The organism is Salmonella sp. SAL04157 (genome assembly GCF_046551635.1).
Taxonomy (GTDB): domain Bacteria; phylum Pseudomonadota; class Gammaproteobacteria; order Enterobacterales; family Enterobacteriaceae; genus Salmonella; species Salmonella enterica.
Window position 1 is genome coordinate 1 of the sequence record NZ_JBGDVS010000003.1, and the last position, 56,704, is coordinate 56,704.

A 56,704-nucleotide genomic window follows, 5' to 3' on the forward strand; every position below is an offset into this window, starting at 1 on the left:
CCTGTTAGGGCGCGGCTGGTAAGAGAGCCTTACAGGCGCATCAGAAAAACCTCCGGCTATGCCGGAGGATATTTATTCCTACTCTTCACCCTTCTTCTGGCTCAGACCATATTCACGCAGCTTATTGGCAATCGCGGTGTGCGATACCCCCAACCGTTTCGCCAGTTTACGCGTACTCGGATAGCTACGATAAAGCTGGGTCAGGACAGAACGTTCGAAACGACTGGTAATGTCATCCAGCGAACCTTCCATCGCATCCTCGCCGACTGCCACCGTCGCGGCATCGTAGTCAGGCAGCAGGATATCCTGCGGACGCAGCTCATACCCTTCCAGTTGCGTCAGCGCCCGGTAAATAGCATTTTTAAGCTGGCGAACGTTACCCGGCCAGCCGTAACGAGTGAGGACCGTACTCAGATCGGCAGACAGTTTCGGTCGCGGAACGCCCTGTTCGTCGGCAAAACGCGCCACGAACAGTTCGGTCAACGGCATAATATCCTGCGGACAATCGCGCAACGGCGGCAAATTAAGCGTCAGAACGTTAAGTCGATAATAGAGATCTTCGCGGAACAGTCCTTTTTGCACCAGCTCCACCAGATTTTTCTGCGTGGCGCAGATAACGCGGACATCAACATGAATTTCGTGATCTTCGCCGACGCGACGGAACGTACCATCATTGAGAAAACGTAGCAGCTTCGCCTGCATACGCGGCGACATTTCGCCAATTTCATCCAGCAGCACCGAGCCGCCATTCGCCTGTTCAAAAAAGCCTTTTTTACCTTCCGGCGCATGGCCAAATAGTTCGCTTTCTACCGCATCTTCCGGGATTGAAGCGCAGTTGAGCGCCAGATACGGTTTCGCTGAACGAGGGCTTGCCTGATGACAGGCATAGGCGAAAAGATCTTTGCCGGTTCCCGTATCGCCGGTAATCAGCAGCGGCGCGCTGAGCATCGCCAGTTTGCGCGCCTGCTCAACAACGTGCTTCATCTTTGCGCTCACGGCAATGATCTGACTAAACGCGCTCAGATCCTGCGTGGACAAATTCTGTAGCTGCTGCCCCATACGAATCGTGGAACGCAACATCACGACCGCCCCGGTCAACACGTATTCGTCATTTTCGTTTTGTAAATGTACCGGCGTAATCTCCATCAGGAAGTTTTGCCCGTTGATCACGACATGTTCGTTATGGGAGCTTTGCGGGTTACCGTCCAGCCAGCGCTGAAAATTGAAGCCGTTGATTAATTGTGCGGCGGTATGGTGCCGCATTCGCTCCTGGCTCTGGGCAAAAAGCTGACAACTCGCCGGGTTCGCCATCTCCACTTTACTCTTCATATCCAATGAGAGCACCGGCTCCGGCAACGCCTCAAGCAGCGCGCTCAGGGCCAGATGTTCACGCTCGGACGGCATCCAGGGAACGGTACGGACATCCGTTACGCCGGAAATACGGCGGATTTCGGCCATCAGGCTGCTGAAGTCGGTGAATTCCAGCTCAGCAAAATTAAGATAAATTCGCCCAATGGGATCAATCTCGATTCCGCGTAAATCAATGCTACGTAACACCAGTAAATCAAGTAATTCGCGGGTCAGACCAAGTCGGTCTTCACAAAAGACTTCCAGACGCATGGGAACCTTCACCTGAATAATGAACCATTAAATAGATGATAAGCCACTATTCGGCTGGCAGGAAGGATTCTGTCAACAAATATTGACAGCATGACGGAAAAACGGGCGCTGCGGCGTAAAGCCAGGCAGTCAGCGCCCTGTGGAAGGTCATTTCTCAGGCGACGACTTACTCTTTTGTAACGTCTCTTTTAGCTGACCGATAAGCTGACGACGAAAATCACCGAGACGTGGTTTATCGTTATCGATCCACGGCAATGGTCGACATAGTTCCATCGCTTTTATTCCCAGTCGAGCGGTAAGGATACCTGCGCCAATCCCCTGTGCCGCGCGCGTGGACAGGCGTGCGGCCAGATCCTGAGACATCCAGTCCATACCGACTTCACGCACCAGCTCACTGGCTCCCGCGAACGCGATATTCAGCAACACCAGACGGAACAGACGAAGGCGGCTGTAATAACCAAGTTCAATGCCATACAGCGTTGCGATACGGTTAATCAGGCGTAAATTACGCCAGGCAATAAACGCCATATCCACCAACGCTAACGGGCTGACGGCGATCATCAAAGTCGATTCCGCGGCGAAACGGCTAATCTCACGTCGCGCCTGCGCGTCAAGTACCGGCTGTACCAGATGCGCATACAAACCGACGATTTCCCTGTCGTTTTGCGTTTCGTGAATAGCGGCATACCAACGTTGTAATGCCGGATGTGATTGATCAATCCCCGCCTGCTGCGCCAGTTTTTCGCAAAATGCGCGACCTTTCCCGACGCTATGGCTATGTAACAGTTCACGCGCTTCATCCCGCTCATGCGCCCGCTGGCGCAAGCGCCATAATCGCCGCCACTCCGTGACCACCGATCCCACGCCAGCGCCAACGATCAGCGCGCCTGCGGCACAGCCGCCTAAAGCGACCCAGTCCTGAGTTTGCCAGGCATTCATTGTCCACTGTACGCCTTGCCCGACCACGCTCGCGCCAAACAGCGCCAGCCCTCCCATCACCATTTTACGCCACAGGCTGCGTTTGGGACGCAGCGCGGCATCGACCGCCGCTTCTGCCACGCCTTCGTCTTCCGGGCGCTCATCGATAGCTGCAGGCGCAAATGTACGCGACTCCGCTTCGCTGAAAGTTTGCTGCGCTTTGAAGGCCGACGTAGGTTCCTCCTTTAGCGGTTCTGCAAAATCAATACGCGGTTTTAACGGTTCGCTCATCGCAGCTTATCTCCTATTAAAAACTCCAGCGCAGCGTCCAGACGAATATGCGGTAACGGTTTATCAACATCCATCACCTGCGGACGAAAGGCTTCGAACTGAAAACCCTGACTATCCCAAAACGCTTGTCCCGGCAAACGCGAAGGCACTTCGCCGGGGTACACGGTTAACGGCGCGCCGTCACTCAAACGGTTTCCACGTAAGGCCGGGATTTTTTCGCCGTTGACCTCAATCACGCCGCTGGTGGTCGCCTGTACCGACGCCAGCCCCAGGCAATCCATACTAATGCCTTCAAACGCGGCATTTTGCCAGGCATCCTGAATAAGCTGCTGGAGCAAGGCCACCATATTGGCATGTTGGTCGAGGGTGACATGGTCGGCTTTCGTCGCGGCGAACAGCAATTTATCAATCACCGGCGAAAACAAGCGGCGAAACAGAGTCCGCTGACCATAGTGAAAACTTTGCATCAGCTGCGTTAAAGCGAGACGCATATCATTAAACGCCTGCGGCCCGCTATTAAGCGGTTGCAGACAGTCGACCAGCACAATCTGGCGATCAAAGCGTAGAAAATGATTTTTGTAGAACCCTTTGACCACTTTTTCACAATAGTAGTTAAAGCGTTCGCGCAGCATTCCAGCGTTGGTCTGCTTATCCGCCTGCGCCAGTTTTGACTCGCCGAAGGCGTCTACATCCGGCCACGGGAAAAACTGCAACGCTGGCGCACCCGCCATATCGCCCGGCAAAACAAACCGTCCAGGCTGAATAAAATGCAATCCCTGCGATTTACACTGATGCAAATAATCCGTCCAGGCGGCGGCAATCTCCGCCAGCCGGTTTTCATCGGCGGGCGCCAGCGGATCGAGCCCGTCGCAAAGTTGCCGCCATTTTGCGGCCCACTCAGCGCGTTGTCCTTGTAACAAGCCGTTCATCTGACGGGACCAGCTTAAATAATCCTGAGCCAGCATGGGCAGATCGAGTAACCATTCCCCTGGATAGTCCACAATCTCCAGATACAATGTCGAGGTATCTTTAAAATGGCGCAGCAGCGAGTCGTTTGAGCGATAGCGCAACGCCAGCCGAATCTCACTGACGCCGCGCGTCGGTGTGGGCCATGCGGGAGGATTGCCATAAAGCTGAAGTATCCCCTCGTCGTAGGTAAAACGGGGAATACCAAAATCACGTTGAGGCACGCGCTTTACGCCAAGCAGGCGTTCTTCGCGTACCGCGCTGAGCAACGGTAAGCGCGCGCCCGCGTGGACATTAAGCAACTGGTTAACCATCGCCGTGATAAACGCTGTTTTACCGCTGCGGCTCAACCCGGTTACGGCAAGACGCAAATGCCTGTCTACCCCACGATTGACCAGCGCGTTGAGTTCAGTTTTAAGTCGCTTCATTGACATCCTGTTGAGCCTGAAGAGAAGAAAAAATAATAACGAGCCTGCGTTATAGATATGTGCAAAAACGTTATTATCAACTACCCGGAGAGATCAACAACGGCGCATTAAGCGCCGCGGTTAGTATGAGTATTGAGCAATAGATTATCTATTTTTTTACTTTCGGCATATCAAGACGACTGATGCCGCCCATATTCATCGCGTGCGTATACCCCATATCAAGCAACATTTGTTTTGCCATGCCCGACTGTCGCCCGGAGTTGCAATATAACTTTACCGTATCGTTCCTGTCTGGAACTACCGTTTCGATATGAGATTTAATCTCCTTCAATGGGATATTAATCGCGCCCTGAATATGCTCACGCTGATATTGTTCCGGAATGCGGACATCTATCCAGTATTCTGCGGCATAAAGCGGCATGGCTACGAATAGCGCTAACGCAAATATTCCTTTTTTCAACATACTTCCGTCCTGACACGTAATGTATTTCGCACACACTATACGCCAGAGCTTAACGAAATATTATGACCAGACTCGCTATTTGTAACGCTGCGAAATTTTATTCGCCACCTTACGAAGTACTGGCTCCAGCGCAAACGCCAGCAACATTTTTAGCGGACGACGGGCGACGGATTTTACCGCCCATCCCGCCACGCCGGCAGGCCCGTAGCGTAACGCGGTCAACAGAACCAGCTTACCTGCTATTTTGAAGCCGGGCTTCACCTTCTGCCCGGCGCGTTGCCAGCGAGTATTCATCTTCACCTTCCCGATATATCACTTACAGTTGACGGAAACGACTACGCAGTGTGAACGTATCTGACGTGACGTAGCGTTCCATTTCTCGCAAACGCTTTTCGCCTGCGGCAAGCTCTCTGTCTACGGTATCCAGCAGTTCGCCGCTGGTCGGCTGCGGTTTGCCTGCGGCCAGATTATCCGGCATAGGGTCCAGTACAAAAGACAGAACGATATAGGCCACTACGGTAAAAAACGCCAGCCCAAAGAAAATCGACAGCACGACCAGAATACGCACCAGTTTTACCGGTACATCAAGGTAGTCGGCGATCCCGGCGCAAACGCCACGTACCATGCCCTTTTGCGGCATACGCCATAGTTTTTTATTCAGATTGATTCCACCCATTAGCGCTCTCTCCAGTTCGGATGCTCTGCATCAAGAATGTCTTCCAGCGCCTGAATGCGCTCGCGCATACGTTGCGCATCGTCTGTGAGTTGCAGTAAGCGTTGCTGCTCGCTTTGCGAAAGTTCTCCCCGACCGGCGCGGTTGCTGTAATGCAGCCACAGCCAAATCGGTAACACAAACAACACAAAAATGGTTAACGGGATGGCCAGAAATAGCGCGCTCATGCGTTCTCCTTACACCTAAAGCTGATGAGCGACGGCGCGTACCGGCGCCGCCATTGTCATTATTGATTATCTTGCTTCATTTTGGCTTTCAACTGCGCCAGCTGCTCGCTGATTTCATCATCGGCTTTCAGGTTGGCAAATTGTTGGTCCAGCGATTGCTGCTTACCAAAACGATGGCTTTCCGCTTCCGCTTCCATTTGATCGATACGACGTTCAAAGGATTCAAACCGCGCCATGGCTTCATCCAGTTTGCCGCTGTCAAGCTGACGACGGACATCACGGGAAGAACTCGCCGCCTGATGACGCAGCATCAGCGCCTGCTGGCGAGCGCGTGTTTCGCTGAGTTTGTTTTCCAGCTCGCCAATCTCTTTCTTCATGCGCGCCAGCGTGTCATCCACCAGCGTGACTTCCTGTTCAAGCGTAGCAATTAAATCGGTCAGCTTTTGTTTTTCAATCAATGCGGCGCGCGCCAGATCGTCTTTATCTTTGCGCAGAGCCAGTTCCGCTTTTTCCTGCCACTCGATCTGCTGAGCCGTAGCCTGTTCAATACGACGGGATAACTGTTTCTTTTCCGCTAAAGCACGCGCGGAGTTCGAGCGAACCTCCACCAGCGTATCTTCCATCTCCTGAATCATCAGGCGCACCAGCTTCTGCGGATCTTCCGCTTTTTCCAACAACGCATTGATATTGGCGTTCACGATGTCGGCAAAACGAGAAAAAATACCCATAATTCAATCCTCACATAATGTTCTGATAACGGGCGATGCCCTGCTACATGATTAATACAATTTGCGTGCCAACTTTTCATGCGACTGATAATAAAGAAATTGTTTCGTTTTACCTCGCCAGCAAAAAAGGATAAAGTGGTGAAAAACACTAACAAGTGGCGATTTTCATCATGGCTGAATTTAAAGATAACCTGCTCGGCGAGGCAAACCGTTTTCTTGAAGTACTGGAACAAGTCTCCCGGCTCGCGCCGCTGGATAAGCCAGTGCTGATTATTGGCGAACGCGGTACGGGTAAAGAACTTATCGCCAATCGCCTGCACTATCTCTCTTCACGCTGGCAGGGGCCGCTTATCTCGCTTAACTGCGCGGCGCTTAACGAAAATCTGCTGGACTCCGAACTGTTTGGTCATGAAGCGGGCGCTTTTACCGGGGCGCAAAAACGTCATCCCGGTCGCTTTGAACGCGCCGATGGCGGCACGCTGTTTTTGGATGAACTGGCGACAGCGCCGATGCTGGTACAGGAAAAGCTGCTGCGGGTGATTGAATATGGCGAGCTAGAGCGCGTCGGCGGCAGCCAGCCGTTACAGGTTAATGTGCGATTAGTATGCGCCACCAATGCCGATTTACCCGCCATGGTGAAGGAAGGGACATTTCGTGCCGATCTGCTCGACAGGCTGGCTTTTGATGTTGTACAACTGCCGCCGCTGCGCGAACGCCAGAGCGATATCATGCTGATGGCCGAGCATTTTGCTATTCAGATGTGTCGTGAGCTACGTCTGCCCTTATTTCCCGGTTTTACCGATCGGGCAAAAGAAACGTTGTTGCATTACGCCTGGCCGGGTAATGTCCGCGAGCTGAAAAACGTAGTCGAACGTTCAGTGTATCGCCACGGCAGTAGTGAACATCCTTTGGATGAAATTGTTATCGATCCTTTTCAACGCCATCCCGCCGAACCGCCCGCGCCCGCCCTGCCATCGGCAACCGCCACGCCCGACCTGCCGCTCAAGTTGCGGGAGTTTCAACTACAACAGGAAAAAGCGCTGCTGCAACGTAGCTTACAGCAGGCGAAATTTAACCAGAAACGAGCCGCCGATTTGCTGGCACTCACCTACCACCAGTTTCGCGCCTTGCTTAAAAAGCATCAGCTTTAGCTATTTCTCCGGCTAATTGACGACATTTACGCCAGTTATCCACCGACATTTTTACGTGGCGGGCCGAAGTGCGATACACTTTGCAAATTGAACTTCAAAAACTTAACTATTATGCGCCTGGTTTTATCGTCTCTGATCGTGATAGCGGGTCTACTGAGTAGTCAGGCTACGGCTGCGACTGCGCCCGAACAAACTGCGAGTGCAGATATTCGCGATAGCGGCTTTGTGTATTGTGTCAGCGGGCAGGTCAACACCTTTAATCCGCAAAAAGCGAGCAGCGGCCTCATCGTCGATACCCTGGCCGCCCAGTTATATGACCGCCTGTTGGATGTCGATCCCTATACTTATCGTTTAGTCCCAGAGCTGGCAGAAAGCTGGGAAGTGCTGGATAACGGGGCAACGTACCGTTTTCACCTGCGCCGCGACGTTTCCTTTCAAAAAACCGCCTGGTTTACGCCGACCCGAAAACTCAATGCTGATGATGTTGTCTTTACCTTTCAGCGGATTTTCGATCGTCGACATCCGTGGCATAACATTAACGGCAGTAGCTTCCCCTACTTTGATAGCCTACAGTTCGCCGACAATGTAAAAAGCGTGCGTAAGCTGGACAATAACACCGTTGAGTTTCGCCTGACGCAGCCAGACGCCTCCTTTTTATGGCATCTGGCCACACACTACGCTTCCGTCATGTCCGCTGAGTACGCCGCGCAGCTTAGCCGAAAAGATCGTCAGGAACTGCTAGACCGCCAACCGGTCGGCACCGGGCCTTTCCAGCTTTCGGAGTACCGTGCCGGGCAGTTTATTCGTCTCCAGCGCCACGATGGTTTTTGGCGCGGCAAACCGCTGATGCCGCAAGTAGTAGTGGATTTAGGCTCCGGCGGTACCGGGCGTTTATCAAAATTACTGACCGGTGAATGCGATGTTCTGGCCTGGCCCGCCGCCAGCCAGCTAACTATTTTACGCGACGATCCGCGTTTGCGCCTGACGTTGCGCCCGGGGATGAATATCGCCTATCTGGCCTTTAACACCGATAAGCCGCCGTTGAATAATCCCGCAGTGCGCCATGCGCTGGCCTTATCGATCAACAACCAGCGCCTGATGCAGTCGATTTATTACGGCACGGCAGAAACCGCAGCCTCCATTTTACCGAGAGCCTCATGGGCTTACGATAACGATGCCAAAATTACGGAGTACAATCCGGAAAAATCGCGCGAACAGCTAAAAGCGCTGGGCATTGAGAATCTTACGCTGCATCTCTGGGTGCCGACCAGTTCTCAGGCCTGGAACCCAAGTCCGCTAAAAACGGCGGAGCTTATTCAGGCGGATATGGCGCAGGTTGGCGTAAAAGTGGTCATTGTGCCGGTTGAAGGTCGTTTTCAAGAGGCGCGTCTGATGGATATGAATCACGATCTGACCTTATCCGGCTGGGCCACGGACAGCAACGATCCGGATAGCTTTTTCAGACCGCTGTTAAGCTGTGCAGCCATCAATTCGCAAACCAATTTCGCCCACTGGTGTAACCCTGAATTTGACAGCGTGCTGCGTAAAGCACTGTCGTCGCAGCAGTTGGCTTCGCGCATAGAAGCGTATGAGGAAGCGCAGAATATCCTGGAGAAAGAGCTGCCGATACTGCCGCTGGCATCATCACTACGCCTGCAGGCTTACCGCTACGATATTAAAGGGCTGGTGTTAAGCCCGTTCGGCAATGCGTCTTTTGCCGGCGTCTCCCGCGAAAAACACGAAGAGGTGAAAAAACCATGATTATCTTCACCCTGCGTCGGTTATTGCTGTTGCTGGTGACGCTATTCTTCCTGACCTTTATCGGCTTTAGCCTGAGCTATTTTACGCCGCACGCGCCGCTACAAGGCGCATCATTATGGAATGCCTGGGTTTTCTGGTTCAATGGTCTGCTGCACTGGGACTTTGGCGTGTCCAGCATTAACGGCCAGCTGATCTCCGAACAGCTTAAAGAGGTGTTTCCCGCCACGATGGAGCTGTGCATTCTCGCCTTTGGTTTTGCGCTGATGGTCGGCATCCCGGTCGGGATGCTGGCTGGCGTGACGCGTAGCAAATGGCCGGATCGTTTTATCAGCGCGCTGGCGCTATTAGGTTTCTCAATTCCGGTTTTCTGGCTGGCGCTTCTGCTCACACTGTTCTTTTCGCTCACGCTGGGGTGGCTGCCGGTATCCGGGCGATTTGACCTACTTTATGAAGTTAAACCGGTTACCGGTTTCGCCATCATTGACGCCTGGATTTCAGATTCGCCGTGGCGCGATGAAATGGTGATGAGCGCCATACGACATATGGTTTTACCGGTGCTCACGCTTTCCGTCGCGCCGACCACAGAAGTGATCCGCCTGATGCGAATCAGCACTATTGAGGTCTACGATCAGAACTACGTTAAAGCGGCGGCCACGCGCGGCTTGTCGCGCTTTACGATTTTACGCCGTCACGTGTTGCATAATGCGCTGCCGCCGGTCATTCCCCGTCTTGGCCTGCAGTTTTCAACCATGTTAACGCTGGCGATGATTACCGAAATGGTTTTCAGCTGGCCAGGGCTGGGACGATGGTTAATTCACGCCATTCGTCAGCAGGACTATGCCGCTATTTCCGCTGGCGTGATGGTCATTGGGTCGCTGGTTATTGTGGTCAATGTGATTTCCGATATTTTGGGTGCTATGGCTAACCCTCTGAAACATAAGGAATGGTATGCCTTACGATAAGAAACAATAAAAATATCATTAAATCAAAAAGTTATGCTTTTATTTTTGTGATAAGTTCGTTTTTTAGTACACAAATATATACACTTTGTTTTCTACTTTCTCCGGCAGTCCATGCTTCGATGATGATTGCCGGAGATTTATCTTCTGTATCAGCGCCTCCGGGTTTCACTACGTATCGCTACCTGCTGTCGCGGTACGCCAGCCCCAATCAAACGCCCGGCCTGCGCCTATTGTTCCAATGTTAGTTTCGGTCGTCGGCCACCATTACACCCCCTCTCCCTTGTCGCTTCCAGTCCAGCGCGGGTTCTTTCCACAATCAATTCACGTTCCATTTCATCGAGTGTGCCCATGACATGAAAGAAGAATCGCCCCATTGGCGTCGACGTGTCTATGCTGCTGTCGGTCAGGCTGTGGAAATTAACGCCGCGTTCGCGCAATTCTTCTACCAGAACGACCAGATGACGCATACTGTGACCCAGGCGATCAAGCTTCCATACAACCAGTGTGTCCCCTTCTGATAACGTCCTGACTAAAAGGAGCAGGCTTCACGGGCTGGATTTATCCAACAAAGCGCGTAGTGAGTGTTTCCCGTGAGGCTGAATACGAAAAAGGCCACGTAAATGCGCAGCCTTTATGGTGAGAGTTCTAATCTTAAGAGGCACTCCATCAAACAAACCACCCACAATTGTCAGAAGCTTGAAGGAGTGCTTTGGGGTGACAGTATCTGCGGCATTGTTGCCACGAACAACGTTCCCGCAAATGCTCAAAATACAATCCCAAAATCCGCTCCAGTAAACAGTCTGAATATCGTTGCCCCACAGATCGCTACAGCCATACAGGAACCTGATAAAGGTTCAGACATAATCGTCTCACCAACAAGATTAAGCCTGTTCTTTAGAGCGTTTAATACCCAGCAACATTTAATTTGTCAACATAGGCCCCATACAATAACTTGATGAGCTACAAGTAGTTATCGCAATTAATTCCCTGGAAGAGAATGCACTTTTGAAATCGGGGTCGCGCCAAACATTCTCTTTATAATATATCCTTACATCCCCCCCTGTTGTATAATAATACTTTGCTATATTTAGCATGTTATCAAACCCCTGTTTATGATTCCCGTACACATCCACTTTACACATGGCATTGACACTAATAGCCTCACTCCCGCGCTTCAGTTCGATACAAAAAAACTGAGTTTCCTTATCCCCTGACGTATACACACCATAAGACAGGTTTTTAATCTGAACATTACTCACATACGTATCATAATCAGCCATAGCTGCATAACAAACACTGGATAATGACGCAAGAGCAAGAGTCAGAACCTTTAATTTCTTTTTCATAATCCACTCCAACAATATTTACCATACTTGCATTTCTCTCGTAAACAAGCTCAACTGCTTCATGGATATTTTCAATTGGGATAGAATTTACAGATACATACTCACTTTGTAACCGCATCATCACTCGCTCAAAATGACCAAACTGGATACCACATAACTCAATATAAGCAACAGACGGCGGAAGGCTGTAGAAACTATTGTCTGCACGGATTCTGTATCTGTACAACCTGCCGCTAAATGTTGCTCTGGAGTAATATAATCGTGCTATATTATAAGACTCATTAATATCTGAGATAGTCGCAATATAGTACTGTCTCGACTACCGGATGCACAGGAGTCATCTCTTATATGTTGCTGAAGATTCCTGTTATTACCGTGCGAAGCAAAACCATCCAGAAAAATCACATCTGAAGGTCTCGAGTCAACACGATATACAAAATCAACGGCACTTGCATAATCAGAAAAACACTAAAAATAATATTACTTTTTTATCATACCCCCTCCCACAGAAACTATCAGGCAAACCACCTAATGTGTTAAACCGAGTGCTAACCATAGCTCAGTCATACTTTACGTCTCGCTGGATAAAATTAGAAAAACAAACCTCCCTGGTTTACGGGCACGAAAATCCCCGTAATCACACAATGCCTATCCTTAAACTGCGGCGTTCGCCTGGCGTTCGGCTTTATCCGTCTGGTATTTATCCCTGATACGCCTGGCACGCAGTTCCAGCGCGTAGATAGCGCCATGTTCAGGACAGCACCAGACAACGTTGCTGTAAGCAGGAGAAAACCATTCCCGGCAAACTTTGCATTTACGGCGCGGTAATTTAGCCATGCTCACCTCAGACCCGGTTACGGATATAGCATCTAATAACGTTAGATTATGCATGCGTAATAATTCATAGCATATTTATATTAATGTAAATAAAATACAGTCAACAGATTTCTCCAATTTTATTATATATAAACAGAGGCTTACGTTGAGTAATAACAAGATCATACAATCCCGCACCAGTAAAATTAATGTAAAAATAGGCGTAATCATGTATTAATATTGACTGGACAGCAGGTAAGTGATAACAAATAAATATTAAAAAGTAAATATCACATAATAACCATTATCACTACATGAGAGGTGAATATGATGAAACCTATTTCTGCCGCGGTTCTCAATATTAGAGGGACAGCCCCCGGCACTGCCACTTCGGAAATGGCGCAACTAACCTAGCCAAAGATATTATTAGGGTAGCTAATATTGCTTATAATATTTCACAGGTTGAGCAAAAAAGTGGTTTCTTGTTAGTAATGGGAGAGAAAGGCTTCAACAAATCGGCTTGCCTGCATATGCTGGGACAACAAATATCCAGAGTTTTTTCTGGGAAGCACTTATATCCTGGTGTTTTTATAAGTAAAGACGCAGCGTCCGAATTTGAAAAAACAATCAGCACTCATTATAAAACTCTTTCGAGTCACATTGATCTGCAACAATACACTAATGATGTAAATTGCGGAGCAGCTGTAGGTATTGTTGCACGGCAGCAAGAAAACCTCATACTAGATGAGATCACATTAAGTGCGTTTAAAAAGGTCTATATTACCGGTCATGGTGCAGCAGGCACTAATGTTCTAGCCAGTGGCGACTCTGTTTTTTCTGCAAAACAACTGGTTGATATTCTGGTTGCTAATAAAGTTTTAGAGGTTATAAAGGATATAAGGATTAGTAGTTGTTATTCCGCAGATAAAAGAGAGCCTAATAGTTTTAAAAAGGAGGACATAGATAAAGCGAATAGAAATGCTGGTTTCTTTGAACGAATGGTGTTTGGAGAACGTGATACTTTGATAGAGAGGGTTGCTAATGAGATCTGGAGTAGAGGCTACATAGATGTCAAAGTTTCTGGTTACCATGGTGCTGGTGTATTTTATGCTGGTGAAATCCCATTTACACATCTTAGAAGCACGACGATCCCGCCAACTATCACTGTAAAAAGAAAGTCCGTAAGAGTAACGCTGGAAAGTCCTATAGATTAAATCATAAACTCAGCTCTATTACTTTTGGGTAGATCAAGGGGTTATCATCAAAATTATATTTTTGTTAATGTTTTTGCGATATTGTAAACTGACAGTTACTGTATAAATAATCGGTAACTGTCAGCTCACATCTGAGCTAATAAATATAATTCCCCCTGCTGACCCGCTGCAGCGGTTTAAGACGCAACACCCCATGCCGGAGTATTCCGATCTGTCTTATTGTGAACCTCCCAGAGACTAATACCGCAACTGAACACAAACTCCGCCAGATACTTTAAGCCGGACTATTCCCCGGATGCCGCCGCGCGCCGCTTCTACTAATGCCGCAACATCCTGATCGCGCCATACTCCAAACTGGCGCCAGCCGCCACTGTCGGTCTTAATGACCCTGGCCCAAATTCCGTACAGTGCTAAAACTTCTCCCAGTAGTCGTATGTTCTTTTACGGTTAACGCTTCTGTTTTTTTCTTCTTCTCCAGTACCATCTGGTGACGAGGATCGAGTCCCTCAGTTAACCATGATCTAAAGTACTGACGGCGTTCCCTGGCATGAGATAGTGATATGGTTGGATAATCGCCAATCGTCAGTTGAGCAGCGTTCCCGTTCCATCTGTATCGGTAAAAGAATGTTATACTGCCGGATGTAGAGAGCCTGACATTGAGACCATGAGCGTCTGAGATGACCTTGATTTGGTCTCTTTTTTTGCCTGGAGCCTTTCTTAATTTTGTATCGGCAAGCAATGTGTACACTTCATGAGAGGATATACACATTAGTGTACATATTTTGCATAAATTGATAACCTCAAAGTACACAAAATTAAAACGCCAACGCTCGATAACGAATTGATAATGTTTAAAAATTTCAAAAGACATAAAGCATGGTAAACAAAAATAAAACGAGTAAATATGCCTTACGATAGCGTCTACAGCGAAAAGCGCCCGCCAGGCACCCTGCGTACTGCCTGGCGCAAATTTTATAGCGACGCGCCTGCGATGGTGGGTCTGTATGGATGCGCCGGACTGGCGTTGTTGTGTATTTTTGGCGGCTGGATCGCGCCCTATGGTATCGATCAGCAATTTTTGGGCTATCAGCTACTGCCGCCCTCCTGGTCACGCTATGGTGAAGTCTCCTTTTTTCTGGGGACTGACGATCTGGGGCGCGATGTGCTGAGCCGCCTGTTAAGCGGCGCGGCGCCCACAGTCGGCGGCGCGTTTATCGTAACGCTGGCGGCTACGCTATGTGGATTAGTCCTCGGCGTAGTGGCAGGCGCGACGCACGGTTTACGCTCTGCCGTACTGAACCATATTCTGGACACGCTGCTTTCCATCCCTTCGCTCTTGCTGGCGATTATCGTCGTGGCATTTGCCGGCCCACATCTGTCACACGCGATGTTTGCCGTCTGGCTGGCCCTGTTGCCGCGAATGGTACGTTCCGTCTATAGCATGGTGCATGATGAACTGGAAAAAGAGTACGTCATTGCCGCCCGTCTGGATGGCGCGACAACACTGAATATTCTGTGGTTCGCCATTTTACCGAATATTACCGCCGGTCTGGTCACCGAAATTACCCGGGCGCTGTCGATGGCGATTCTGGACATCGCCGCGCTGGGATTTTTAGATCTCGGCGCGCAGCTTCCCTCTCCTGAATGGGGCGCCATGTTGGGGGATGCGCTGGAGTTAATCTATGTCGCGCCGTGGACCGTTATGCTACCCGGCGCGGCGATAACGCTCAGTGTTTTACTGGTAAACCTGCTCGGAGATGGGATTCGTCGTGCGATTATTGCGGGGGTGGAATAATGCCGTTACTGGATATCCGCAATCTCACCATTGAATTTAAAACCAGCGAAGGTTGGGTAAAAGCGGTCGATCGCGTCAGTATGACATTAAGCGAAGGCGAAATTCGCGGCCTGGTAGGTGAATCGGGTTCCGGAAAGAGCTTGATTGCTAAAGCTATTTGCGGCGTCGCGAAAGACAACTGGCGAGTCACTGCCGACCGTATGCGTTTTGATGATATCGATCTGCTGCGCCTCTCCTCTCGTGAACGGCGTAAGCTGGTCGGGCATAATGTGTCGATGATCTTCCAGGAGCCGCAGTCGTGCCTTGATCCTTCCGAACGCGTCGGCCGCCAGCTAATGCAAAATATTCCCGCCTGGACCTATAAAGGCCGCTGGTGGCAGCGTTTAGGCTGGCGTAAACGGCGTGCTATTGAATTACTGCACCGGGTGGGAATTAAAGATCATAAAGACGCGATGCGCAGTTTTCCCTATGAACTGACCGATGGCGAGTGTCAGAAAGTCATGATCGCTATCGCGCTGGCGAATCAACCGCGACTCCTGATCGCTGATGAACCCACCAACTCAATGGAACCAACGACGCAGGCGCAAATTTTTCGCCTGCTGACCCGACTGAATCAAAACAGTAATACCACCATTCTGTTGATTAGCCACGACCTGCAAATGCTGAGTCAGTGGGCTGACAAAATCAACGTTTTATACTGCGGCCAGACGGTAGAAACCGCGCCAAGTAAAGATCTGGTGACGACGCCACATCATCCTTATACGCAGGCGCTTATCCGCGCGATTCCGGATTTTGGCAGTGCGATGCCGCATAAAAGCCGTCTGAATACGCTGCCGGGCGCGATCCCGCTACTGGAGCAGTTACCGATAGGTTGTCGTCTGGGGCCGCGCTGCCCTTACGCGCAACGAGAATGCATTATCACGCCACGCTTAACCGGCGCGAAAAATCATCTCTATGCCTGTCATTTTCCGCTGAATATGGAGAGAGAGTGATATGGTGGAAACTCTGCTTGAAGTGCGCAACCTGAGTAAAACCTTTCGCTACCGGACAGGATGGTTTCGACGCCAGACCGTCGACGCCGTGAAACCATTAAGCTTTACGCTTCGTGAGCGTCAGACTCTGGCCATTATCGGCGAAAACGGTTCCGGCAAATCCACGCTGGCAAAGATGCTGGCCGGCATGATTGAACCCACCAGCGGCGAGCTTCTTATTGACGATCATCCCCTGCATTACGGCGACTATTCGTTTCGAAGCCAACGTATTCGAATGATTTTTCAGGACCCCTCAACGTCACTGAATCCACGTCAACGTATTTCACAGATCCTTGACTTCCCCCTGCGCCTTAATACCGATCTGGAGCCGGAACAGCGGCGCAAACAGATTGTCGAGACGATGCGTATGGTGGGGCTATTGCCCGATCACGTGAGCTACTACCCGCATATGCTGGCGCCGGGGCAGAAACAGCGTCTGGGCCTGGCCCGCGCGCTGATTTTACGCCCTAAAGTCATTATCGCGGACGAAGCGCTGGCTTCGCTTGATATGTCCATGCGCTCGCAGCTCATCAATCTGATGCTTGAATTGCAGGAAAAACAAGGCATCTCCTATATCTATGTCACGCAGCATATCGGCATGATGAAACATATTAGCGATCAGGTATTAGTGATGCATCAGGGGGAAGTGGTTGAACGCGGCAGCACCGCCGATGTGCTCGTCTCTCCGCTACATGAGCTTACCCGTCGTTTAATCGCAGGCCATTTTGGCGAGGCGCTGACCGCTGACGCATGGCGAAAGGATCGCTAAGCGAAACAAATACCCTCAGTTCGATTCTCTGAGGGTGTTCATGCGACTGCCCAACAGCAATGTTTCAACCTCTTCTAACGCAACGGAAGGAAATAACGTGCCCTGGGTTGCCCAAATGCCTGCCGTTTTTAACGCCGGCAAATAGCGTGTGTTTTCCTGGCCACCCACCACGATCTTGTCACAATAACGCCGGATATGTTTGACAAGCAGCGGAAACGTCATTTTTTCAATTTGTGAGACAAAAAAGCTGCGATCAAGTTTTACGCCGCTAAAACACCCGCAAACTAATGGCGCAGCGGTTGCGTTCCCTACGCCCAGGTCGCCCAGCCATAATGGATTAGGTTGTTTATGAAGCGCGTGTATTAAAGGATCGACTAAGACGTTATCTTGACATGAAAAATGTTCAGCGACCTGCAGCTCCACAAATAGCATGGCGTGTAGTAATGCGCGAATATCTTTGTCCTGAAGGACAAGCTGCGCCATACCCCGATCGATATTTACGATACAGAACAGGCCGTGGCGTAGAAACCAGCCATGTTTGGCCGCGATTGTCCGCAACAGATCAAGCAGAAAACGGCGCTTCTGCGAATTGTCCCATGACGAGATAACAAACTCAGGGTGTAGCGGACGAGCGGGCGACGATGCAAAATGGGTAGTGATTTCGACACCCAGTAAATCCCCCTCCATTGCCCTTATCGGCTCTGCCATAAAAAAATAGCGCATGTGACCACTCCACTTGATCTTAACTCCCTGATAATGCGCTTTTAACGCAAATCAATCAATAAAAACGATCAATATATAAAAAATGATCGAAAAAAACAATATATGTTAACTTCATGATAACTTGCTAATTTTATGTTTTGAGAATGTTCTTCTATTGCTATAAGGAAATTTACATACTACGCCGAACAACGCTAATACGACGGCATGAGACCATCCGTAAAGCCGGGGTCTTCTTGCCAGGTAGAGGGGAAAAATCAAGGCGAGTTAATGTTGTTGCACCATCGCGAGGCATTTCATCCACTATGGCGGCGCGGCATCACCAACCGTACTTGCGAGTTGCATCTCCGCTGCAGGCTGTCCAGATCCCCTGAACGACCTTTAAACGAATAGCAACTCTCAATAATTGATCGGCAAATCTGTAGCGAATGAGCCCCGGCGATTCGCAGAAAAGAACGGAACTAAATGCTATTTTTTTAATTCATCCTTTAATACTTTAGCCACAAGAGTCCCTTCCTCCGGCGCGGCTAGTTTAAAACGTCTTCCTGACGCAGGTGTCTGTTCTTCCTCTCCGATTAACTCATCAAGCTCTGTAATAAGTGACTTATAATATTCAATATCTTCAGTATTTCCTTCGGTCTCGGCCTGCTTTAATTTTATCAGGTAACGGGCCTTAATTTGCTCTTCCAATTGTGTTGTTGCAAGAGAAGCGCTTCGCTGTTGCCGGGATTCTTGTGACAGCACGATTTGATCGCCATCCACAAAGAAAAGTACCCCCTCTTTAACCAGAATATTACCTAAGTTATCTATATCATGCATATAAACCCCCCGGGATTCAAGAAGCGCCTCCGCCATTCGATAGTTATCTTCATCTTCAATATCGAACTCCTGACCTTGAATATATTTTGAAACTAAAACCGTAACGTCTTTACCATTAATATTCATGATGGCCGAACGAGAAAAATCCTTGTCGCCATTGGCCATATTCAAATACTTACTGACACGATCAGGATGACAATTACGATGTTCCGGAGAGTTAACATCCACTTTTATTCCCCGCTCATTAATTGGAATCTTAACAACAAACTCATCATTTAACAGATAGACTGTCCCATAACTTCCGCTACCTATTTTATTTTTTTCAATATCATGCATGCGGATATTTTTTTTAAACTCCGACGAGTTAATAAACGCCTCTATTGCCGCTGGTTGTGATGCATCCGTCTGATCAGTATCGCCGCTCTCATCACCAGACGCCATGGCGGGCGTGGTCAGGAAGTCTATCAAACGTTGCTCAAAAGCCTCATAGACTCCATTACTACCTGCTTCGCTCGGCGGCTGGTTATCATTATCTAAAGCGGCAAGCGTAATTTCCCCATTATTATAATTAAACATCGTTTCTTTTAAAAAATCGACGCAACGCTCAGAACACTCCGTCTCGGTCACTAATACTCCATCGTAAAACATCTGTAGTAGTAACATATTTTCTTGATGTGCTAATACCTATACAGTGTATTTATCCATTGTTTCAGGTCTGGAGGCATCAATAAGTTTAATATATCCAAGAAGGGGGCGCCATCGTGTACAGTCTTCATCTCGCCTCGAAAATGGTCGTAGCGAGAAAGGCTTCGAAATATCGGGACGCTCGTTTTTTTGGCACAGTAGATTATATATTTCTCTATAATCAGAGATTAAACTTCGACTGGTAAATATATTCCTGAAAAAATCTATGAATTTCTCATACGTTGAAAAAACATGCTCTTTTTTATGATCAATGATATCTCTTAAATACTTTTCTGATATCTGACAACTATGATTTCCGATCTGAAATGTAAACGGCATATGTCTCATCCTCTGAAAATTTATTATAATACACATGCAAACATATAAAAACCCGATTTGTAACTACTGTAATCACCTGATTTCCAAAATTTTTCATATTAAGTATTACTCTGCATCAATAAATAGAGAAAACCTTCAGCACCTAAAAAAGAAATTATTTTTGTTAAGCATTTGATGGTTAAAATTACATGTCCATAACATCGCTAATAGGTGAGGTAAACCATTCGGATGAATATTCAGGCTTCCTACAGAACCTTTATTTGTCTGGTGGAAGGTGCATCGCTATGCGTACTTGCTATCCGTCCCGGTGTCTCTGGTTGGATGAGGCGAACCTTACACCAGCTGGTATACTGCAGCGTAGGGCCTGTCCCATTAGACTCTTTGATTTGCCAGTTTGGCCCTGGGGAGTGCTCAAAATCCTCAGGGACTTCGTTATCGTGTGGTTTTAGAACGTCACCAGCTGGAGATAGCAGCGGAAAAATAGCGTGACACACGGGGTCAGGAGTGAGATATAATTTCAGACTAATTTCGAATAATGTTGAAAAGTTGCTGTTAACCATTGTTCGTAAAAGCAAAAAATAAGCAATGACTATAAGGATTAAAGCTATGGGTTTTCTTTCCGGTAAGCGCATTCTGGTCACTGGCGTGGCCAGTAAACTGTCCATCGCCTACGGTATCGCACAGGCGATGCACCGCGAAGGAGCTGAACTGGCGTTCACCTACCAGAACGACAAACTGAAAGGCCGCGTAGAAGAATTTGCTGCCCAGCTGGGTTCCAGCATCGTTTTACCGTGTGATGTCGCTGAAGATGCCAGCATTGACGCTATGTTTGCAGAGCTGGGTAACGTTTGGCCGAAATTTGACGGTTTCGTACACTCGATCGGTTTCGCGCCTGGCGATCAGCTGGACGGCGATTATGTTAATGCAGTTACCCGCGAAGGCTTTAAAATCGCTCACGATATTAGCTCTTACAGCTTTGTTGCCATGGCGAAAGCCTGCCGCACCATGCTGAATCCGGGTTCTGCGCTGTTGACCTTGTCTTATCTGGGAGCGGAGCGCGCCATCCCGAACTACAATGTCATGGGTCTGGCGAAAGCCTCTCTGGAAGCTAACGTGCGTTATATGGCAAATGCTATGGGATCGGAAGGGGTTCGCGTCAACGCCATCTCTGCGGGTCCAATCCGCACGCTGGCGGCGTCCGGTATTAAAGACTTCCGTAAAATGCTGGCGCATTGTGAAGCCGTTACGCCAATTCGTCGCACCGTGACCATTGAAGATGTGGGTAACTCAGCGGCGTTTCTGTGCTCCGATCTCTCGGCAGGCATTTCTGGCGAAGTCGTCCATGTTGACGGCGGGTTCAGCATTGCGGCAATGAATGAACTGGAACTCAAATAAGCGCATTAAGTTTATTAGCGGGCAGCACGGCTGTGCTGCCCCATTCCCCTCACTCACCACTCATCTCGTTATATAGCGTTCTGATATTTGTTATCACCTAACAATCTTTCATCCCTTTCCCGCATACGCCAGGATAATCCAGCATAAACGATCCGACGCCGAATCATTATCGATCGCCATTTCATCCTCGGGAAACCCTATGGAACAATGCCGAAAAGCGGGTAAAAGCCACTGGTATCATGAAACACAATCCACTATGTCGTCACAAACCCCGCTTTCGCTGATGCCGGAAGCCGCGTATGTTAACGATCGATTTTTACTGGATTTAGCGGTAGCAAAAACCGCGTTGACGCCTTTTGAATCATGGTTAAAGCCAGCTCGCCAGTTGGCGGATGTCTTATTTCCCCGCACGGTTCTCAACGACCGGCTTCATACATTTAGCGCCTATGAACGTATGAGCACCGCGCTGACCGCCGCTCAGGTATTTGGGGTTCAGCGTTTGTGCCGCTATTATGCCGCTCGTCTGGCGCCGCTACCCGGCCCTGATGCCTCAAGAGAGAGCAATCAACGGCTGGCGCAAATTACGCAATACGCTCGTCAGCTTGCCGGCTCCCCCTCCGTTATCAATACGCGGGCCCGTGAACAGCTTGCAGAGGTGGGATTAACCGCCCGGGATACCGTACTCATCAATCAGATCATTGGGTTTATCGGTTTTCAGGCGCGGGTAGCGGCGATATTTCAGGCGTTTTGTCGTCTGCCCGTGCGCGAACTGCCCGGCCAGGAGATGCAGCGCTTTGCCAGGGCCGCGCGGTTTCAAAACCCCCAGACGACATGGCGGCCCGCCGCCAGTCTGGTAGAATATTCTCCAGCCCATACCAAAGTTCGGCGGCAATATTCGTCTTCACAATGCCAAATAATGGCGCCGGTACTCATCCGCGATCCGTCTTCATTCGCGTTACTCGAGCGCATACTGACCAGCACATTACACACCGCGTCACCCCCTTCTTTACTTCCACTTATCACGCTCCTCACATCACGTATCAACGGCAGCGCCGCCTGCTTTAACGAACAGGCAACCCAACCTGGCGCGTGGCGTCGCGCTGTCATCACGTTACGCCAGGAAGACGACGACATCGCTCGTTGGGAGCTTGAGCCTGCGCTGACACAGGCGATACAATGGCTCACCAGAGCGCCCGATCGCTTTAGCGCCGCGCATTTTTTCCCGCTACTCACCAGGGGAGTTTCATCGGAGCAGGCCATTAATATGTTAGGCTGGTGCGGCGTGTGCGGATGGTTAAATCGTTTAAAAATCGCGTTGGGCGAAACCTATTAACTCATCCATTACTGAAAGAGCGCTTGCTGCGCCAGGCAGAATCGCGTAAAACTGTCAGCCGCTCTTTTGGCTACGAAAATAGACGAATATGTTTCAGGACAACCCGCTGCTAGCGCAGCTTAAACAGCAACTGCATTCCCAGACGCCGCGCGCTGAAGGGGTCGTAAAAGCCACGGAAAAAGGCTTTGGTTTCCTTGAGGTTGACGCGCAAAAAAGCTATTTCATTCCTCCGCCGCAGATGAAAAAAGTGATGCATGGCGATCGTATCGTCGCGGTCATCCACACGGAAAAAGAACGGGAGTCTGCCGAGCCGGAAGAACTGATCGAACCGTTCCTGACGCGCTTTGTGGGAAAAGTTCAGGGTAAAAATGACCGCCTGTCCATCGTGCCGGATCATCCGTTGCTGAAAGACGCGATTCCCTGCCGCGCCGCGCGCGGCGTTCAGCATGAGTTCAAAGAAGGTGACTGGGCGGTTGCCGAAATGCGCCGCCATCCGCTTAAAGGCGACCGTTCGTTTTACGCCGATTTAACGCAGTACATCACCTTTGCCGACGATCACTTTGTTCCCTGGTGGGTTACGCTTGCCCGCCACAACCTGGAAAAAGAAGCGCCGAACGGCGTAGCGACGGAGATGCTGGACGAAGGGCTGGAGCGCCAGGATCTTACCGCGCTGAATTTCGTCACTATCGATAGCGCCAGCACTGAAGATATGGATGACGCGCTTTATGCTGAGGAATTAGCGGACGGCAGACTCCAGCTTACGGTGGCTATCGCCGATCCTACCGCCTGGATTGCCGAAGGCAGTAAGCTGGATAACGCCGCGAAAATTCGCGCCTTCACCAACTACCTGCCGGGCTTCAATATTCCTATGCTGCCGCGTGAGCTGTCTGACGATCTGTGCTCGCTGCGCGCCAACGAAGTGCGTCCGGCGCTCGCCTGTCGCATGATAATCGCCGCAGACGGCACCATTGACGATGATATCGCCTTTTTTGCGGCCACGATCGAATCGAAGGCCAAGCTGGCGTACGACAATGTCTCCGACTGGCTGGAAAATAACGGCACCTGGCAGCCGGATAACGAAGGCATTGCCCAGCAGATTCGTCTGTTGCACCGTATTTGTCTAAGCCGCAGTGAGTGGCGTCATCATCATGCGTTAGTCTTTAAAGACCGCCCGGATTACCGCTTTGTGCTTGGCGAAAAAGGCGAAGTACTGGATATTGTGGCGGAACCGCGCCGTATCGCTAACCGTATCGTAGAAGAGTCGATGATCGCCGCTAACCTTTGCGCCGCGCGCGTACTGCGCGATAAGCTCGGTTTCGGTATTTACAACGTACATACGGGCTTCGATCCCGCGAATGCCGACGCGCTGGCCGCACTGCTGAAAACGCATGGTCTTCATGTCGATGCCGAAGAGGTGCTGACGCTGGAAGGCTTCTGTAAACTGCGTCGCGAACTGGATGCGCAGCCCTCCGGTTTCCTTGACAGCCGCATTCGTCGCTTCCAGTCTTTTGCGGAAATCAGCACCGAGCCGGGGCCGCATTTCGGTCTTGGTCTTGAGGCTTACGCCACCTGGACCTCTCCCATCCGTAAGTATGGCGATATGATTAACCATCGCCTGCTGAAAGCGGTCATCAAGGGGGAGGCTATTGCGCGTCCGCAGGAAGATATCACCCAGCAAATGGCGGAACGCCGTCGCCTGAACCGTATGGCGGAGCGCGATGTCGGCGACTGGTTATATGCACGCTTCCTTAACGATAAGGCGGGGACAAATACCCGTTTCGCGGCAGAAATTATTGACGTCAGCCGCGGTGGTATGCGTGTGCGACTGGTCGATAACGGCGCTATCGCCTTTATCCCTGCCCCGTTCCTGCACGCCGTTCGCGATGAACTGGTATGCAGCCAGGAAAACGGTACGGTACAGATTAAAGGTGAGACGGTTTATAAAGTGACGGATGTCATTGATGTCACTATTGCGGAAGTTCGCATGGAAACCCGCAGCATTATTGCCCGACCGGCAGCGTAACCACGCTTAGCTCGCTCAACGGCCTTTGCTGAGAAGGCAAAGGCCGTTTCTTTTCTTCTTCTCCCTTCCGTCATGCTCTGCGTTTAATCTTATTCAAGCGCCCCATTTCTTGTTATTTTTAGCTGGCGACTATGCTTTTTCCAGAATCTGGATTACATATGAATACATAGATAAAACAATACGTTCAGCCATAATTAACCCTATGTATAACATGGCTAACCTTTCTTTTCGGGCACCTGGCGCTTAAATGGGATGGTATGCATGATGAAACAGATTCAGGAACAAACGGCGCTAAGTCCCCTTCACTCTCACTGGCGTCTGGCTGATGACCGCAATGTGCTGTATCTATCCCCGACAGGTGAAACGGATGCAGAAAAAACGGTCGAGCTATCGCCGGAGCAAGCCGGGCGTATCCGGGAAATAACGGCGATTACGTCCAGTCTGCTGATAACGTTGTTGATAGAAAAACAGGTTACCGCAGTACACCTGGTAGGCCGTAAGATTAATAACCGTGAATGGGCTGGCAGCCTGGCAACCTGGCCTGATACGCCTGCCGTCACGCCAACGCAGGCGCAGGAACTCTCTTTTGCCGAGCAAATCGTATCAGAAGCCAACTCAGTCATTGCGATACTGGATAGTCGGGGAAAAATCTGTCGATTTAATCGGTCATGCGAAGAGTACACGGGCTTAAAAGAGCGAGATGTAATTGGTCAAAGCGTCTTTAAATTATTTATGAGTCGCCGGGAGGCGGTTGCCTCCCGGCACTACATTGAGAATTTTTTTCGCAATGGCAATGCCTATGAAATCGAACGCTGGATAAAGACCCGTAAAGGCCAACGCCTGTTCTTATTTCGTAATAAATTCGTCCATAACGGTAGCGGAAAAAACGAAATTTTCCTGATCTGCGCAGGCACGGATATCACCGAAGAAAGGCGGGCTCAGGAGCGTTTACGCATACTGGCGAATACAGACACCGTCACCGGCCTGCCCAATCGCAATGCTATTCATGAATTTATTAATCATGCTATTGCCTCGGCTGGCGAGTCGCAAGTGGGTATCGTTTATCTCGATCTGGATAACTTCAAGAAAATTAATGACGCCTATGGGCATATGTTTGGCGATCAGCTCTTACAGGCCGTTTCGCTGGCGCTGTTGAGTTGTCTGGAGGAAGATCAATTGCTGGCCAGACTGGGGGGAGATGAATTCATTGTCCTCGCTGCCCATACGTCTCAGGCCGCGCTGGAAGCAGTAGCCTCACGAATCCTTACCCGTCTGCGGCAACCGTTTCGTATTGGACTCATTGAAGTTTACACGGGATGCGCCATTGGCATTTCGTTGGCCCCCCGGCACGGACAGGACAGCGAAAGTCTCATTCGCACTGCCGACACCGCAATGTATAACGCCAAAGAAGGCGGCCGCGGTCAGTTCTGCGTTTTTTCGCCGGAAATGAATCAGCGCGTATTTGACTATCACTGGCTGGATACAAACCTGCGAAAAGCACTGGAAAACGACCAGTTACTTATTCACTATCAGCCCAAAATTACCTGGCGCGGCGAAGTACGTAGCCTGGAAGCGCTGGTACGCTGGCAATCGCCGGAACGCGGATTAATTCCGCCGCTGGAGTTCATCTCATACGCCGAAGAGTCAGGACTCATCGTCCCGCTGGGCCGCTGGGTGATTCTGGATGTGGTTCGCCAGATTGCGAAATGGCGCGATAAGGGGATTAACTTGCGCGTAGCCGTTAACTTTTCGGCGCGACAACTGGCCGACCAGACGCTTTTTACTGCGCTTAAACAGGCTTTGTACGATCTGAATTTTGAGTATTGCCCGATCGATGTCGAGCTAACGGAAAGCTGCCTGATCGAAAACGACACGCTGGCGCTATCGGTTATCCAGCAATTTAGTCAGCTCGGCGCTCAGATCCATCTGGATGATTTTGGCACCGGGTATTCTTCGCTTTCTCAACTCGCCCGGTTCCCTATTGATGCCGTTAAACTGGATCAGGCTTTCGTCAGAGATATCCATAAGCAACCGCTGTCGCAATCTCTGGTTAGGGCGATTGTCGCGGTGGCTCAGGCGCTAAATTTACAAGTGATTGCCGAAGGTGTAGAAAATGCTAAAGAAGATGCCTTCCTGACAAAAAACGGCGTCAATGAACGACAGGGTTTTTTATTCGCCAAACCTATGCCCGCCGTTTCTTTTGAACGCTGGTACAAACGTTATCAGACGAAAAAAATGCGTTAATGGCGACGATAATAGGGAGAACAGCCTGTGCAGACAGGCATAGCCCTATTTTTCCCTTCTCTTTTCAGATTAATTTCTGCATCATGAATTGAAACCTTTTCTGACATTAAGGATGACAAACATGTCTGATATCGAAGCACAACGAATTGCCGCACGCATTGATACCGTGCTGGATATCCTTGTTGCTGGCGATTACCACTCGGCCATCAATAACCTTGAAATATTGAGAGCAGAGCTGTTAGATCAGGTTAAAGACGGTATCTCGCCATCCCAGGCTCCCGGGTCGCCCTGGGAAATCTGATAGCGATAATTTGTCCGGGATGGCCGTTAGCCCTTCCCGGCTCTCTAACTGTCTGTTGACTCCTCTTAACGTATAAAATTAATACTATGAACTCCCGACAACAATCAATTTTGCAAATGGTGGTTGATAAAGGCCAGATGAGCGTTGCTGAACTGGCGAAAATTACCGGCGTATCTGAAGTCACGATTCGTCAGGATCTGAATACCCTGGAAAAGCAGAGCTATTTACGCCGTGCGCACGGTTTCGCCGTTTCGCTTGAGAGCGATGACGTAGAGACTCGCATGATGACGAACTACACGCTAAAACGCCGACTGGCGGAGTTCGCCGCCTCGCTGGTCAGTCCAGGGGAATCCGTTTTTATTGAAAATGGCAGCAGCAATGCGCTATTGGCCCGGACGTTGGCGGAACAAAAAGATGTCACGATCATCACCGTGAGCAGTTATATCGCGCATCTGCTCAAAGAAACTCCTTGCGAAGTCATTCTCCTCGGTGGAATCTATCAGAAAAAAAGTGAAAGCATGGTAGGGCCGTTGACGCGACAGTTTATCCATCAAGTGCATTTCAGCAAAGCATTTATCGGTATTGATGGCTGGCAGGCTGATACCGGCTTTACCGGACGCGATATGATGCGATCGGATGTGGTTAACGCTGTTCTGGAAAAAGGCTCAGAAGCGATTGTCCTCACCGACAGCTCCAAATTTGGCTGTGTGCATCCCTATCCCCTGGGCCCGCTCTCTCGCTTCCATCGTGTCATTACGGATTCCAGAATTTCCGCCAGCGATCAAATGCAGTTAGAACATGCAGGGCTGCTAGTCAATGTTATTGGCTCATCCGTTTAAAATATTTCCCGATGGTTTGCCCTATGGCAAATCATCCTCTCTCTAAGACTTTTCTGACATCCCAATTAAGACTATTTACCTGTTGTAACGAGCGTAACGTCGTAAAATTAATATTAGCGAAATAACAGGAAGTGACTATCACCTGCGTGATATACCCCTGCGCAATCAGGTTTTACGGAAAATCTCTTAACAGGTTTTATTTTAACTATAGTTATAGTGAGCTTAATTCCGTGAATCGTTAATTCAGGAGAGAGTATTATGTTTATGACGAGCAAAAAAATGGCCGCTGCTGTGCTGGCAATCACCGTAGCAATGTCTCTGAGCGCCTGCTCAAACTGGTCCAAGCGCGATCGCAACACGGCTATTGGCGCAGGTGCGGGGGCGTTAGGCGGCGCAGTGTTAACGGACGGCAGTACATTAGGCACCCTGGGCGGCGCGGCGGTCGGCGGCGTGATTGGTCACCAGGTTGGAAAATAATCCAGACGTTTAAATATTGAACGGCTCAAAATAATACGTTTATTCTTTTCAGGTCTGGATTACAAAAATAGACAAAGTTGACTTTTACGCCACGGTAATTTACAACCGTGGCGTTTTCATTAGCCGCCAGCTAATTTTACTTTCATTCCTTTAGCTTCCAGCAATGATTTTATCAAGTCGCGTTTATCACCCTGAATTTCAATAATCCCTTCTTTTACTGCCCCGCCACAGCCGCATTTTTTCTTCAGTTCAGCCGCCAGTTTGGTTAATTCCGCATCATTCATCTCGATACCGGTAATCAAACATACGCCTTTACCCTTACGGCCACTGGTTTGACGCTGAATGCGAACGATACCATCCCCTTTGGGACGAACCGGCGCCGTTTTAGGTTCTTCAATGCGCCCCGTCTGTGTTGAATAAACCAGACGACTATTGGAATCGCTCATTATGCCTCCCGTTTCAGTGACGCGTTAATATCCTTCAGCGTTTGCGCCGGATCTACCGATTGCGTAACCGGGCGGCCAATCACCATATAGTCGACGCCGGCGGATAATGCCTGTTCGGGCGTCATAATGCGTCGCTGATCGCCTGCCTCGCTGCCTGCGGGCCGAATGCCCGGCGTCACCAGCTTAAATGCAGTGCCAAAGACCTGTTTAAATCTGACCGCTTCCTGAGCGGAACAGACCACGCCATCCAGCCCGCATTGCTGCGTCAGGCGCGCCAGCCGCTCCGCATGTTCCGCCGGTGACAACGTCACGCCCAGATCGCGCAGATCGCAGGTTTCCATACTGGTCAACACGGTCACGGCAATGAGCAACGGCGCATCTTTACCGAATGGCGCCAGCGCGTCGCGCGCTGCGGCCATCATTCTCGCCCCGCCAGACGCGTGAACGTTTACCATCCAGACGCCCAGGTCTGCCGCTGCGGCGACTGCCCGGGCCGTGGTGTTGGGAATATCATGAAATTTTAGATCAAGAAAGACATCAAACCCACGCTGCTGGAGATCCCGAACGAGCTGTGGACCAAACAGCGTGAACATCTCTTTGCCTACTTTTAAGCGACAATCGCGAGGATCGATTTTATCGACAAACGCCAGGGCTTTATCGCGTTCATGGTAATCCAACGCCACAACGACAGGCGATTCAGTAATAGCGCAGGAAGAAGATGAAGCAGTAAACGTCATGACCAGACCTTCTTGATGATGGGCACCGGAAGTGGCGCAAATTGGATAAACGGCGTGCATTCTACCTGCGGCGCAGGGAAATTAATAGGTTCGATTGACAACCTGATAAGCCTTGGTCGCCGATGCCAGCGTTGTTTTTAGTTTTACATCATTAAGTATGTTGTAACTAAAGTGAAGCTTTTTTTATATACTACTGCCCATCAAGTCCGCGAATAGGTTTAATGGTCGACCATGCCCGGCAGGACGGACAGTGCCAGTACAAGGTATAGGCGGTAAAACCGCATTTCTGACAACGATACCGCGGTTTACTGCGCACCTGCTCGCCAACCATATCACGCAGTACCATCAGGCTTTCTTTCGCTCGCCCTTCTTCCGCCTCGTTGAGATGGTAATCCATCAGCTTATGGAACACCCGCATGGTAGGATGTCGCTGTAGCTGACGTGTGATATAGACTTGAGCTGCGTCACTACCTTCACGCGCTTCCAGAATATCGGCAAGCATTAACTCAGCGCCAGCACCGGTATTCTCCTCAACGGCGCGACGTAAAAACTCCGCCCACTCGGCATTTTTACCGAGCTGTTGATAACAGGTTTGCAGCATCTCCAGCGTTTCGCTGACCAGCTCTTTATCCTGAACGATCACACGTTGCAGGCTTTCGACCGCTTTGGCGTAATCCCCTCTCGCCATATAAACGCGCCCCATCATGATAGACACCCGGGCGCTATTTTTATCTGCGGCGGCACCTTTTTTCAGCAACGCCATCGCGCGATCCATGTCGTCGTTGCCCATTTGCTGTAACGCTAACTCACAGTAAAAATGGGCGATTTCGATACGCTGTTTATCTTTGCCCAGTTTCACCAGCCGTTCTGCTACTTCGATCGCCTTTTGCCAGTCGCTGGTTAGCTGATAGATTTGCAAGAGCTGCTGTAACGCGCCTACGCGAAATTCCGTTTCGTCGGTAAGTTGGTTAAACATATCTTCCGCGCGGTCATATAAACCGGCGGCCATATAGTCGCGCCCCAGTTGCTGAACAGCCAGTAAACGCTGTTCATAGGTCAATGAAGCGCTTTCCATGAGCGTTTGATGAATACGAATGGCGCGATCGACTTCGCCTCGTGAGCGAAACAGATTACCGAGAGTGAGATGAGCCTCAACGGTGCCGGTATCCTCTTTAAGCATATCGAGGAACAGATCCACCGCTTTATCTTGTTGGTTACTCAGCAGGAAGTTAACCCCTGCGACATAATCGCGCGACAGGCGGTTAGCTTCATCCTGTTTTGTTTGTTGCGCACTTCTGCGACCCATATACCACCCATAGGCAGCGGCTACAGGCAACAGCAGAAATAACAACTCCAACATAAATGATTATTCCTTTACAACCGACGAATCGGCAGGGACCGCAACGTCGGTTGCTGGCGAAAGCTTGTTTTCCAGTCGTTTAATTTTACGTTCAGCACGGGCAAGGGAAACGCGGACCCGCAGCCAGAACAGGCCGCAAATCAGCCAGCCAATCGCAAAACCGACGGCGAACAACACAGCAAGCAACGTGGAGATACGATACTCCCCTTGCGCCAGCAGGTAGTTAAACGTCACCTGTTGATCATTCTGCGCGCCCAGCGTCACCGAAATAACAAAAATCGCCAATACCAGTAAGAAAATGAGTAAATATTTCACATTACTTCCCGTTATGTGGTTTGCGCGAATAAATCGTGTCCAACTTACCGCATCCAGCCTTCTAAATTACCATTTTCCCGCCTCGCGCGAAATGGAAATGCGCCCGCCATCAGATGATTTAAGGGCAATAGTCAGAAAATCAACCGTTGTCAGCTTTCCTGCTCGCGTTCAGCAATTTCTTGCGCTTCTTCACGAGGCGGCATAAGCGGCCCGCAAATTCGCTGCGCCAGCCAGGTCGCCAGGGTAACTAATAGCCAGGAGATAAGCGTGGCGACCACTAAATCTCGCGGCCAGTGCATTCCCAGAAGCAAACGGCTGCCCATTACGCCGGTTGCCCAGACTAACAAAAACGCGATGGTGAAAGTCCGTCTGCGCGGCCATAACAGACCCACGGCCAAAAGCGCCCAGCTCGCTGCAAACATGGTATGTCCGGAGGGAAACGCAAAACCCGTCTCTTTTTGCCAGTGCTGACGCAGGAAAACGGGGATGTTCTGTTGCCCGGCCAACTGCTCTTTCACTAAATGTCCGCGTTCTGTACGCTTTAAAGTGTAGAACTCATCGACGGGAATATGGTGCGTTTTTTCAAGCCAGACCACAAATGGCCGCGGCTCCTGTACGCGCTCCTTTACCCATGACTTCACGCCCTGCCCGACGATAATCGCCCCACCGAGAATCGCAAACAGCATAATGGCGGCGCGCAGGCGAAATCGCAGGCACCATAAGAACCATCCACAAAGAATCACATGCGTGATAACGCCCCAGGGTTTGGTCACGGTTTCCGTTATCCAGAATAGCGTTTTTAGCCACCAGACCTGATGTCCTGGCTGCCACTGCCAGCCTGATACCCATACGGCAAGCGGCATGATAAGCAACAGGGCTGCGCCTGCCGCGGTGCGCCTCGCAATTGAAAGCATGGATGCTCCTTTTATAAGTAAGTATCACAATCATAACTGAAAATTCTCGCCGGACTGGAAAATTGACAAATTTGTGCCATTCCTGAGCAATTACGTGGTAGTGATTAGGTGATGACCGCCGCCTTATGGCAAAATAGCGGGATACAATCCAACAGGCGACGACACCGCAGGCGTCAGCATAATCTGGAGAAATACATGCAGCTTAAACGTGTGGCAGAAGCCAAACTGCCAACCCCATTGGGTGACTTTCTGATGGTGGGATTTGAAGAACTGGCAACCGGACACGACCATGCCGCGCTGGTTTTTGGCGATATTTCAGGTAAAACGCCGGTCTTGGCTCGCGTTCATTCCGAATGTCTTACCGGGGACGCGCTTTTTAGTCTGCGCTGTGATTGTGGTTTTCAACTGGAAGCCGCGCTGACGCATATTGCGGAAGAAGGACGCGGTATTCTGATTTACCACCGTCAGGAAGGCCGCAATATCGGCCTGCTTAATAAAATTCGCGCTTATGCGTTACAGGATCAAGGCTATGACACGGTGGAGGCCAATCATCAGCTCGGCTTTGCCGCCGATGAGCGTGATTTCACCCTGTGCGCGGATATGTTCAAATTACTCGGCGTGGATGAAGTTCGCCTGCTGACCAATAATCCGAAGAAAGTCGAAATACTGACCGAGGCGGGAATTAATATCGTGGAACGCGTTCCGCTCATTGTGGGTCGTAATCCAAATAATGAGCATTATCTCGATACTAAAGCGGCCAAAATGGGTCACCTGCTAAACAAGTAAGCCACCGGTATTAAAGCGCGGGCCTGCCTGTTTACGGCAGGCCCGATAAACGGCTTTAGTTCAGCATATTTCTAATGACATAGTGCAATATGCCGTCATTCTGGTAGTAAGTCAGCTCGGTGGCGGTATCAATGCGACAGCGACAAGGTACCGTTTCTTTGCTGCCGTCCGCTCTCGTTAACATAACCGGAATGGTCGCGCCAGGGCGCAGGTTTTGCAGATCCGCGATATCAATCACCTCTTCCCCGGTCAGTCCCAGCGTTTTACGCGTTACGCCCTGTGGAAACTCCAGCGGCAGGATCCCCATCCCAATCAGGTTTGAGCGGTGGATACGTTCGAACGACTCGGCGATCACCACGCGGATACCTAACAGCCGCGGACCTTTTGCCGCCCAGTCACGGCTCGATCCCGACCCATACTCTTTCCCGGCAATCACCGCCAGCGGCGTTTTTTCCTGCTGGTAGAGCATCGCGGCATCATAAATCGACATCGCTTCCGTACCCGGCAAATGCCGCGTCATCCCACCTTCGACGCCGGGCAGCATTTCGTTGCGAATACGAATATTGGCGAACGTACCGCGCATCATCACTTCATGGTTACCGCGCCGTGATCCATAAGAGTTAAAATCCTTCCGCTCAACGCCGTGATTTTGCAGATAGCGTCCGGCGGGACTGTCCGGCTTGATACTGCCGGCCGGGGAAATATGGTCGGTCGTCACCGAATCACCCAGCATCGCCAGGATACGCGCGCCGTGGATATCTTTGACGGGCGCAGGCTGGGCCTGCATTTCATCAAAGAAAGGCGACAGGCGAATATAGGTTGAATCCGACTGCCATCCGTAGGTATCGGACGATTCAACCTGAATCGATTTCCATTCGTCCGTGCCCTCAAACACTTCCGCATACTCTTTACGGAACATATCCGATGATACCAGTTCAACGGCGCGGGCAATTTCCTGCGCTGAAGGCCAGATATCCTTCAGGTATACCGGATCGCCTTTACGATCGTACCCCAGCGGGTCTGTCGCGAGGTTAATATTCATGTTTCCGGCCAGCGCATACGCCACCACCAGCGGCGGCGACGCCAGCCAGTTCGTTTTCACCAGCGGATGGATACGCCCTTCAAAATTTCGGTTACCGGAAAGCACGGCCCCTACCGTCAGATCGCCTTTTTTAATCGCGGTCTCAATAGGCTCCGGCAACGGACCGGAGTTCCCGATACAGGTCGTACAGCCATAACCGACCAGGTTAAAACCGAGCTCATCCAGGTAAGGCGTAAGTTTGGCCTGCGCCAGATAGTCAGATACCACTTTTGACCCCGGCGCCAGAGAAGCCTTGACCCAAGGTTGACGCTTCAACCCCAGCGTTACTGCCTTTTTCGCCAGTAATCCCGCAGCCATCAGCACGCTGGGATTCGAGGTATTCGTACAGGAGGTGATGGCGGCAATGACGACAGCGCCATCAGGAAGCTGATATGGCTGTCCGTTCATCGTATAGTCAACCGGCTGGCGATCTCTTTGCGCGGTATTCAGCTCCAGCTCGGCGCTGGCGGCAAAGGCTTTCGGCACATCGCCTAACGCTACGCGATCCTGCGGGCGTTTCGGCCCGGCCAGGCTGGCCTCGACATCGCCCATATCCAGTTCCAGCGTACTGGTAAATACCGGTTCGTCTCCGGGATTACGCCACATTCCCTGCGCCTTCGCGTAGGCTTCAACCAGCTCGACCAGATCGTCGCTACGTCCGCTTAATCGCATATATTCCAGGGTAATGGCGTCAATAGGGAAGAAACCACAGGTGGCGCCATATTCCGGCGACATATTAGCGATGGTCGCGCGATCCGCCAACGGCAGCGAATCCAGACCATCACCATAAAATTCAACAAATTTACCCACGACGCCATGCTTACGCAGCATTTGCGTGACGGTTAGCACCAGGTCAGTGGCAGTGATCCCCTCCCGAAGTTTACCGGTTAACTTAAAGCCGACGACATCCGGGATAAGCATCGACACGGGCTGACCAAGCATCGCCGCTTCCGCTTCAATACCGCCCACGCCCCACCCCAATACGCCCAGACCATTAATCATGGTCGTATGGGAGTCAGTCCCCACCAGCGAGTCCGGGTAAGCAATCCACTCCCCGTCCTGTAATTCGCTCCAGACGGCTTTACCCAGGTATTCCAGGTTAACCTGATGGCAAATGCCGGTTCCGGGTGGCACCACGCTGAAACGACTGAATGCCTGCTTTCCCCATTTCAGGAACATATAACGCTCATGGTTACGTTCCATTTCCAGCCGCACGTTTTCTTCAAACGCATCGTCATCGCCGAAATGATCGACCGTCACAGAGTGGTCAATAACCAGATCAACCGGCGATAACGGGTTCACTTTCGACGTATCGCCGCCGAGGCGTTTAACGGCTTCACGCATCGCCGCCAGGTCGACAACGGCAGGCACGCCGGTAAAGTCCTGCATCAGGACACGGGCGGGCCGCCAGGCAATTTCACGATCGGCATGGGCATTTTTAAGCCAACCGGCCAGCGCCTGAATATCTTCATCAGTCACAGATTCGCCGTCCTGCCAGCGCAACAGGTTTTCCAGTAACACTTTAAGTGATTTGGGCAAACGGGCGATATCGCCCAGGGATTTGGCAGCCAGCGGCAGACTGTAGTAATGATACGTTTTATCTTTGGCCTGCAATGTATCCTTACTGGCTTCTCGTAGGGTTGACGACATAGCTCCTCCTTAAATGACAGGGTTGCGTTACCCTGATTCTCCACAGGGTTGTATTAAAGATAACACAAACAAAATGTAACGTTTTGATAACAACCCAAATTGCTAAAAGAGGAGAAACCTAACAGGCGAGGAGCGAAGATGAAAAAGCCCGATAAATAGCGCATTATCGGGCTTTGACGAGATTAGACGGCAATCCAGATTAACTCGGCCCAGAACAGTAGCGATAATATAAACGCGCCAGTCCATGACCAATACTTTATATTTGACGTTAACATAGGCGACACCAACTGTGTTTAATCAATACTGAGAGGCGCTCAGCACACGGTTGCTGCGGTGTAATAAGACAGCGTTAATAAAACAATAACGCCAATAAAAAGACGGATATTATTTTTGTGACACCTCATCAGCAAAAGCATCAATAAATGCCCGCTGCTGCGGTGTGAGCGTCCAGTGTTGCGGAACAGACCGAAAAACGGTCGTATCCGGGGTGTTATCATCGTCACAAGATTGAATCGGGGGCGCGACCACGCGCTCGCGTTCCGACGTAATGCTCACTTAACCCCACCAATGCCAGATAACAAGCGCTACCACTACCCAGAACAACGCAGAACCCACAAAAACCGCCAGCCATGCTTTACGTTTGAGCTCAGGGTCGCGGCGCGGTTCCTGGTTTTCAGAAGGCATTACTAACCTCATGCTATCGGTATCACTTATCATTTCAGCACCAAACAATCGGTACAATTAATCATCAGATGAGACAAATCCTAAATAAACTTTAGTCAAAAATCCAGTCAATTTACGAATCGTTGCCAGTGAATAAATCAATCTTTTGACTCAAGATAACTATTTGGAAAAAGAAACTGGCGGGACGGGTAATTCAACACTATTTTGCTGATCATTACCCGTAATACTTTGAGGGATATTGCAAAAAGCGGCTTTGTCTGCCATGCCACTACGACGCAAACCGACGGTGCTATTACTTTTCAGGCAGCTTTATATCCTGAAACATCGCTTCAATTTCTTCATTAGAACGCAACGCCACCGCCGTATCCACCACATCACGCGTCAGATGCGGCGCAAAACGCTGGATAAAATCGTACATATAGCTGCGTAAAAAAGTACTACGGCGAAAACCAATTTTTGTGGTGCTGTGGCTAAAAATATCGTGCGCGTCAATCCGCACTAAATCAGGATCGGCAAGCGGATCGACCGCCATGCTGGCAATGACGCCAACGCCCAGCCCCAACCTGACATACGTTTTAATCACATCCGCATCGGTTGCAGTAAAGACGATCCGCGGCGTTAACCCTGCGCGATTAAAAGCGGTATCCAGTTCGGAACGCCCGGTAAAGCCGAAGGTATACGTCACCAGCGGATACTTCGCCAGCGCTTCAATCGTTACGGAAGACGTTGCCGCCAATGGATGATCCGGCGTCACCACTATCGAACGGTTCCAGTGATAGCATGGCAACATCACCAGATCGTCATATAAATGCAGCGCTTCCGTGGCAATCGCGAAATCGGCGTTCCCTTTCGATACCGCTTCCGCAATCTGCGTTGGCGACCCCTGGTGCATATGCAGCGAAACGCGCGGATAACGCTCGATGAAGCCTTTAATCACGCCTGGCAATGCGTAACGCGCCTGAGTATGGGTAGTGGCAATATAGAGCGAGCCTTTATCCGGCCAGGTGTGCTCGCCGGCGACCGACTTAATGGCATCGACTTTGGAAAGCACCTCACGCGCAATACGAATAATCTCCTGTCCTGCGGGCGTCACCTGAGTCAGATGCTTACCGCTGCGGGCGAAAATCTGGATGCCAAGCTCATCTTCCAGCATCCTAACCTGCTTGCTGATCCCCGGCTGGGAAGTATACAACCCCTCAGCGGTAGAGGAGACGTTAAGGTTATGATTAACCACTTCAACAATGTAACGAAGCTGCTGCAATTTCATAATACATCATCCAGATTAGCGCCATCAGGCCATCGTTTATCTGCAGACTTAATCGGGCTGCTAATACGATTTAATAATAAAAAAGGTGTTAACTATAACCACTATATCATTTATATCTGAACTGTATAGCCAGCGCGATAAAATAATAAGGCCGCTATACCCAAAATAATTCGAGTGCTTAAAGGCGGCAAGAGAGTGAGTCCCCAGGAGCATAAGGTGACTGGGATGAGCGACAAATCTGCCGGGAGCAGATTTGAACGTCGCGTGCGACGGCCCGTCAGGACGAGGCCCATGGATGGGCCGAGTAATCCGTAGCCAACACATAAGCCACTTTAAATATGAAGGGTATATAAAAAAGGGCCGCTTACGCGGCCCGCTTGACTATAGTGACGACAGGCAGGGGTTATTTCTTGCCTTCAACCCACTTGCCGTCGACGAAGAACGCTGACCATCCCGTCGCCTTCCCGTCTTTTTCCGCCGCAACGTACTGCTGTTTTGTTTTGCGGCTAAAGCGAACAATGGTTTTATTACCTTCTGGATCCTGCTGCGGCGCATCCGCCAGATAACGCAGTTTTTCCGGCAGGCGATCGCGGAACCGGTAAAGCTCCTCGACTAATGGCGCGCGCGTTTCGCGTGATTTCGGGAACGTGTTGGCCGCCAGGAATATCCCTGCGGCGCCATCGCGCAGCACAAAGTACGCGTCCGATTTTTCACACGGCAGTTCCGGCAATGGAACAGGATCTTCCTTCGGCGGCGCAACTTCGCCGTTACGCAAGATCTTACGGGTGTTTTTACATTCGTCGTTAGTACAGGCCATGTACTTACCAAAACGCCCCATTTTCAGGTGCATTTCGGAACCACATTTCTCACACTCAACGATCGGACCGTCATACCCTTTGATGCGGAACTCGCCTTCTTCAATCTCGTAGCCGTCACAGGTCGGGTTATTACCACACACATGCAATTTACGCTTCGGATCGATCAGATAGCTGTCCATCGCCGTACCACACTTCTGACAGCGACGCTTGGCGCGCAGGGCGTTGGTTTCGGCGTCGTCGCCTTCCAGCACGTTCAGAACTTCATTTTCCGGCACCAGGTTAATGGTCGTTTTACAACGCTCTTTCGGCGAAAGCGCATAACCTGAACATCCAAGGAAAACCCCCGTACTGGCAGTACGAATTCCCATTTTACGGCCACAGGTTGGACAGTCGATGCTGGTCAGCACCATCTGGTTAGGGCGCATCCCCCCTTCTTCCGGATCTTTCTCGGCTTTATCGAGCTGCTGAGTAAAATCGCTGAAGAAGTTATCCAGTACCGCTTTCCACTCGGCCTGGTGATTTGCAACCTGATCCAGACTATCTTCCATCTGCGCGGTAAAATCGTAGTTCATCAATTCGCGGAAGTTTTCTTCCAGCCGATCGGTGACGATTTCACCCATTTTTTCCGCATAGAAACGACGGTTTTCAACGCGAACATAGCCGCGATCCTGAATGGTCGAGATAATCGACGCATAGGTAGACGGACGACCAATACCGCGCTTCTCAAGCTCTTTAACCAGAGAAGCCTCGCTAAACCGGGCTGGCGGTTTAGTAAAGTGCTGAGCAGGCGTCAATTCAAGTAGCGTCAGCGCATCGCCCTTATTCACGGTAGGCAATGTGCGATCTTCATCGCCTTTACGCAGCGCCGGCATCACTTTTGTCCAGCCGTCAAAGCGCAAAATACGCCCACGCGCTTTCAGGCGGAACTCGCCTGCGCCAACGGTAAGCGTAGTAGAGTCATATTGTGCTGGCGTCATCTGACAGGCGACAAACTGACGCCAAATTAGTTGATACAACTTCTGCGCGTCAGCCTCCATGTCTTTCAGCGACTCCGCCATGACAGCAACGTCGGAAGGACGGATCGCTTCGTGCGCTTCCTGAGAGTTTTCTTTGCTGGCGTACTGGTTCGGGTTATCCGGCAGGTATTTCTTGCCGAAATTATCGCCAATATAACCGCGCACCATGTTGACCGCATCCTGACTCAGGTTGGTGGAGTCTGTACGCATATAGGTGATGTAGCCCGCCTCATACAGACGCTGCGCCATCATCATGGTTTTCTTCACGCCAAAGCCCAGCCGGGTGCTGGCCGCCTGCTGTAGCGTGGAGGTGATAAACGGCGCGCCTGGCTTGCTGCTGGTCGGCTTGTCTTCTCGCTCCAGCACGCTATAGCTGGCTTTTTCCAGCAAGCTGACGGCGGCAAGCGTCTGCTCGCGATTTACCGGCCGGAATGGCTTGTCGTTCTGATGCGTGACCTGTAGCGGTAGCGCCTCGCCAGACGGCGTCGTCGTATTAGCGTCAATTTCCCAGAACTCTTCCGGAACAAACGCTTTAATCTCGCGCTCGCGCTCAACGACCAGACGGACCGCGACAGACTGAACGCGACCTGCCGACAAACCACGGGCGATCTTTTTCCACAGCAACGGCGAGACCATATAGCCTACCACGCGGTCCATAAAGCGGCGCGCTTGCTGGGCGTTGACCCTGTTAATGTTCAGCTCGCCCGGCTGTTCAAACGCCTGGCGAATGGCATTTTTGGTTATTTCGTTAAAGACTACGCGACTGTAGCGCGCGTCATCGCCGCCGATCACTTCCCGCAGGTGCCATGCAATGGCTTCCCCTTCGCGGTCAAGGTCGGTTGCGAGATAGATGTGGTCGGCTTTTTCCGCCAACTGTTTCAGTTCAGAGACGACCTTCTCTTTACCGGGCAGCACTTCATAGTGCGCATCCCAGTTGTGCCACGGATCAACCCCCATACGGTTGACGAGAGCGCCACGTTCATCCTTTTTGGGCTTTTTAGCCGTTTTGGTGGAGGTAGAGTCGGCGCTCTTTTTAGCTGCTGAGCCACTGGTCGGCAAATCACGGATATGACCCACGCTGGATTTCACCACGTAGTCATTACCCAGATACTTGTTGATCGTTTTGGCTTTTGCCGGGGACTCAACGATGACAAGAGCTTTACCCATATTCACCTTTACCTAAGTTGATTCTTCCAGGAATGCGTCGCACGTTGATTCACCTTCCACTGGCGACGAGACAACGATATATGGTCTCTGCGTCTGCGGATATCAACCCCTTGTACTGGCTTTGTGTACGAAATGTAACCCTCAGGTGACTGAGTTAACAGGCTTTTTTGCACACACGCGCTATAGCACGACGGAATTTTGGTCGAATGTCAAGCAATTCTGTTGCCAGATTGACGAAAGCGTCACACTGTACCTGATAAAATTCGATACGCAACTTTATTAGCATGCAAAAACAAATCTTGCCAGTGAACGCAACATGACAAATCCATCAATTTCCTGTGAGAATATTTGCCCATCAGAAGTGCTCAGCGTAGACTAATCTCCTTGTTTAAGGAGTAAAAAATGCATAAAGAGACGCAACCTATCGATCGCGAAACACTGTTGCTTGAAGCCAACAAAATTATTCGGGAACATGAAGACACGATGGCAGGTATTGTCGCCACCGGCGTAACGCAGAGAAATGGCGTGCTGGTTTTCAGCGGCGATTACTTTTTAGACGAGCAAGGGTTACCGACCCCTAAAAGCACCGCGGTGTTTAACATGTTTAAACACCTGGCGCATGTGCTGTCTGAGAAGTATCACCTGGTGGATTAATCCATGCCGGATGGCGCTGAATGCCATCCGGCAATAGCGGTTTACATCAACGGTTTTTGTCCACGCTGCCACCAGCGCAGCAGCAGCCGATCCGCGCTTTCCGCCGCGCTGCCGGTAACACGATCGATCAGTTTTTTACGCTGCATATAGCGCACATTCAGCACCTCACGCCCTTCCATCAGGCCGAGGATAACCTCATCGCTGGTGTTAATCTCATCAACCAGTCCTTTCTCCAGCGCCTGCTGACCGTACCAGTGTTCGCCCGTGGCGACCTGTTCAATGTCCAGAGCCGGACGCATCCGCTGCACAAACTCTTTGAACAGATGGTGCGTTTCGTTGAGATCTTCACGAAACTTCTGCCGCCCTTCTTCCGTATTCTCGCCTAACAATGTCAGGGTACGTTTGTACTGCCCTGCGGTATGCAGTTCAATATCAATGTCTTTACTTTTGAGAAAGCGGTTAAAGTTCGGAATTTGCGCGACAACACCAATTGACCCCACAATAGCGAACGGCGCCGCAATAATTTTTTCCGCCACGCAGGCCATCATGTAGCCTCCGCTTGCCGCGACTTTATCCACCGTCACGGTCAGCGGAATATTTTTATCGCGCAGGCGCTGCAATTGCGATGCCGCCAGGCCATAGCCATGCACAACGCCGCCGGGGCTTTCCAGACGCACAACCGCCCGATCGCCGGGTTTCGCCACTGCCAGCACCGCCGTGACCTCTTCGCGTAACGCATTAACTTCGTGAGCGTCCATACTGCCTTTGAAATCTATCACCCATACGCGCGGTTTGTCCGATGTCGCAATGTCCCCCAGCTTCGCTTTCGCTTTGGCGGCTTTCGCCTCCTGCTTATGCTTTTTTTTCTGCGCTTTATGCCACAGTTTTTGCTGATGGCCATCCATCAACGCCGCAGCAAGGTCATCCTTCATCTCCTGATACTGCTCGCTCAAATTGGTCACGCGCAGCTCGCCGCGCTGACGTTTGCGTTGCGTAGCATTCACGATCAGCAACACAATGACGGCAATGGCCACCACAACAGTGACGATTTTTGCCAAAAATAAGCCATATTCAGACAACAATTCCACGACTCCCACCTTGATTAAATAACGCGACTTGCGCTCAGTGTACAACAGGCATCGAAGCCAGTCTCTCTTCATCCGTATGCCTGTTGAGGAAGAAAAAGTATGACAAGACGTTCATTTTACGGCGTTATCGCCCCTGTCTGATTGAAAAAAAAGGCGCTTTCAGGCATAAACCCGAAAAGTTAACGCGAAGATAAGACAACCTGGCAGGACGGTGCACCACGCCGTTGAGGAGTAGCCATGCATTACCAACCGAAACAAGATCTATTGCAAAACCGCATTATTCTGGTCACTGGCGCCAGCGATGGCATTGGGCGGGAAGCCGCGCTTACGTATGCGCGTTACGGCGCAACGGTGATTCTGCTGGGACGCAACGAAGAGAAACTGCGTCGGGTCGCGCAGCACATTGCTGACGAGCAACATGTTCAACCACAGTGGTTTACGCTCGATCTGCTGACCTGCACCGCTGAAGAGTGCCGGCAAGTGGCCGACCGCATCGCCGCGCACTATCCCCGCCTGGATGGCGTCCTGCACAATGCCGGGTTACTGGGGGAAATCGGTCCAATGAGCGAACAAGATCCGCAGATCTGGCAGGATGTCATGCAGGTAAACGTTAACGCCACCTTTATGCTCACCCAGGCGCTGTTACCGTTATTATTGAAGTCCGATGCCGGCTCGCTGGTCTTTACGTCATCAAGCGTTGGCCGTCAGGGGCGCGCCAACTGGGGCGCCTATGCCACCTCGAAGTTTGCTACTGAAGGAATGATGCAGGTGCTGGCGGACGAATACCAGAACCGTTCTCTACGTGTTAACTGCATTAACCCGGGCGGCACGCGCACCGGTATGCGCGCCAGCGCCTTTCCGACGGAAGATCCACAGAAATTAAAAACGCCTGCCGATATTATGCCGCTTTACCTGTGGCTTATGGGCGACGACAGTCGCCGTAAAACCGGTATGACCTTTGACGCCCAACCGGGCCGTAAACCAGGAATCGCCCAATGAGTGATGAACGCTATCAGCAGCGCCAGCAGAAGGTAAAAGATCGGGTTGACGCCCGCGTCGCCCAGGCACAGGAAGAGCGCGGTATTATTATCGTGTTTACTGGCAATGGTAAGGGCAAAACCACGGCGGCTTTCGGGACTGCCGCCCGCGCCGTAGGACACGGTAAAAGCGTAGGCGTGGTGCAATTTATTAAGGGCACCTGGCCCAACGGCGAGCGTAATCTGCTGGAACCGCATGGCGTCGAATTTCAGGTGATGGCAACGGGATTTACCTGGGAGACGCAAAATCGCGAGGCAGACACCGCAGCATGTATGGCCGTTTGGCAGCATGGGAAAAGGATGCTGGCCGACCCGCTGCTTGATATGGTGGTACTGGATGAGCTGACCTATATGGTGGCGTATGACTATTTGCCGCTGGAAGAGGTCATAAGCGCGCTAAACGCGCGCCCTGGTCACCAGACGGTGATTATTACAGGTCGCGGCTGTCATCGGGATATTCTTGATCTTGCGGATACCGTCAGCGAACTGCGTCCGGTTAAACATGCTTTTGACGCGGGCGTAAAAGCCCAGATGGGAATTGATTATTAACCGTAGGCCGGATTAAGGCGTTTGCGCCGCCATCCGGCACAAACCCTCTTGTCTGATGATTCTCGGCCTATAGACCGCGGTAGAGATTACCCGTTGTTATTACGCCCACCGGAGCGGCGTCCGCCAGCTATCTGGCTGTGGCGTTTTACCGCCCGACGGATCTGGTTCGCTTTCATACGACGACGGTCTTTTTCGACGGCAACCTTCGACGAGGTTTCCGGCGGGAGCTCTACCAGACCACGCAGATAGTTCGTTTGCGCGAGGTCGAGCTCAGTCCAGCCGCCGCGCGGCAGGCCTTTCGGCAGCGGGATATCGCCGTAACGAACGCGGATCAGACGACTGACCTGAACGCCTACCGCTTCCCACAGTCGGCGAACTTCGCGGTTGCGCCCTTCCGTCAGCGTTACGTTATACCACTGGTTAATGCCTTCGCCGCCGCTGAATTTAATGGTCTTAAATGCCGCCGGACCATCTTCCAACTGTACGCCACGGCTTAAATCACGCAGTTTCGATTCATCCACCTGACCGAACACGCGCACGGCATATTCACGTTCAACTTCACGACTAGGGTGCATCAGGCGGTTCGCCAGTTCACCGTCGGTGGTAAACAACAATAGCCCGCAGGTGTTGACATCCAGACGTCCTACCGCAATCCACCGCGCGCCGCGCAGTTTCGGTAAGCGATCAAAAACGGTTGGCCGCCCTTCAGGGTCATTGCGGGTACACAGTTCACCTTCTGGTTTGTAATAGGCCAGAACGCGACAAATTTGTTCCGCCGACTCTTTCACCGAAATCAGGTGACCGTCGATACGGATTTTCAAACCGGGAGTGACTTCAACACGATCGCCAAGCGTGGCGATTTTACCGTCAACGCTGACACGTCCCGCTTCAATAATGGATTCGATTTCACGGCGAGAGCCGTGGCCAGCGCGCGCCAGCACTTTTTGTAACTTTTCGCTCATAGAGCTTCCTTCAGGTGTCGCCTTCACAGGCGTCGAACAGGAGAATGAACGGCGCGTTGCCGCGCCATTTTAAGGCCGCGTAGTATACAGGCTTACACCCTTATAAGAAAGGTGTAACGTCGCCGACGCCTTCGCGCAGCACCACCGGGGAGTCATTGGTCAAATCGATTACCGTGGTAGGCTGTTGACCGAGGTAACCGCCGTGGATGATCAGATCCACCTGCTTCTCCAGCCGATCTTTAATCTCCTCCGGGTCCGACTCGGTAAAGTCGCTGCCAGGCAGCATCAACGACGTCGAGAGCATCGGTTCGCCCAGCGTATCCAATAACGCCAGCGCAATCGGGTTTGACGGTACGCGCAGGCCGATGGTTTTACGCTTTTCCTGCAACAGACGGCGCGGCACCTCTTTTGTCCCCTTCAGGATAAAGGTGTAATTACCCGGCGTATTGTTTTTCATCAGACGAAACGCCACGTTGTCGACGTAGGAATAGGTCGACAACTCGGACAAATCGCGGCACATCAGCGTGAAGTTGTGGCCGTCCGGCAGATGACGGATGCGGCAAATGCGCTCCATTGCGCCTTTGTCTTCAATTTTACAACCAAGGGCATAGCCGGAATCGGTTGGATAAACAATAACACCGCCTTTACGCACAATGTCGACGGCCTGATTAATCAGCCGTTGCTGTGGGTTATCCGGATGGATATAAAAAAACTGGCTCATACTTCCCTCACTGTGATATTTGCGGCTGTTCCCATGTCTGCCATACGCCTTCAACGCCAGCGGGCAGCCAGAGTTTACGCCCCAACTCAATCCACGGGCAGGGCTGATGGAAATCAGATCCAAGCGATGCCCATAAATGATGCTGACGCGCAAGCGTCGCCAGTTGGGTGCGTTCATTGGGCGATTGTTGGCACTGCGCCACTTCCATCGCGTCGCCGTGATGGTCGGCAAAATGCGCCACTAATCTTTTCAGCCACTTAGCGCTAAGGTCGTAGCGTCCCGGATGGGCCAACACCGCCTTACCGCCAGAATGATGAATGACATCAATAGCTTGTTCTATTGTACACCACTGCGGCGGAACGTAACCGGTTTTCCCACGCGCGAGATATTTTTTAAAAACCTCCGCCATGGTCGCGGCTTTGCCGCACTCCACCAGAAAGCGGGCGAAGTGGCCGCGCGTCACCGCGCCGCCATTGGCCAGTCTCAATGCCCCTTCCCACGCGCCGGGAATATGGGCTTTTTCCAGACGCTCCGCAATGAGCCGACCGCGTGCCTGACGCCGCTGTGTCTGCTGCGCCAGAAAATCGCGCATTGCCGGGTGCGCAATATCAATATTCAGACCCACAATGTGAATCTCATGATTCTCCCAGACCGTTGAAATCTCCACGCCGGGAATAAGATTCAGGGCCAGCCCGGAACGTGAAATTTCTTCTCTTGCCGCAGGAATCGCGGCTGTGGTGTCATGATCGGTAATCGCCAGCGTGCCGACTCGCATCTCTACCGCACGGTGTACTAATGTTTCTGGCGTCAACAGTCCATCGGACGCCGTGGTATGACTGTGCAGATCGTAAATCACTGCGTAATTCGTGTCGCTCAAGGCGGCTCCCATAGAGATAAAGGTATGTCATGTACATCATAACGGTTCCGGCAAATATACTGAAATAGGTGTTGACATTATTCCATCGAACTAGTTAACTAGTACGAAAGTTCACATGAAGAGGGTATCTAAAATGGCAGCGACATTTGCATTACACGGTTGGTGGCGCACTTCCTGATAGCGGGCGGTGTATGAACAGCTGTAATCAGCCAAACGATACCCGGCCCGCCTGTTAAGCGGGCTTTTTTTTGAACAAAATAATGAGAATAACCATGCAAACACCAAAACCCACGCTCGAACTGTTGACCTGCGATGCCGCCTACCGGGAAAACCCAACGGCGCTTTTTCACCAGGTCTGCGGCGATCGCCCGGCAACGCTGCTGCTGGAGTCCGCAGATATCGACAGTAAAGACGATTTAAAAAGCCTGCTGCTGGTAGATAGCGCGCTGCGCATTACCGCTCTAGGTGACACTGTCACTATTCAGGCGTTATCTGATAATGGCGCCTCGTTATTACCGCTACTGGATACCGCCCTGCCCGCTGGCGTGGAGAACGAAGTCCTGCCTGCCGGTCGCATTCTACGCTTTCCGCCCGTCAGCCCATTATTAGATGAAGACGCCCGTTTATGCTCTCTGTCGGTATTTGATGCGTTCCGCCTATTACAGGGGGTGGTGAACATACCAACGCAAGAGCGGGAGGCTATGTTTTTCGGCGGTCTGTTTGCCTACGACCTGGTCGCTGGCTTTGAAGCGCTGCCACACCTTGAGGCTGGCAATAACTGCCCGGACTACTGCTTTTATTTAGCGGAAACGCTAATGGTGATAGATCATCAGAAAAAAAGCACCCGTATTCAGGCCAGTCTGTTCACCGCCAGTGACCGGGAAAAACAGCGCCTGAACGCCCGCCTGGCGTACCTTAGCCAACAGTTAACCCAGCCTGCGCCGCCGTTGCCGGTGACGCCGGTGCCGGACATGCGCTGTGAATGCAATCAGAGCGATGACGCGTTCGGCGCGGTGGTACGCCAGTTGCAAAAAGCCATCCGCGCGGGCGAGATATTTCAGGTGGTGCCGTCGCGCCGCTTTTCACTGCCCTGCCCGTCGCCGTTGGCTGCCTACTACGTGCTGAAAAAAAGCAATCCCAGCCCGTATATGTTCTTTATGCAGGATAATGATTTCACGCTTTTCGGCGCGTCGCCGGAAAGCTCGCTGAAATATGACGCCACCAGCCGTCAGATTGAGATTTATCCCATCGCGGGTACCCGTCCACGCGGTCGCCGCGCCGATGGTACGCTGGACAGAGATCTCGACAGCCGTATTGAGCTGGACATGCGTACCGACCATAAAGAGCTTTCCGAACATCTGATGCTGGTCGATCTGGCGCGCAATGACCTGGCGCGCATCTGTACGCCGGGCAGTCGCTACGTTGCCGATCTGACAAAAGTTGACCGCTATTCGTACGTGATGCATCTGGTTTCCCGGGTGGTGGGCGAACTGCGTCACGATCTCGACGCTCTGCACGCCTATCGCGCCTGCATGAACATGGGCACCCTGAGCGGCGCGCCGAAAGTACGCGCCATGCAGTTGATTGCCGATGCGGAAGGACAGCGCCGCGGCAGCTATGGCGGCGCTGTCGGTTACTTCACCGCCCACGGCGATCTGGACACCTGTATTGTTATCCGCTCCGCGCTGGTGGAGAACGGTATCGCCACCGTACAGGCGGGCGCCGGAATCGTGCTGGACTCTGTTCCGCAGTCTGAAGCCGATGAAACCCGTAATAAAGCGCGCGCCGTATTGCGTGCTATCGCCACCGCGCATCATGCACAGGAGACCTTCTGATGGCTGATATTCTGCTGCTCGATAACATCGACTCGTTTACCTGGAACCTGGCAGATCAGCTACGGACCAACGGTCATAACGTGGTGATTTACCGTAACCATATTCCGGCGCAGACCCTTATCGATCGCCTGGCGACAATGAAAAATCCGGTGCTAATGCTCTCCCCCGGTCCGGGCGTTCCCAGCGAGGCAGGCTGTATGCCGGAGCTGCTGACCCGACTACGCGGCAAGTTACCGATCATCGGCATTTGTCTGGGGCATCAGGCGATTGTCGAAGCTTACGGCGGTTATGTCGGTCAGGCGGGAGAAATCCTGCATGGCAAAGCCTCCAGCATTGAGCATGACGGTCAGGCGATGTTCGCCGGGCTGGCGAATCCGCTACCGGTCGCGCGTTATCATTCGCTGGTCGGCAGTAATGTTCCTGCCGGGCTGACCATTAACGCCCATTTCAACGGCATGGTGATGGCGGTACGTCATGATGCGGATCGCGTTTGCGGTTTTCAATTTCATCCTGAGTCCATCCTGACGACACAGGGCGCGCGTCTGCTGGAGCAAACATTAGCCTGGGCGCAGCAAAAGCTGGAACCGACCAACACCCTACAGCCGATTCTGGAGAAACTCTATCAGGCGCAAACTCTGACGCAACAAGAGAGCCATCAGTTGTTTTCGGCGGTCGTCCGCGGCGAACTTAAGCCTGAACAGCTCGCCGCCGCGCTGGTGAGCATGAAAATTCGCGGCGAGCATCCCAATGAAATTGCCGGCGCCGCCACTGCGTTGCTGGAAAATGCCGCTCCGTTCCCGCGCCCGGAGTATCTGTTTGCGGATATCGTTGGTACCGGCGGCGATGGCAGTAACAGTATCAATATCTCTACCGCCAGCGCCTTTGTCGCGGCGGCCTGTGGACTGAAAGTGGCGAAACACGGCAACCGCAGCGTGTCCAGCAAATCGGGGTCATCCGATCTGCTGGCGGCGTTCGGTATTAATCTGGATATGAACGCCGATAAATCACGTCAGGCGTTAGATGAACTGGGCGTCTGTTTCCTGTTCGCGCCGAAATATCACACCGGATTCCGTCACGCGATGCCGGTTCGCCAACAGTTAAAAACGCGAACCCTGTTCAACGTACTCGGCCCGCTGATCAACCCGGCGCATCCGCCGCTGGCATTGATTGGCGTCTATAGTCCGGAACTGGTGCTGCCGATTGCGGAAACCTTACGGGTACTGGGCTATCAGCGCGCGGCGGTAGTACATAGCGGCGGCATGGATGAGGTTTCGCTCCATGCGCCGACGATTGTCGCGGAGCTGCATGACGGCGAAATTAAAAGCTATCAACTTACGGCGGAGGATTTTGGCCTGACGCCTTACCATCAGGATCAGTTGGCTGGCGGCACGCCGGAAGAAAACCGTGACATTCTGACGCGGTTATTACAAGGTAAAGGCGATGCCGCGCATGAGGCCGCCGTCGCCGCCAACGTGGCGATGCTGATGCGTCTGCATGGTCAGGAAGATCTCAAAGCCAACGCGCAAGCCGTGCTTGATGTTCTGCGCAACGGCACCGCATATGACAGAGTCACCGCACTGGCGGCAAGAGGGTAAATAATGCAAACCGTTTTAGCGAAAATCGTCGCAGACAAGGCGATTTGGGTAGAAGCCCGCAAACAGCAACAGCCGCTGGCCAGTTTTCAAAATGAGATCCAGCCAAGTACACGCCATTTTTATGATGCGCTCCAGGGCGCGCGTACCGCCTTTATTCTGGAGTGTAAGAAAGCATCGCCATCAAAAGGCGTGATTCGCGATGATTTCGATCCGGCGCGTATTGCCAGTATTTATCAACATTACGCCTCGGCAATCTCGGTGCTCACCGACGAAAAATATTTTCAGGGGAGCTTCGATTTTCTGCCGGTCGTTAGCCAAAGCGCGCCGCAGCCGATTCTGTGTAAGGATTTTATTATCGATCCCTATCAGATCTACCTTGCCCGTTACTATCAGGCCGATGCCTGTTTACTGATGCTCTCGGTTCTGGATGACGAACAGTATCGCCAACTCTCCGCCGTCGCGCACAGTCTGAAAATGGGCGTGCTCACGGAGGTCAGTAATGACGAAGAACGGGAGCGCGCGATAGCGTTAGGCGCAAAAGTGGTAGGTATCAACAATCGCGATCTGCGCGATCTGTCGATTGATTTGAATCGCACCCGCCAGCTGGCGCCAAAACTGGGCCACGGCGTGACTGTCATCAGCGAGTCCGGGATTAACACCTATGGTCAGGTACGCGAACTGAGCCACTTCGCCAACGGTTTTTTAATTGGCTCCGCGTTAATGGCGCATGACGATCTTAACGCCGCCATCCGTCGCGTGCTGCTTGGCGAGAATAAAGTCTGCGGCCTGACCCGCGCCCAGGACGCTAAAGCTGCCTGTGACGCTGGCGCAATATATGGCGGGTTGATTTTTGTGCCCTCATCTCCGCGCGCGGTGAGCGTTGAGCAGGCGCGAGAAGTGATAAGCGCCGCGCCATTGCAGTACGTCGGCGTTTTCCAGGACGCTGATATCGCCGATGTTTGCCAGAAAGCTGCCGTCCTGTCGCTTTCTGCCGTACAGCTACATGGCAGCGAAGACCAGGCGTATGTCAACGCGCTGCGCGAGGCGTTGCCCAAACAGGTGCAAATCTGGAAGGCGCTGAGCGTTAGCGATGCCCTTCCCGCACGCGATTACCACCATGTCGATAAATACATTTTCGACAATGGGCAAGGCGGCAGCGGGCAGCGCTTCGACTGGTCACTGCTACAGGGGCAACCGCTGGATAATGTGTTACTGGCGGGCGGGCTGGCGGCCGATAACTGCGTCCAGGCGGCGCAAGTCGGCTGTGCCGGTCTCGATTTTAATTCAGGTGTGGAGTCACAGCCGGGCATCAAAGATGCTCGTCTTCTGGCCTCGGTTTTTCAGACACTGCGCGCATATTAAGGAAAAAACATGACAACACTTCTCAACCCCTACTTTGGTGAATTCGGCGGCATGTATGTGCCGCAGATCCTGATGCCTGCGCTGAACCAGCTTGAAGAGGCCTTCGTCAGCGCGCAAAAAGATCCTGAATTTCAGGCGCAATTCGCCGATCTGCTAAAAAACTACGCGGGACGCCCCACTGCGCTGACGAAATGCCAGAACATTACCGCCGGTACGCGTACCACGTTGTATTTAAAGCGCGAAGATTTACTGCACGGCGGCGCGCACAAAACCAATCAGGTACTGGGTCAGGCGCTGCTGGCCAAACGGATGGGGAAAAGCGAGATTATCGCTGAAACCGGCGCCGGTCAGCACGGCGTCGCCTCTGCGCTCGCCAGCGCCCTGCTGGGTCTGAAATGCCGTATTTATATGGGCGCCAAAGACGTTGAGCGCCAGTCGCCGAACGTCTTCCGTATGCGTCTGATGGGCGCTGAGGTCATCCCGGTTCATAGCGGCTCCGCTACGCTAAAAGATGCCTGTAACGAGGCGCTGCGCGACTGGTCCGGTAGTTACGAAACCGCGCACTATATGCTCGGCACGGCGGCAGGACCGCATCCCTATCCCACCATCGTTCGCGAGTTCCAACGCATGATTGGCGAAGAGACGAAAGCGCAAATCCTCGACAAAGAGGGCCGTCTGCCAGATGCCGTTATCGCTTGCGTCGGTGGCGGCTCAAACGCTATCGGGATGTTTGCGGATTTTATTAATGATACCAGCGTCGGGCTAATAGGCGTTGAACCTGGCGGTCACGGTATTGAAACCGGCGAGCATGGCGCGCCGCTTAAACATGGTCGCGTTGGCATCTATTTCGGGATGAAAGCGCCGATGATGCAAACAGCGGACGGGCAAATTGAAGAGTCCTATTCCATTTCCGCCGGGCTCGATTTCCCATCCGTTGGGCCGCAACATGCGTACCTGAACAGCATCGGACGCGCGGATTATGTCTCCATTACCGATGATGAGGCGCTGGAAGCCTTCAAAACGTTGTGCCGCCATGAGGGAATTATCCCGGCGCTGGAATCCTCCCACGCGTTGGCGCACGCTCTGAAAATGATGCGCGAGCAGCCGGAAAAAGAGCAACTGCTGGTGGTTAATCTCTCTGGCCGCGGAGATAAAGACATCTTTACCGTACACGATATCCTGAAAGCGCGAGGGGAAATCTGATGGAACGCTACGAAAATTTATTTGCACAGCTCAACGATCGCCGGGAAGGCGCTTTTGTCCCCTTCGTGACTCTGGGCGACCCTGGCATTGAACAGTCACTGAAAATTATCGACACACTGATTGACGCTGGCGCCGACGCTCTGGAACTGGGGGTTCCCTTCTCCGATCCGCTGGCCGATGGCCCTACTATCCAGAATGCGAACTTACGCGCCTTCGCCGCTGGCGTCACGCCGGCTCAGTGTTTTGAAATGCTGGCGCTGATTCGTGAAAAACACCCGACCATTCCGATTGGCCTGCTAATGTACGCGAATCTGGTGTTCAATAACGGCATAGATGCGTTCTATGCCCGTTGTGAACAGGTTGGCGTAGATTCCGTGCTGGTCGCAGATGTCCCGGTTGAAGAATCGGCCCCCTTCCGCCAGGCGGCGTTACGGCATAATATCGCGCCGATCTTCATCTGCCCGCCAAATGCGGATGACGATCTTCTGCGCCAGGTCGCATCTTACGGCCGCGGTTACACCTACCTGCTTTCGCGTTCGGGCGTCACCGGCGCGGAAAACCGTGGCGCATTGCCGTTGCATCATCTCATTGAGAAGCTTAAAGAGTACCACGCCGCGCCTGCGTTACAGGGCTTCGGTATCTCCTCGCCGGAACAGGTGTCTGTGGCCGTGCGTGCCGGGGCGGCTGGCGCTATCTCCGGCTCAGCCATTGTCAACATTATCGAGAAAAACCACGCGTCTCCCGAACAGATGTTGGCGGAGCTCAGGTCCTTTGTCTCAGCGATGAAAGCCGCCAGCCGCGCATAACGGGTTAAGCCGTCAGCATAACGCTGGCGGCTTAATGAGAGGTTGGCGCCGAACCAGAATCACGATTCAGACGTACATCATCAATCTTTTTGGTGTTATTCCCTGTCCAGCTTTCAAAAAGTCTGAAGTCAATTTTTGCTAAGAAAACTCCTAATCACGCCGAAAAATTTAGCGTTTTCACGTCAATTTCCCCTGCCTTTATGTAAAGAAATGTCAACAAACAATGCATTAACGTTTCTATTGCCGCAGATAGTCACGCTTGTTATTAATAACAATGCAAAGCATTTTCTGTTAAATCGCTTATTCTAAAAGAAAATATAGAATATATTATCTCTAAACCATTTTTTGTGCGTTATTTACGCGGTAAATCACAACTATTTCCGTCAATTTGACTAATCGGTTTAACCAACTAATTTTAATAGGGTGTCGACACGGTTAAAACCGATTTTTTCAGCAAGCAACGAGACAGGAGAAATAATATGGCCGAACATCGTGGTGGTTCAGGAAATTTCGCCGAGAATCGTGAAAAAGCATCTGAAGCGGGCCGCAAAGGCGGTCAGCATAGCGGTGGGAATTTCAAAAACGATCCGCAACGAGCTTCTGAAGCCGGTAAAAAAGGTGGTCAGAATAGTCACGGCGGACGTAAATCCGATAATTCCTGATTTACTGTAATGTAAATATAACACATGCTTTTATCAAGCAATCTGCGAGTCTTCTGGCTCGCAGTATTTTGCCCAGGAGAATTAGATTTATGAATATTAAAACCGTTGAAGACCTTTTTATCCATCTACTTTCAGATACCTATAGTGCAGAAAAACAATTAACCAAGGCTCTTTCTAAACTAGCCAGAGCCACGTCCAATGAAAAATTAAGCCAGGCCTTTCAATCTCATCTTGAAGAAACCCAGGGTCAGATTGAACGTATTGATCAGATCGTCGAATCTGAATCTGGCATTAAACTGAAAAGAATGAAATGCGTCGCTATGGAAGGGCTGATTGAAGAAGCCAATGAAGTCATCGAAAGTACGGAGAAAAACGAAGTACGCGATGCAGCGCTTATCGCCGCGGCGCAAAAAGTCGAGCATTACGAAATCGCCAGCTACGGCACGCTAGCCACCCTGGCCGAGCAGCTCGGCTATAGCAAAGCATTAAAACTGCTCAAAGAAACCCTCGACGAGGAAAAACAAACTGATTTAAAACTTACCGATTTAGCAGTCAGCAATGTTAATAAAAGTGCTGAACGCAAATCGAAATAATATTTTTAATTATCAGCTTGCATGATTCCGATTTTATTATCGGAGCAGATTATCACGCATTGAGGAATTTAAAATGAATTATACTGAACATTATCATGACTGGCTTCGTGACGCCCATGCCATGGAAAAACAGGCAGAATCGATGCTTGAATCTATGGCCAGCCGTATTGAAAATTATCCTGATATAAAAGCCAGAATTGAACAACATATTAGTGAAACCAAACATCAAATTACCATGCTCGAAGAAGTATTGGACCGTAATGGCATTTCTCGTTCGGTGTTGAAAGACTCCATGAGTAAAATGGCAGCAATGGGGCAATCTATCGGTGGCATGTTCCCTTCCGATGAAATTGTCAAAGGCTCAATTAGCGGTTATGTTTTCGAGCAGTTCGAAATTGCTTGTTATACCTCCCTGCTGGCGGCGGCAAAAAAAGCTGGTGACACGGCCTCAATTCCGACGATTGAAGCCATTCTGAAAGAAGAAATGCAAATGGCTGACTGGCTTATCAAACATATTCCGCAGACAACGGAACAATTTTTACTGCGATCTGAAGCAGATGGCGTTGAAGCCAAAAAATAAATAATAAGCAGGAGGCAATATGTTTCGACACGTAAAACAACTTCAATATACTGTGCGAGTGAGCGAACCTAATCCTGGATTAGCGAACCTGCTGCTGGAACAGTTTGGCGGCCCGCAGGGCGAACTGGCGGCCGCCTGCCGCTACTTCACGCAAGGTTTAAGCGATGATGATGCCGGTCGTAGAGAGATGTTAATGGACATCGCCACCGAGGAGCTGAGTCATCTGGAAATTATCGGCTCACTGGTAGGAATGCTTAATAAAGGCGCTAAAGGCGAGCTGGCGGAAGGCACCGAAAGCGAAGCGGAACTTTATCGCTCGCTGACGCAGAATGGTAATGACAGCCATATCACCTCTCTGCTGTATGGCGGCGGCCCTGCGTTGACAAACTCCGGCGGCGTACCGTGGACCGCGGCTTATATTGATACTATCGGCGAAGTCACAGCCGATCTACGCTCAAACATCGCGGCAGAGGCGCGAGCGAAGATCATTTATGAACGCCTGATTAATCTGACCGACGATCCTGGCGTAAAAGACACGCTCAGTTTCTTAATGACCCGTGAAGTCGCGCACCAGCTCTCTTTTGAAAAGGCGCTGTATTCGATTCGTAACAACTTCCCGCCGGGTAAATTACCGCCAGTAGAACAGTATACCGACGTGTACTACAACATGTCGCAAGGCGACGATCCGCGAGGTAGCTGGAATAGCGATGAGAACTTCAACTATGTCGCAGAACCGATGCCTGCTGTTGATGGCGGCGATGGCCTGGCGACAGTGAAATTGCCGCGCGAGCAGCTGGCGCTGCTCAAAGCGATGGCAGAAAGAACGAAATCGGACCCCACCGTTGATCCTCTCACTGGCGCAGAACTAGGCTGCGGCGAACCGAAAGAAGACAAGTGAGTTCCGACAAGTAAAATCCGTGTGTCATGTCCTTTTTTGACCCCGCCTGGCGGGGTCTTTTTTCGTCACAACATCACGCGATTAGAAACGATAGCCTGCCGAGAACATAAATACCCATGGGTCCAGACGCACGCTGTCATGCTGCTGAACGCCGCCCATTTTATAATTGGCGGTAGTATCAATATCCATGTACCAGACAGAGGCGCCAATTAACCAGTCGCGGTTAATCAGGTAATCTACCCCAACTTGCCCTGCCGCGCCCCAGGAATCCTTAAAGCTCAGATCGGACAGCCCGGCATTTTTACCATTATCGTTAAAGCCGTTATCGAAGAAGGTGGTGTAGTTCACCCCTACGCCGACATAAGGACGCACTTTGCTGCTGGAATCGCCGAAGTACCACTGCGCCATTAACGTTGGCGGTAACAGGTGGACCGTGGCGATATCGCCCGTCGCGCCTGTACCCACCTTATGGCGGAACGGCGTGGCCGCCAGCAATTCAACCCCGATATTGTCCGTCGCCATGTAAGTGAATGTCAGGCCGAGTTGCGTGTTATTACTCACATCAAACCCGTTTAAATGCCCCAGCGTACCACCCGCCCCTTCTGTAGGTCTGACGGTTGCCGGACCTGCACGCATAAAGAATTCTCCGGCTTCGTGCGCGAACGCGCTGCCTGAGAGAAGAGTTGTTAACGCCAGTGCCGCCACTGT

At 51.4% G+C, this 56,704-nt stretch carries 55 protein-coding genes, 7 pseudogenes and 1 other annotated feature (1 of these 63 cut by a window edge); of the genes and pseudogenes, 30 read left to right on the forward strand and 32 right to left on the reverse strand.

What is annotated here, in order from left to right:
- Positions 1 to 78: 78 nt before the first annotated feature.
- The 8 genes from tyrR to pspA all read right to left on the reverse strand — a co-directional run bounded on the left by tyrR (position 79) and on the right by pspA (position 6,314).
- Positions 79 to 1,620 carry a transcriptional regulator TyrR gene (gene tyrR / locus ACLJRE_RS06655; protein WP_001235493.1) on the reverse strand — a complete coding sequence of 514 codons (1,542 nt, stop codon included), beginning with the start codon at positions 1,618 to 1,620 and terminating at the stop codon, positions 79 to 81.
- Between the two features lie 147 nt (positions 1,621 to 1,767).
- Positions 1,768 to 2,829: a YcjF family protein gene (locus ACLJRE_RS06660; RefSeq protein WP_023212457.1), complete on the reverse strand. Its 1,062-nt coding sequence runs from the start codon at positions 2,827 to 2,829 to the stop codon at positions 1,768 to 1,770.
- Positions 2,826 to 4,223, reverse strand: a complete 1,398-nt coding sequence (locus tag ACLJRE_RS06665; protein ID WP_000825860.1) for a YcjX family protein — start codon at positions 4,221 to 4,223, stop codon at positions 2,826 to 2,828. The genes ACLJRE_RS06660 and ACLJRE_RS06665 overlap by 4 nt, the downstream gene beginning before the upstream one ends.
- Positions 4,224 to 4,371: 148 nt before the next feature.
- Positions 4,372 to 4,686 carry a thiosulfate sulfurtransferase PspE gene (gene pspE / locus ACLJRE_RS06670; RefSeq protein ID WP_000913432.1) on the reverse strand — a complete coding sequence of 105 codons (315 nt, stop codon included), beginning with the start codon at positions 4,684 to 4,686 and terminating at the stop codon, positions 4,372 to 4,374.
- Between the two features lie 75 nt (positions 4,687 to 4,761).
- A complete protein-coding gene (gene pspD / locus ACLJRE_RS06675) occupies positions 4,762 to 4,980 on the reverse strand; it encodes a phage shock protein PspD (RefSeq protein WP_001097608.1) in 219 nt (72 codons plus the stop codon).
- A gap of 22 nt (positions 4,981 to 5,002) precedes the next feature.
- Complete coding sequence (gene pspC, locus ACLJRE_RS06680) at positions 5,003 to 5,362, reverse strand: envelope stress response membrane protein PspC (protein ID WP_000508938.1); 360 nt, start codon at positions 5,360 to 5,362, stop codon at positions 5,003 to 5,005.
- Positions 5,362 to 5,586 (reverse strand): envelope stress response membrane protein PspB, encoded by a 225-nt coding sequence (gene pspB, locus ACLJRE_RS06685; protein ID WP_001274953.1) that lies wholly within the window; start codon positions 5,584 to 5,586, stop codon positions 5,362 to 5,364. The genes pspC and pspB overlap by 1 nt, the downstream gene beginning before the upstream one ends.
- A gap of 59 nt (positions 5,587 to 5,645) precedes the next feature.
- Positions 5,646 to 6,314 (reverse strand): phage shock protein PspA, encoded by a 669-nt coding sequence (pspA, locus tag ACLJRE_RS06690; protein ID WP_000510996.1) that lies wholly within the window; start codon positions 6,312 to 6,314, stop codon positions 5,646 to 5,648.
- A gap of 170 nt (positions 6,315 to 6,484) precedes the next feature.
- Between pspA and pspF the strand changes: the two genes are divergently transcribed.
- The 3 genes from pspF (at position 6,485) to sapB (ending at position 10,188) form a co-directional block, all read left to right on the forward strand.
- Positions 6,485 to 7,465, forward strand: coding sequence for a phage shock protein operon transcriptional activator (pspF, locus tag ACLJRE_RS06695; RefSeq protein ID WP_001543112.1), 981 nt, complete (start codon positions 6,485 to 6,487; stop codon positions 7,463 to 7,465).
- 111 nt (positions 7,466 to 7,576) lie between these two features.
- Entirely contained in the window at positions 7,577 to 9,226 is a 1,650-nt protein-coding gene (gene sapA / locus ACLJRE_RS06700; protein ID WP_001241628.1) for a peptide ABC transporter substrate-binding protein SapA, read from the forward strand.
- Positions 9,223 to 10,188, forward strand: coding sequence for a peptide ABC transporter permease SapB (sapB, locus tag ACLJRE_RS06705; protein ID WP_000583298.1), 966 nt, complete (start codon positions 9,223 to 9,225; stop codon positions 10,186 to 10,188). Before sapA ends, sapB begins: the two co-directional genes overlap by 4 nt.
- 230 nt (positions 10,189 to 10,418) lie before the next feature.
- On the opposite strand, the pseudogene ACLJRE_RS06710 reads toward sapB, so the two are convergent.
- From ACLJRE_RS06710 to ACLJRE_RS06730, 5 genes and pseudogenes are all read right to left on the reverse strand, one after another.
- Positions 10,419 to 10,721: pseudogene (locus tag ACLJRE_RS06710) on the reverse strand (recombinase family protein); the annotation flags it as partial.
- A gap of 158 nt (positions 10,722 to 10,879) precedes the next feature.
- Positions 10,880 to 11,050: pseudogene (locus tag ACLJRE_RS06715) on the reverse strand (putative holin); the annotation flags it as partial.
- Between the two features lie 58 nt (positions 11,051 to 11,108).
- Complete coding sequence (locus ACLJRE_RS06720; RefSeq protein ID WP_000727928.1) at positions 11,109 to 11,534, reverse strand: subtilase family AB5 toxin binding subunit; 426 nt, start codon at positions 11,532 to 11,534, stop codon at positions 11,109 to 11,111.
- Positions 11,535 to 11,553: 19 nt separating this feature from the next.
- A pseudogene (locus ACLJRE_RS06725) lies at positions 11,554 to 12,057 on the reverse strand (pertussis toxin-like subunit ArtA); the annotation flags it as partial.
- 131 nt (positions 12,058 to 12,188) lie between these two features.
- Positions 12,189 to 12,371: a recombination protein NinG gene (locus tag ACLJRE_RS06730; protein ID WP_001096568.1), complete on the reverse strand. Its 183-nt coding sequence runs from the start codon at positions 12,369 to 12,371 to the stop codon at positions 12,189 to 12,191.
- Between the two features lie 470 nt (positions 12,372 to 12,841).
- Here ACLJRE_RS06730 and ACLJRE_RS06735 point away from each other — a divergent pair, with 470 nt between their 5' ends.
- Complete coding sequence (locus tag ACLJRE_RS06735; RefSeq protein ID WP_023212458.1) at positions 12,842 to 13,564, forward strand: hypothetical protein; 723 nt, start codon at positions 12,842 to 12,844, stop codon at positions 13,562 to 13,564.
- Between the two features lie 413 nt (positions 13,565 to 13,977).
- Here the strand turns inward: ACLJRE_RS06735 and ACLJRE_RS06740 are convergent.
- A pseudogene (locus ACLJRE_RS06740) lies at positions 13,978 to 14,333 on the reverse strand (Arm DNA-binding domain-containing protein); the annotation flags it as partial.
- 135 nt (positions 14,334 to 14,468) lie between these two features.
- Here ACLJRE_RS06740 and sapC point away from each other — a divergent pair.
- The 3 genes from sapC to sapF are packed head-to-tail and all read left to right on the forward strand — an operon-like array spanning position 14,469 to position 17,159.
- A complete protein-coding gene (gene sapC / locus ACLJRE_RS06745; protein ID WP_001146150.1) occupies positions 14,469 to 15,359 on the forward strand; it encodes a peptide ABC transporter permease SapC in 891 nt (296 codons plus the stop codon).
- Positions 15,359 to 16,351, forward strand: a complete 993-nt coding sequence (gene sapD, locus ACLJRE_RS06750) for a peptide ABC transporter ATP-binding protein SapD (protein ID WP_001128869.1) — start codon at positions 15,359 to 15,361, stop codon at positions 16,349 to 16,351. The genes sapC and sapD overlap by 1 nt, the downstream gene beginning before the upstream one ends.
- A 1-nt stretch (position 16,352) precedes the next feature.
- Positions 16,353 to 17,159 (forward strand): peptide ABC transporter ATP-binding protein SapF, encoded by an 807-nt coding sequence (gene sapF / locus ACLJRE_RS06755; protein WP_023212459.1) that lies wholly within the window; start codon positions 16,353 to 16,355, stop codon positions 17,157 to 17,159.
- A 15-nt stretch (positions 17,160 to 17,174) separates the two neighbouring features.
- Here sapF and ACLJRE_RS06760 read toward each other — a convergent pair whose 3' ends face one another.
- Together ACLJRE_RS06760 and steC are read right to left on the reverse strand one after the other, a co-directional pair.
- Complete coding sequence (locus tag ACLJRE_RS06760; protein WP_023212460.1) at positions 17,175 to 17,882, reverse strand: EAL domain-containing protein; 708 nt, start codon at positions 17,880 to 17,882, stop codon at positions 17,175 to 17,177.
- A 465-nt stretch (positions 17,883 to 18,347) separates the two neighbouring features.
- Positions 18,348 to 19,721: pseudogene (gene steC, locus ACLJRE_RS06765) on the reverse strand (SPI-2 type III secretion system effector kinase SteC).
- A 34-nt stretch (positions 19,722 to 19,755) separates the two neighbouring features.
- Here steC and ACLJRE_RS06770 point away from each other — a divergent pair.
- The 9 genes and pseudogenes from ACLJRE_RS06770 (at position 19,756) to osmB (ending at position 28,333) form a co-directional block, all read left to right on the forward strand.
- Complete coding sequence (locus ACLJRE_RS06770; protein WP_043942882.1) at positions 19,756 to 19,896, forward strand: hypothetical protein; 141 nt, start codon at positions 19,756 to 19,758, stop codon at positions 19,894 to 19,896.
- A gap of 13 nt (positions 19,897 to 19,909) precedes the next feature.
- Positions 19,910 to 20,210 (forward strand): annotated as a pseudogene (locus tag ACLJRE_RS06775) (hypothetical protein).
- Between the two features lie 117 nt (positions 20,211 to 20,327).
- Entirely contained in the window at positions 20,328 to 21,116 is a 789-nt protein-coding gene (gene fabI / locus ACLJRE_RS06780) for an enoyl-ACP reductase FabI (protein WP_260769181.1), read from the forward strand.
- Between the two features lie 199 nt (positions 21,117 to 21,315).
- Positions 21,316 to 22,293: pseudogene (locus ACLJRE_RS06785) on the forward strand (CMD domain-containing protein); the annotation flags it as partial.
- 244 nt (positions 22,294 to 22,537) lie between these two features.
- Positions 22,538 to 24,472, forward strand: coding sequence for an exoribonuclease II (locus ACLJRE_RS06790; RefSeq protein WP_000485041.1), 1,935 nt, complete (start codon positions 22,538 to 22,540; stop codon positions 24,470 to 24,472).
- A gap of 261 nt (positions 24,473 to 24,733) precedes the next feature.
- Entirely contained in the window at positions 24,734 to 26,716 is a 1,983-nt protein-coding gene (pdeR, locus tag ACLJRE_RS06795; protein ID WP_000977604.1) for a cyclic di-GMP phosphodiesterase, read from the forward strand.
- Between the two features lie 121 nt (positions 26,717 to 26,837).
- On the forward strand, positions 26,838 to 27,017 hold the full coding sequence (locus tag ACLJRE_RS06800; RefSeq protein WP_001279854.1) for a hypothetical protein: 180 nt from the start codon (positions 26,838 to 26,840) through the stop codon (positions 27,015 to 27,017).
- Between the two features lie 86 nt (positions 27,018 to 27,103).
- The gene (locus ACLJRE_RS06805) at positions 27,104 to 27,856 is read left to right on the forward strand and encodes a DNA-binding transcriptional regulator YciT (RefSeq protein WP_001088594.1); all 753 of its coding nucleotides are present in this window, start codon (positions 27,104 to 27,106) and stop codon (positions 27,854 to 27,856) included.
- Between the two features lie 258 nt (positions 27,857 to 28,114).
- Positions 28,115 to 28,333: an osmotically-inducible lipoprotein OsmB gene (gene osmB / locus ACLJRE_RS06810; RefSeq protein ID WP_000481166.1), complete on the forward strand. Its 219-nt coding sequence runs from the start codon at positions 28,115 to 28,117 to the stop codon at positions 28,331 to 28,333.
- Positions 28,334 to 28,452: 119 nt separating this feature from the next.
- Here osmB and yciH read toward each other — a convergent pair whose 3' ends face one another.
- The 5 genes from yciH to pgpB form a co-directional block, all read right to left on the reverse strand.
- A complete protein-coding gene (gene yciH, locus ACLJRE_RS06815) occupies positions 28,453 to 28,779 on the reverse strand; it encodes a stress response translation initiation inhibitor YciH (RefSeq protein ID WP_001285199.1) in 327 nt (108 codons plus the stop codon).
- Positions 28,779 to 29,516 (reverse strand): orotidine-5'-phosphate decarboxylase, encoded by a 738-nt coding sequence (gene pyrF, locus ACLJRE_RS06820; RefSeq protein ID WP_023212463.1) that lies wholly within the window; start codon positions 29,514 to 29,516, stop codon positions 28,779 to 28,781. Before pyrF ends, yciH begins: the two co-directional genes overlap by 1 nt.
- Before the next feature lie 190 nt (positions 29,517 to 29,706).
- A complete protein-coding gene (lapB, locus tag ACLJRE_RS06825; RefSeq protein WP_000891378.1) occupies positions 29,707 to 30,876 on the reverse strand; it encodes a lipopolysaccharide assembly protein LapB in 1,170 nt (389 codons plus the stop codon).
- 6 nt (positions 30,877 to 30,882) lie between these two features.
- Entirely contained in the window at positions 30,883 to 31,191 is a 309-nt protein-coding gene (locus tag ACLJRE_RS06830) for a LapA family protein (RefSeq protein ID WP_000876301.1), read from the reverse strand.
- Positions 31,192 to 31,340: 149 nt separating this feature from the next.
- The gene (gene pgpB / locus ACLJRE_RS06835) at positions 31,341 to 32,105 is read right to left on the reverse strand and encodes a phosphatidylglycerophosphatase B (RefSeq protein ID WP_000948651.1); all 765 of its coding nucleotides are present in this window, start codon (positions 32,103 to 32,105) and stop codon (positions 31,341 to 31,343) included.
- Positions 32,106 to 32,300: 195 nt separating this feature from the next.
- Here pgpB and ribA point away from each other — a divergent pair, with 195 nt between their 5' ends.
- Positions 32,301 to 32,891 carry a GTP cyclohydrolase II gene (gene ribA, locus ACLJRE_RS06840; protein ID WP_001176283.1) on the forward strand — a complete coding sequence of 197 codons (591 nt, stop codon included), beginning with the start codon at positions 32,301 to 32,303 and terminating at the stop codon, positions 32,889 to 32,891.
- Between the two features lie 55 nt (positions 32,892 to 32,946).
- Here ribA and acnA read toward each other — a convergent pair whose 3' ends face one another.
- The 6 genes from acnA to topA form a co-directional block, all read right to left on the reverse strand.
- Entirely contained in the window at positions 32,947 to 35,622 is a 2,676-nt protein-coding gene (gene acnA / locus ACLJRE_RS06845; RefSeq protein ID WP_023212464.1) for an aconitate hydratase AcnA, read from the reverse strand.
- Positions 35,623 to 35,804: 182 nt separating this feature from the next.
- Positions 35,805 to 35,897, reverse strand: coding sequence for a small membrane protein YmiC (gene ymiC / locus ACLJRE_RS06850; protein ID WP_223148964.1), 93 nt, complete (start codon positions 35,895 to 35,897; stop codon positions 35,805 to 35,807).
- A gap of 109 nt (positions 35,898 to 36,006) precedes the next feature.
- On the reverse strand, positions 36,007 to 36,177 hold the full coding sequence (locus tag ACLJRE_RS06855) for a hypothetical protein (RefSeq protein WP_000029025.1): 171 nt from the start codon (positions 36,175 to 36,177) through the stop codon (positions 36,007 to 36,009).
- A complete protein-coding gene (locus ACLJRE_RS06860; protein WP_213083417.1) occupies positions 36,178 to 36,318 on the reverse strand; it encodes a YmiA family putative membrane protein in 141 nt (46 codons plus the stop codon). It lies immediately after the preceding gene.
- 280 nt (positions 36,319 to 36,598) lie between these two features.
- Positions 36,599 to 37,573, reverse strand: a complete 975-nt coding sequence (gene cysB, locus ACLJRE_RS06865; protein ID WP_000776232.1) for an HTH-type transcriptional regulator CysB — start codon at positions 37,571 to 37,573, stop codon at positions 36,599 to 36,601.
- A gap of 403 nt (positions 37,574 to 37,976) precedes the next feature.
- Positions 37,977 to 40,574, reverse strand: a complete 2,598-nt coding sequence (topA, locus tag ACLJRE_RS06870; protein ID WP_410957345.1) for a type I DNA topoisomerase — start codon at positions 40,572 to 40,574, stop codon at positions 37,977 to 37,979.
- Between the two features lie 402 nt (positions 40,575 to 40,976).
- Between topA and ACLJRE_RS06875 the strand changes: the two genes are divergently transcribed.
- Positions 40,977 to 41,228, forward strand: a complete 252-nt coding sequence (locus ACLJRE_RS06875; protein ID WP_000548616.1) for a YciN family protein — start codon at positions 40,977 to 40,979, stop codon at positions 41,226 to 41,228.
- Between the two features lie 41 nt (positions 41,229 to 41,269).
- Here the strand turns inward: ACLJRE_RS06875 and sohB are convergent, their stop codons facing one another.
- Positions 41,270 to 42,316 (reverse strand): protease SohB, encoded by a 1,047-nt coding sequence (gene sohB, locus ACLJRE_RS06880; RefSeq protein ID WP_000422082.1) that lies wholly within the window; start codon positions 42,314 to 42,316, stop codon positions 41,270 to 41,272.
- A 237-nt stretch (positions 42,317 to 42,553) separates the two neighbouring features.
- Between sohB and ACLJRE_RS06885 the strand changes: the two genes are divergently transcribed.
- Positions 42,554 to 43,315 (forward strand): YciK family oxidoreductase, encoded by a 762-nt coding sequence (locus ACLJRE_RS06885; protein WP_000559309.1) that lies wholly within the window; start codon positions 42,554 to 42,556, stop codon positions 43,313 to 43,315.
- A complete protein-coding gene (gene cobO, locus ACLJRE_RS06890; protein ID WP_001278865.1) occupies positions 43,312 to 43,902 on the forward strand; it encodes a cob(I)yrinic acid a,c-diamide adenosyltransferase in 591 nt (196 codons plus the stop codon). Before ACLJRE_RS06885 ends, cobO begins: the two co-directional genes overlap by 4 nt.
- An 86-nt stretch (positions 43,903 to 43,988) precedes the next feature.
- On the opposite strand, the gene rluB is transcribed toward cobO, so the two are convergent.
- From rluB to rnm, 3 genes are all read right to left on the reverse strand, one after another.
- Positions 43,989 to 44,864, reverse strand: a complete 876-nt coding sequence (rluB, locus tag ACLJRE_RS06895) for a 23S rRNA pseudouridine(2605) synthase RluB (RefSeq protein WP_001291233.1) — start codon at positions 44,862 to 44,864, stop codon at positions 43,989 to 43,991.
- 100 nt (positions 44,865 to 44,964) lie between these two features.
- Positions 44,965 to 45,585, reverse strand: a complete 621-nt coding sequence (locus tag ACLJRE_RS06900; protein WP_000077250.1) for an L-threonylcarbamoyladenylate synthase — start codon at positions 45,583 to 45,585, stop codon at positions 44,965 to 44,967.
- A gap of 7 nt (positions 45,586 to 45,592) precedes the next feature.
- A complete protein-coding gene (gene rnm, locus ACLJRE_RS06905; protein ID WP_000500452.1) occupies positions 45,593 to 46,474 on the reverse strand; it encodes an RNase RNM in 882 nt (293 codons plus the stop codon).
- 121 nt (positions 46,475 to 46,595) lie between these two features.
- Here rnm and trpL point away from each other — a divergent pair, with 121 nt between their 5' ends.
- The 10 genes from trpL to ACLJRE_RS06955 all read left to right on the forward strand — a co-directional run bounded on the left by trpL (position 46,596) and on the right by ACLJRE_RS06955 (position 55,996).
- A complete protein-coding gene (gene trpL / locus ACLJRE_RS06910) occupies positions 46,596 to 46,640 on the forward strand; it encodes a trp operon leader peptide (protein WP_010989026.1) in 45 nt (14 codons plus the stop codon).
- Positions 46,617 to 46,712: a sequence feature (Trp leader region), on the forward strand. It overlaps the preceding gene by 24 nt.
- A gap of 22 nt (positions 46,713 to 46,734) precedes the next feature.
- Positions 46,735 to 48,297, forward strand: a complete 1,563-nt coding sequence (gene trpE / locus ACLJRE_RS06915; protein ID WP_001194377.1) for an anthranilate synthase component I — start codon at positions 46,735 to 46,737, stop codon at positions 48,295 to 48,297.
- Positions 48,297 to 49,892 carry a bifunctional anthranilate synthase glutamate amidotransferase component TrpG/anthranilate phosphoribosyltransferase TrpD gene (trpD, locus tag ACLJRE_RS06920; RefSeq protein WP_000763491.1) on the forward strand — a complete coding sequence of 532 codons (1,596 nt, stop codon included), beginning with the start codon at positions 48,297 to 48,299 and terminating at the stop codon, positions 49,890 to 49,892. The genes trpE and trpD overlap by 1 nt, the downstream gene beginning before the upstream one ends.
- A 3-nt stretch (positions 49,893 to 49,895) precedes the next feature.
- Entirely contained in the window at positions 49,896 to 51,254 is a 1,359-nt protein-coding gene (gene trpCF, locus ACLJRE_RS06925) for a bifunctional indole-3-glycerol-phosphate synthase TrpC/phosphoribosylanthranilate isomerase TrpF (protein WP_023212466.1), read from the forward strand.
- Between the two features lie 9 nt (positions 51,255 to 51,263).
- A complete protein-coding gene (trpB, locus tag ACLJRE_RS06930; RefSeq protein ID WP_000209485.1) occupies positions 51,264 to 52,457 on the forward strand; it encodes a tryptophan synthase subunit beta in 1,194 nt (397 codons plus the stop codon).
- Complete coding sequence (trpA, locus tag ACLJRE_RS06935) at positions 52,457 to 53,263, forward strand: tryptophan synthase subunit alpha (RefSeq protein ID WP_000443033.1); 807 nt, start codon at positions 52,457 to 52,459, stop codon at positions 53,261 to 53,263. The genes trpB and trpA overlap by 1 nt, the downstream gene beginning before the upstream one ends.
- A gap of 479 nt (positions 53,264 to 53,742) precedes the next feature.
- Positions 53,743 to 53,925, forward strand: a complete 183-nt coding sequence (locus tag ACLJRE_RS06940; protein ID WP_000807657.1) for a general stress protein — start codon at positions 53,743 to 53,745, stop codon at positions 53,923 to 53,925.
- An 89-nt stretch (positions 53,926 to 54,014) separates the two neighbouring features.
- Positions 54,015 to 54,518, forward strand: coding sequence for a ferritin-like domain-containing protein (locus tag ACLJRE_RS06945; protein WP_001022826.1), 504 nt, complete (start codon positions 54,015 to 54,017; stop codon positions 54,516 to 54,518).
- A 73-nt stretch (positions 54,519 to 54,591) separates the two neighbouring features.
- Positions 54,592 to 55,098: a ferritin-like domain-containing protein gene (locus tag ACLJRE_RS06950; protein WP_001109977.1), complete on the forward strand. Its 507-nt coding sequence runs from the start codon at positions 54,592 to 54,594 to the stop codon at positions 55,096 to 55,098.
- Positions 55,099 to 55,117: 19 nt separating this feature from the next.
- On the forward strand, positions 55,118 to 55,996 hold the full coding sequence (locus tag ACLJRE_RS06955; RefSeq protein ID WP_000488353.1) for a manganese catalase family protein: 879 nt from the start codon (positions 55,118 to 55,120) through the stop codon (positions 55,994 to 55,996).
- A gap of 81 nt (positions 55,997 to 56,077) precedes the next feature.
- Here ACLJRE_RS06955 and ompW read toward each other — a convergent pair whose 3' ends face one another.
- Positions 56,078 to 56,704: the 3' portion of an outer membrane protein OmpW gene (gene ompW / locus ACLJRE_RS06960; protein ID WP_000714802.1), read on the reverse strand. The gene runs 12 nt beyond the window's last position; only the last 627 of its 639 coding nucleotides appear in the window; the start codon falls outside the window, past its right edge; it ends in the stop codon at positions 56,078 to 56,080.

Coding starts and splice junctions, on each gene's coding strand:
- trpB (WP_000209485.1), top strand. CDS start 51,264: ATGACAACACTTCTCAACCCCTACTTTGGTGAATTCGGCGGCATGTAT.
- trpE (WP_001194377.1), top strand. CDS start 46,735: ATGCAAACACCAAAACCCACGCTCGAACTGTTGACCTGCGATGCCGCC.
- ACLJRE_RS06800 (WP_001279854.1), top strand. CDS start 26,838: ATGTCTGATATCGAAGCACAACGAATTGCCGCACGCATTGATACCGTG.
- trpA (WP_000443033.1), top strand. CDS start 52,457: ATGGAACGCTACGAAAATTTATTTGCACAGCTCAACGATCGCCGGGAA.
- trpD (WP_000763491.1), top strand. CDS start 48,297: ATGGCTGATATTCTGCTGCTCGATAACATCGACTCGTTTACCTGGAAC.
- sapC (WP_001146150.1), top strand. CDS start 14,469: ATGCCTTACGATAGCGTCTACAGCGAAAAGCGCCCGCCAGGCACCCTG.
- sapA (WP_001241628.1), top strand. CDS start 7,577: ATGCGCCTGGTTTTATCGTCTCTGATCGTGATAGCGGGTCTACTGAGT.
- cysB (WP_000776232.1), bottom strand. CDS start 37,573: ATGAAATTGCAGCAGCTTCGTTACATTGTTGAAGTGGTTAATCATAAC.
- ACLJRE_RS06665 (WP_000825860.1), bottom strand. CDS start 4,223: ATGAAGCGACTTAAAACTGAACTCAACGCGCTGGTCAATCGTGGGGTA.
- rluB (WP_001291233.1), bottom strand. CDS start 44,864: ATGAGCGAAAAGTTACAAAAAGTGCTGGCGCGCGCTGGCCACGGCTCT.
- trpCF (WP_023212466.1), top strand. CDS start 49,896: ATGCAAACCGTTTTAGCGAAAATCGTCGCAGACAAGGCGATTTGGGTA.
- pspC (WP_000508938.1), bottom strand. CDS start 5,362: ATGGGTGGAATCAATCTGAATAAAAAACTATGGCGTATGCCGCAAAAG.
- ACLJRE_RS06875 (WP_000548616.1), top strand. CDS start 40,977: ATGCATAAAGAGACGCAACCTATCGATCGCGAAACACTGTTGCTTGAA.
- pspD (WP_001097608.1), bottom strand. CDS start 4,980: ATGAATACTCGCTGGCAACGCGCCGGGCAGAAGGTGAAGCCCGGCTTC.
- pspF (WP_001543112.1), top strand. CDS start 6,485: ATGGCTGAATTTAAAGATAACCTGCTCGGCGAGGCAAACCGTTTTCTT.
- acnA (WP_023212464.1), bottom strand. CDS start 35,622: ATGTCGTCAACCCTACGAGAAGCCAGTAAGGATACATTGCAGGCCAAA.
- pspA (WP_000510996.1), bottom strand. CDS start 6,314: ATGGGTATTTTTTCTCGTTTTGCCGACATCGTGAACGCCAATATCAAT.
- ACLJRE_RS06730 (WP_001096568.1), bottom strand. CDS start 12,371: ATGGCTAAATTACCGCGCCGTAAATGCAAAGTTTGCCGGGAATGGTTT.
- ACLJRE_RS06950 (WP_001109977.1), top strand. CDS start 54,592: ATGAATTATACTGAACATTATCATGACTGGCTTCGTGACGCCCATGCC.
- ACLJRE_RS06900 (WP_000077250.1), bottom strand. CDS start 45,585: ATGAGCCAGTTTTTTTATATCCATCCGGATAACCCACAGCAACGGCTG.
- ACLJRE_RS06720 (WP_000727928.1), bottom strand. CDS start 11,534: ATGAAAAAGAAATTAAAGGTTCTGACTCTTGCTCTTGCGTCATTATCC.
- pspB (WP_001274953.1), bottom strand. CDS start 5,586: ATGAGCGCGCTATTTCTGGCCATCCCGTTAACCATTTTTGTGTTGTTT.
- ACLJRE_RS06760 (WP_023212460.1), bottom strand. CDS start 17,882: ATGCGCTATTTTTTTATGGCAGAGCCGATAAGGGCAATGGAGGGGGAT.
- yciH (WP_001285199.1), bottom strand. CDS start 28,779: ATGAGCGATTCCAATAGTCGTCTGGTTTATTCAACACAGACGGGGCGC.
- ribA (WP_001176283.1), top strand. CDS start 32,301: ATGCAGCTTAAACGTGTGGCAGAAGCCAAACTGCCAACCCCATTGGGT.
- sapD (WP_001128869.1), top strand. CDS start 15,359: ATGCCGTTACTGGATATCCGCAATCTCACCATTGAATTTAAAACCAGC.
- ACLJRE_RS06885 (WP_000559309.1), top strand. CDS start 42,554: ATGCATTACCAACCGAAACAAGATCTATTGCAAAACCGCATTATTCTG.
- ACLJRE_RS06955 (WP_000488353.1), top strand. CDS start 55,118: ATGTTTCGACACGTAAAACAACTTCAATATACTGTGCGAGTGAGCGAA.
- tyrR (WP_001235493.1), bottom strand. CDS start 1,620: ATGCGTCTGGAAGTCTTTTGTGAAGACCGACTTGGTCTGACCCGCGAA.
- ACLJRE_RS06805 (WP_001088594.1), top strand. CDS start 27,104: ATGAACTCCCGACAACAATCAATTTTGCAAATGGTGGTTGATAAAGGC.
- topA (WP_410957345.1), bottom strand. CDS start 40,574: ATGGGTAAAGCTCTTGTCATCGTTGAGTCCCCGGCAAAAGCCAAAACG.
- ACLJRE_RS06660 (WP_023212457.1), bottom strand. CDS start 2,829: ATGAGCGAACCGTTAAAACCGCGTATTGATTTTGCAGAACCGCTAAAG.
- fabI (WP_260769181.1), top strand. CDS start 20,328: ATGGGTTTTCTTTCCGGTAAGCGCATTCTGGTCACTGGCGTGGCCAGT.
- pspE (WP_000913432.1), bottom strand. CDS start 4,686: ATGTTGAAAAAAGGAATATTTGCGTTAGCGCTATTCGTAGCCATGCCG.
- ACLJRE_RS06945 (WP_001022826.1), top strand. CDS start 54,015: ATGAATATTAAAACCGTTGAAGACCTTTTTATCCATCTACTTTCAGAT.
- ymiC (WP_223148964.1), bottom strand. CDS start 35,897: ATGTTAACGTCAAATATAAAGTATTGGTCATGGACTGGCGCGTTTATA.
- ACLJRE_RS06770 (WP_043942882.1), top strand. CDS start 19,756: ATGCAAACATATAAAAACCCGATTTGTAACTACTGTAATCACCTGATT.
- pgpB (WP_000948651.1), bottom strand. CDS start 32,105: ATGCTTTCAATTGCGAGGCGCACCGCGGCAGGCGCAGCCCTGTTGCTT.
- ACLJRE_RS06940 (WP_000807657.1), top strand. CDS start 53,743: ATGGCCGAACATCGTGGTGGTTCAGGAAATTTCGCCGAGAATCGTGAA.
- lapB (WP_000891378.1), bottom strand. CDS start 30,876: ATGTTGGAGTTGTTATTTCTGCTGTTGCCTGTAGCCGCTGCCTATGGG.
- pyrF (WP_023212463.1), bottom strand. CDS start 29,516: ATGACGTTTACTGCTTCATCTTCTTCCTGCGCTATTACTGAATCGCCT.
- ACLJRE_RS06860 (WP_213083417.1), bottom strand. CDS start 36,318: ATGAGGTTAGTAATGCCTTCTGAAAACCAGGAACCGCGCCGCGACCCT.
- cobO (WP_001278865.1), top strand. CDS start 43,312: ATGAGTGATGAACGCTATCAGCAGCGCCAGCAGAAGGTAAAAGATCGG.
- rnm (WP_000500452.1), bottom strand. CDS start 46,474: ATGGGAGCCGCCTTGAGCGACACGAATTACGCAGTGATTTACGATCTG.
- sapF (WP_023212459.1), top strand. CDS start 16,353: ATGGTGGAAACTCTGCTTGAAGTGCGCAACCTGAGTAAAACCTTTCGC.
- osmB (WP_000481166.1), top strand. CDS start 28,115: ATGTTTATGACGAGCAAAAAAATGGCCGCTGCTGTGCTGGCAATCACC.
- pdeR (WP_000977604.1), top strand. CDS start 24,734: ATGATGAAACAGATTCAGGAACAAACGGCGCTAAGTCCCCTTCACTCT.
- sapB (WP_000583298.1), top strand. CDS start 9,223: ATGATTATCTTCACCCTGCGTCGGTTATTGCTGTTGCTGGTGACGCTA.
- ACLJRE_RS06790 (WP_000485041.1), top strand. CDS start 22,538: ATGTTTCAGGACAACCCGCTGCTAGCGCAGCTTAAACAGCAACTGCAT.
- ACLJRE_RS06735 (WP_023212458.1), top strand. CDS start 12,842: ATGGGAGAGAAAGGCTTCAACAAATCGGCTTGCCTGCATATGCTGGGA.